Source organism: Geodermatophilus amargosae, assembly GCF_900116515.1.
GTDB classification, from domain to species: domain Bacteria; phylum Actinomycetota; class Actinomycetes; order Mycobacteriales; family Geodermatophilaceae; genus Geodermatophilus; species Geodermatophilus amargosae.
Map to the genome: position 1 here is coordinate 1 of NZ_FPBA01000031.1, position 54,823 is coordinate 54,823.

General features: G+C 71.7%; 53 protein-coding genes. 41 read left to right on the forward strand and 12 right to left on the reverse strand.

Annotated elements, in window-relative coordinates:
* From BM414_RS25345 to BM414_RS25355, 3 genes are all read right to left on the reverse strand, one after another.
* The coding region (locus tag BM414_RS25345; RefSeq protein ID WP_245784990.1) for a 3-hydroxyacyl-CoA dehydrogenase NAD-binding domain-containing protein at window positions 1–122 on the reverse strand (122 nt) is incomplete at its 3' end.
* 183 nt (window positions 123–305) lie between these two features.
* On the reverse strand, window positions 306–764 hold the full coding sequence (locus BM414_RS25350; RefSeq protein ID WP_093584175.1) for a YbhB/YbcL family Raf kinase inhibitor-like protein: 459 nt from the start codon (window positions 762–764) through the stop codon (window positions 306–308).
* Between the two features lie 55 nt (window positions 765–819).
* Window positions 820–2,952 carry an acetate--CoA ligase family protein gene (locus BM414_RS25355; protein ID WP_093584177.1) on the reverse strand — a complete coding sequence of 711 codons (2,133 nt, stop codon included), beginning with the start codon at window positions 2,950–2,952 and terminating at the stop codon, window positions 820–822.
* A gap of 202 nt (window positions 2,953–3,154) precedes the next feature.
* Here BM414_RS25355 and BM414_RS25360 point away from each other — a divergent pair, with 202 nt between their 5' ends.
* The 19 genes from BM414_RS25360 (at window position 3,155) to BM414_RS25455 (ending at window position 23,162) form a co-directional block, all read left to right on the forward strand.
* A complete protein-coding gene (locus tag BM414_RS25360; RefSeq protein WP_093584179.1) occupies window positions 3,155–4,684 on the forward strand; it encodes an acyl-CoA synthetase in 1,530 nt (509 codons plus the stop codon).
* 2 nt (window positions 4,685–4,686) lie between these two features.
* Entirely contained in the window at window positions 4,687–5,451 is a 765-nt protein-coding gene (locus BM414_RS25365) for an SDR family NAD(P)-dependent oxidoreductase (protein ID WP_217644929.1), read from the forward strand.
* Window positions 5,445–7,448, forward strand: a complete 2,004-nt coding sequence (locus BM414_RS25370) for an alpha-ketoacid dehydrogenase subunit alpha/beta (RefSeq protein ID WP_093584262.1) — start codon at window positions 5,445–5,447, stop codon at window positions 7,446–7,448. Before BM414_RS25365 ends, BM414_RS25370 begins: the two co-directional genes overlap by 7 nt.
* Complete coding sequence (locus tag BM414_RS25375; protein ID WP_093584181.1) at window positions 7,448–8,215, forward strand: enoyl-CoA hydratase/isomerase family protein; 768 nt, start codon at window positions 7,448–7,450, stop codon at window positions 8,213–8,215. Before BM414_RS25370 ends, BM414_RS25375 begins: the two co-directional genes overlap by 1 nt.
* 50 nt (window positions 8,216–8,265) lie before the next feature.
* Window positions 8,266–8,940 carry a TetR/AcrR family transcriptional regulator gene (locus tag BM414_RS25380; protein WP_093584183.1) on the forward strand — a complete coding sequence of 225 codons (675 nt, stop codon included), beginning with the start codon at window positions 8,266–8,268 and terminating at the stop codon, window positions 8,938–8,940.
* A gap of 314 nt (window positions 8,941–9,254) precedes the next feature.
* A complete protein-coding gene (locus BM414_RS25385; RefSeq protein ID WP_217644930.1) occupies window positions 9,255–10,313 on the forward strand; it encodes an alcohol dehydrogenase catalytic domain-containing protein in 1,059 nt (352 codons plus the stop codon).
* Window position 10,314: 1 nt separating this feature from the next.
* A complete protein-coding gene (locus tag BM414_RS25390) occupies window positions 10,315–11,475 on the forward strand; it encodes an acyl-CoA dehydrogenase family protein (RefSeq protein WP_093584187.1) in 1,161 nt (386 codons plus the stop codon).
* Window positions 11,476–11,497: 22 nt separating this feature from the next.
* Window positions 11,498–12,655 (forward strand): thiolase C-terminal domain-containing protein, encoded by a 1,158-nt coding sequence (locus BM414_RS25395; RefSeq protein WP_093584189.1) that lies wholly within the window; start codon window positions 11,498–11,500, stop codon window positions 12,653–12,655.
* A 12-nt stretch (window positions 12,656–12,667) separates the two neighbouring features.
* A complete protein-coding gene (locus BM414_RS25400; protein WP_093584191.1) occupies window positions 12,668–13,069 on the forward strand; it encodes a Zn-ribbon domain-containing OB-fold protein in 402 nt (133 codons plus the stop codon).
* Window positions 13,066–13,560, forward strand: coding sequence for an FAS1-like dehydratase domain-containing protein (locus BM414_RS25405; protein WP_093584192.1), 495 nt, complete (start codon window positions 13,066–13,068; stop codon window positions 13,558–13,560). The genes BM414_RS25400 and BM414_RS25405 overlap by 4 nt, the downstream gene beginning before the upstream one ends.
* Entirely contained in the window at window positions 13,557–14,036 is a 480-nt protein-coding gene (locus BM414_RS30415; protein WP_217644931.1) for an HTD2 family dehydratase, read from the forward strand. The genes BM414_RS25405 and BM414_RS30415 overlap by 4 nt, the downstream gene beginning before the upstream one ends.
* Window positions 14,033–15,154, forward strand: a complete 1,122-nt coding sequence (locus BM414_RS25415; protein ID WP_093584193.1) for a nitronate monooxygenase — start codon at window positions 14,033–14,035, stop codon at window positions 15,152–15,154. The genes BM414_RS30415 and BM414_RS25415 overlap by 4 nt, the downstream gene beginning before the upstream one ends.
* A gap of 299 nt (window positions 15,155–15,453) precedes the next feature.
* Window positions 15,454–15,855 carry a hypothetical protein gene (locus tag BM414_RS25420; protein ID WP_245784987.1) on the forward strand — a complete coding sequence of 134 codons (402 nt, stop codon included), beginning with the start codon at window positions 15,454–15,456 and terminating at the stop codon, window positions 15,853–15,855.
* A complete protein-coding gene (locus tag BM414_RS25425; RefSeq protein WP_245784988.1) occupies window positions 15,776–16,897 on the forward strand; it encodes an alpha/beta fold hydrolase in 1,122 nt (373 codons plus the stop codon). Before BM414_RS25420 ends, BM414_RS25425 begins: the two co-directional genes overlap by 80 nt.
* Window positions 16,894–17,439 carry a GNAT family N-acetyltransferase gene (locus BM414_RS25430; RefSeq protein ID WP_093584195.1) on the forward strand — a complete coding sequence of 182 codons (546 nt, stop codon included), beginning with the start codon at window positions 16,894–16,896 and terminating at the stop codon, window positions 17,437–17,439. Before BM414_RS25425 ends, BM414_RS25430 begins: the two co-directional genes overlap by 4 nt.
* Window positions 17,440–17,687: 248 nt before the next feature.
* Window positions 17,688–19,244, forward strand: coding sequence for an AMP-binding protein (locus BM414_RS25435; RefSeq protein WP_217644932.1), 1,557 nt, complete (start codon window positions 17,688–17,690; stop codon window positions 19,242–19,244).
* On the forward strand, window positions 19,241–20,314 hold the full coding sequence (locus BM414_RS25440) for an alpha/beta fold hydrolase (RefSeq protein WP_217644933.1): 1,074 nt from the start codon (window positions 19,241–19,243) through the stop codon (window positions 20,312–20,314). The genes BM414_RS25435 and BM414_RS25440 overlap by 4 nt, the downstream gene beginning before the upstream one ends.
* A gap of 327 nt (window positions 20,315–20,641) precedes the next feature.
* The gene (locus BM414_RS25445) at window positions 20,642–20,887 is read left to right on the forward strand and encodes a hypothetical protein (RefSeq protein ID WP_093584197.1); all 246 of its coding nucleotides are present in this window, start codon (window positions 20,642–20,644) and stop codon (window positions 20,885–20,887) included.
* A gap of 655 nt (window positions 20,888–21,542) precedes the next feature.
* Window positions 21,543–23,162, forward strand: coding sequence for a thiamine pyrophosphate-binding protein (locus BM414_RS25455; protein WP_175551802.1), 1,620 nt, complete (start codon window positions 21,543–21,545; stop codon window positions 23,160–23,162).
* A gap of 294 nt (window positions 23,163–23,456) precedes the next feature.
* On the opposite strand, the gene BM414_RS25460 is transcribed toward BM414_RS25455, so the two are convergent.
* On the reverse strand, window positions 23,457–24,116 hold the full coding sequence (locus BM414_RS25460; RefSeq protein ID WP_093584203.1) for a TetR/AcrR family transcriptional regulator: 660 nt from the start codon (window positions 24,114–24,116) through the stop codon (window positions 23,457–23,459).
* A 694-nt stretch (window positions 24,117–24,810) separates the two neighbouring features.
* Here BM414_RS25460 and BM414_RS25465 point away from each other — a divergent pair.
* The 14 genes from BM414_RS25465 to BM414_RS25530 all read left to right on the forward strand — a co-directional run bounded on the left by BM414_RS25465 (window position 24,811) and on the right by BM414_RS25530 (window position 37,626).
* Entirely contained in the window at window positions 24,811–25,593 is a 783-nt protein-coding gene (locus BM414_RS25465) for a hypothetical protein (protein ID WP_139246048.1), read from the forward strand.
* Window positions 25,586–26,395, forward strand: a complete 810-nt coding sequence (locus tag BM414_RS25470; protein ID WP_093584207.1) for an alpha/beta fold hydrolase — start codon at window positions 25,586–25,588, stop codon at window positions 26,393–26,395. The genes BM414_RS25465 and BM414_RS25470 overlap by 8 nt, the downstream gene beginning before the upstream one ends.
* Window positions 26,395–27,549, forward strand: a complete 1,155-nt coding sequence (locus BM414_RS25475) for a CaiB/BaiF CoA transferase family protein (protein ID WP_093584209.1) — start codon at window positions 26,395–26,397, stop codon at window positions 27,547–27,549. Before BM414_RS25470 ends, BM414_RS25475 begins: the two co-directional genes overlap by 1 nt.
* Window positions 27,542–28,306 (forward strand): enoyl-CoA hydratase/isomerase family protein, encoded by a 765-nt coding sequence (locus tag BM414_RS25480; protein WP_139246049.1) that lies wholly within the window; start codon window positions 27,542–27,544, stop codon window positions 28,304–28,306. The genes BM414_RS25475 and BM414_RS25480 overlap by 8 nt, the downstream gene beginning before the upstream one ends.
* The gene (locus tag BM414_RS25485) at window positions 28,303–29,463 is read left to right on the forward strand and encodes a thiolase domain-containing protein (RefSeq protein WP_093584213.1); all 1,161 of its coding nucleotides are present in this window, start codon (window positions 28,303–28,305) and stop codon (window positions 29,461–29,463) included. Before BM414_RS25480 ends, BM414_RS25485 begins: the two co-directional genes overlap by 4 nt.
* On the forward strand, window positions 29,460–29,885 hold the full coding sequence (locus tag BM414_RS25490; protein ID WP_175551803.1) for a Zn-ribbon domain-containing OB-fold protein: 426 nt from the start codon (window positions 29,460–29,462) through the stop codon (window positions 29,883–29,885). Before BM414_RS25485 ends, BM414_RS25490 begins: the two co-directional genes overlap by 4 nt.
* Window positions 29,886–30,261: 376 nt before the next feature.
* Entirely contained in the window at window positions 30,262–31,500 is a 1,239-nt protein-coding gene (locus BM414_RS25495; RefSeq protein ID WP_093584215.1) for an acyl-CoA dehydrogenase family protein, read from the forward strand.
* Between the two features lie 4 nt (window positions 31,501–31,504).
* Window positions 31,505–32,032 carry an FAS1-like dehydratase domain-containing protein gene (locus tag BM414_RS25500; RefSeq protein WP_093584217.1) on the forward strand — a complete coding sequence of 176 codons (528 nt, stop codon included), beginning with the start codon at window positions 31,505–31,507 and terminating at the stop codon, window positions 32,030–32,032.
* A gap of 11 nt (window positions 32,033–32,043) precedes the next feature.
* Window positions 32,044–32,520, forward strand: coding sequence for a hotdog family protein (locus BM414_RS25505; protein ID WP_093584219.1), 477 nt, complete (start codon window positions 32,044–32,046; stop codon window positions 32,518–32,520).
* Window positions 32,517–33,689, forward strand: a complete 1,173-nt coding sequence (locus tag BM414_RS25510) for a CoA transferase (RefSeq protein WP_093584276.1) — start codon at window positions 32,517–32,519, stop codon at window positions 33,687–33,689. The genes BM414_RS25505 and BM414_RS25510 overlap by 4 nt, the downstream gene beginning before the upstream one ends.
* Window positions 33,686–35,038 carry a CaiB/BaiF CoA transferase family protein gene (locus tag BM414_RS25515; RefSeq protein ID WP_175551804.1) on the forward strand — a complete coding sequence of 451 codons (1,353 nt, stop codon included), beginning with the start codon at window positions 33,686–33,688 and terminating at the stop codon, window positions 35,036–35,038. Before BM414_RS25510 ends, BM414_RS25515 begins: the two co-directional genes overlap by 4 nt.
* 32 nt (window positions 35,039–35,070) lie before the next feature.
* Entirely contained in the window at window positions 35,071–36,174 is a 1,104-nt protein-coding gene (locus tag BM414_RS25520; protein ID WP_175551805.1) for a beta/alpha barrel domain-containing protein, read from the forward strand.
* A complete protein-coding gene (locus BM414_RS29740) occupies window positions 36,171–36,719 on the forward strand; it encodes a nuclear transport factor 2 family protein (RefSeq protein ID WP_175551806.1) in 549 nt (182 codons plus the stop codon). Before BM414_RS25520 ends, BM414_RS29740 begins: the two co-directional genes overlap by 4 nt.
* 109 nt (window positions 36,720–36,828) lie before the next feature.
* On the forward strand, window positions 36,829–37,626 hold the full coding sequence (locus tag BM414_RS25530; protein WP_175551807.1) for an alpha/beta fold hydrolase: 798 nt from the start codon (window positions 36,829–36,831) through the stop codon (window positions 37,624–37,626).
* Between the two features lie 17 nt (window positions 37,627–37,643).
* Here the strand turns inward: BM414_RS25530 and BM414_RS25535 are convergent, their stop codons facing one another.
* From BM414_RS25535 to BM414_RS25545, 3 genes are read right to left on the reverse strand one after another with little or no spacing between them, the layout of a single operon-like run.
* Window positions 37,644–38,855 (reverse strand): cytochrome P450, encoded by a 1,212-nt coding sequence (locus BM414_RS25535; protein WP_093584227.1) that lies wholly within the window; start codon window positions 38,853–38,855, stop codon window positions 37,644–37,646.
* A gap of 29 nt (window positions 38,856–38,884) precedes the next feature.
* Window positions 38,885–40,114 (reverse strand): NAD(P)/FAD-dependent oxidoreductase, encoded by a 1,230-nt coding sequence (locus tag BM414_RS25540; RefSeq protein WP_093584229.1) that lies wholly within the window; start codon window positions 40,112–40,114, stop codon window positions 38,885–38,887.
* On the reverse strand, window positions 40,111–40,434 hold the full coding sequence (locus BM414_RS25545; protein ID WP_093584231.1) for a 2Fe-2S iron-sulfur cluster-binding protein: 324 nt from the start codon (window positions 40,432–40,434) through the stop codon (window positions 40,111–40,113). The genes BM414_RS25540 and BM414_RS25545 overlap by 4 nt, the downstream gene beginning before the upstream one ends.
* Before the next feature lie 116 nt (window positions 40,435–40,550).
* On the opposite strand from BM414_RS25545, the gene BM414_RS25550 reads away from it, so the two are divergent.
* Window positions 40,551–41,468: a LysR family transcriptional regulator gene (locus BM414_RS25550; protein ID WP_093584233.1), complete on the forward strand. Its 918-nt coding sequence runs from the start codon at window positions 40,551–40,553 to the stop codon at window positions 41,466–41,468.
* Between the two features lie 72 nt (window positions 41,469–41,540).
* On the opposite strand, the gene BM414_RS25555 is transcribed toward BM414_RS25550, so the two are convergent.
* Complete coding sequence (locus tag BM414_RS25555; RefSeq protein ID WP_093584235.1) at window positions 41,541–43,184, reverse strand: class I adenylate-forming enzyme family protein; 1,644 nt, start codon at window positions 43,182–43,184, stop codon at window positions 41,541–41,543.
* On the reverse strand, window positions 43,184–43,981 hold the full coding sequence (locus tag BM414_RS25560; protein ID WP_093584237.1) for a citryl-CoA lyase: 798 nt from the start codon (window positions 43,979–43,981) through the stop codon (window positions 43,184–43,186). The genes BM414_RS25555 and BM414_RS25560 overlap by 1 nt, the downstream gene beginning before the upstream one ends.
* A 257-nt stretch (window positions 43,982–44,238) precedes the next feature.
* On the opposite strand from BM414_RS25560, the gene BM414_RS25565 reads away from it, so the two are divergent.
* From BM414_RS25565 to BM414_RS25595, 6 genes are all read left to right on the forward strand, one after another.
* Window positions 44,239–45,180, forward strand: coding sequence for a dioxygenase family protein (locus BM414_RS25565; protein ID WP_093584239.1), 942 nt, complete (start codon window positions 44,239–44,241; stop codon window positions 45,178–45,180).
* A gap of 137 nt (window positions 45,181–45,317) precedes the next feature.
* Window positions 45,318–45,710, forward strand: a complete 393-nt coding sequence (locus BM414_RS25570; protein ID WP_093584241.1) for a DoxX family protein — start codon at window positions 45,318–45,320, stop codon at window positions 45,708–45,710.
* 506 nt (window positions 45,711–46,216) lie between these two features.
* Window positions 46,217–47,788, forward strand: a complete 1,572-nt coding sequence (locus tag BM414_RS25580; RefSeq protein WP_093584245.1) for an ABC transporter substrate-binding protein — start codon at window positions 46,217–46,219, stop codon at window positions 47,786–47,788.
* A gap of 114 nt (window positions 47,789–47,902) precedes the next feature.
* A complete protein-coding gene (locus BM414_RS25585; RefSeq protein WP_217644934.1) occupies window positions 47,903–48,844 on the forward strand; it encodes an ABC transporter permease in 942 nt (313 codons plus the stop codon).
* Window positions 48,841–50,637: a dipeptide/oligopeptide/nickel ABC transporter permease/ATP-binding protein gene (locus tag BM414_RS25590; RefSeq protein WP_093584247.1), complete on the forward strand. Its 1,797-nt coding sequence runs from the start codon at window positions 48,841–48,843 to the stop codon at window positions 50,635–50,637. Before BM414_RS25585 ends, BM414_RS25590 begins: the two co-directional genes overlap by 4 nt.
* On the forward strand, window positions 50,634–51,521 hold the full coding sequence (locus tag BM414_RS25595) for an ATP-binding cassette domain-containing protein (RefSeq protein ID WP_093584249.1): 888 nt from the start codon (window positions 50,634–50,636) through the stop codon (window positions 51,519–51,521). The genes BM414_RS25590 and BM414_RS25595 overlap by 4 nt, the downstream gene beginning before the upstream one ends.
* Window positions 51,522–51,586: 65 nt before the next feature.
* Here the strand turns inward: BM414_RS25595 and BM414_RS25600 are convergent, their stop codons facing one another.
* The 3 genes from BM414_RS25600 to BM414_RS25610 are packed head-to-tail and all read right to left on the reverse strand — an operon-like array spanning window position 51,587 to window position 53,625.
* Window positions 51,587–52,369, reverse strand: coding sequence for an alpha/beta fold hydrolase (locus BM414_RS25600; RefSeq protein ID WP_175551808.1), 783 nt, complete (start codon window positions 52,367–52,369; stop codon window positions 51,587–51,589).
* Between the two features lie 13 nt (window positions 52,370–52,382).
* Window positions 52,383–52,928, reverse strand: a complete 546-nt coding sequence (locus BM414_RS25605) for a peptidase associated/transthyretin-like domain-containing protein (RefSeq protein WP_093584253.1) — start codon at window positions 52,926–52,928, stop codon at window positions 52,383–52,385.
* 1 nt (window position 52,929) lies between these two features.
* Window positions 52,930–53,625, reverse strand: a complete 696-nt coding sequence (locus BM414_RS25610; protein WP_093584255.1) for a dioxygenase family protein — start codon at window positions 53,623–53,625, stop codon at window positions 52,930–52,932.
* 569 nt (window positions 53,626–54,194) lie between these two features.
* On the opposite strand from BM414_RS25610, the gene BM414_RS25615 reads away from it, so the two are divergent.
* Window positions 54,195–54,823: alcohol dehydrogenase catalytic domain-containing protein (locus tag BM414_RS25615; protein ID WP_175551809.1), on the forward strand; the 629-nt coding region annotated here is incomplete at its 3' end.

Below are 54,823 nucleotides of genomic sequence, written 5' to 3' on the forward strand. Positions count from 1 at the left end.
AGGGCGTCCTCGCTGATCTCCACGGCGGTCACCGACAGGCCCGCGCGGGCCAGCACCTCGGCGATGCCCGCACCCATGGTGCCCAGCCCCACCACACCGACCTCGGTCAGTTCTCTGGACATGTCCACTCTCCTGTCCGCCGTGTGCCGCCACGGCTGGTCACGCACTGGATGGCGGTGCCGAGCCACGGTCCGACCGCCCACTGGTCGGCCGGACCCCTGTTCGGGGAGCACTCCCGGACAGGGGTCCGGCCGACCGTTCCCGCGTCCGTGCCGGACCTCGACCGCACGGCGAGGAGGACGCTGCTACCGGGAGTAGAGCCCCACCGTGCGTGCCTGCTCGATGACGTCCTTCCCGTACCGGTCGATGAACTCCCGACGGGTCAGCGCCTCGTCGACCGGGACGGACAGGGCGTAGACCCAGAAGTAGTAGCGGTGGTCACCGTGCCCGGGCGGAGGCATGGGACCGCGGTAGCCGGTGCCGCCCCACCCGTTGCTGCCCTGGTGGTACTCATTACCGCCGCCCTCGGCGATCCCCGTGACGTCGGCGGGTATGCCGGTGAGGACCCAGTGCACGAAGCCGTCCGGGAGCGGGGCGTCCGGATCGTGGCAGATGACCGCGATCGACCTCGTGCCCTCGGGAACGCCCGACCACCTCAGCTCGGGCGACGTGTCCTCACCCTCCCCGGTGTGGCGCTCCGGGATGCGGCCCCCGTCGGGGAAGGCCGAGCTCTCGATCTTCAGGTCCTTGAGGCTGAGTGCCATGGATACCGTTCCTGTCGGTCAGTGTTTGGACGGGGGGATAGTCTGGTCGGCCAGGTCACCGCAGGACGACGAGTGCGTCGACCGCGGTCACGCCGGATTCCCGGGCGAGCAGCGGGTTGATGTCGATCTCGGCGATCTCGTCGGCCAGGTCCGCGATCAGCCAGGACAGACGCTCCGCAGCCTGCGCGGCGGCGGCCACGTCGAGCGGTGGGCGCCCGCGCACACCGTGGAGCAGCGCGGCTCCCTGGAGCGAGTCGAAGAGGTGCCGTGCGTGTTCGACGTCGGTGGGGGCCGAGGCGATGCGGGTGTCGGCGAGCACCTCCACGAAGATCCCGCCGAGGCCGACCACGACCACCGGCCCGAAGGAGGGATCCACGCGGGCGCCGAGCATGAGCTCGGCGTCTCCGGAGACCATCTGCTGGACGAGCACCCGGGGGGACTCCTCGCCGTGCCGGCGGCCGATGTCGAGGATCTCCGCGGCCGCCTCGGCCACCTGTTCCGGGGACGTCAGGCCGAGCCGGACACCCCCCACGTCGCTCTTGTGCGTGATGGTGCTGCTCAGCAGCTTCACCACGACACGGTCGCCGGGAGCGACGCCGGCCGATGCCTCCTCCGGGCTGGTGGCGACGACCGCGCGCGCCGTGGGGATCCCGTAGGCGCTGACCAGCGCGGTCGCCTCAGCCTCGTCGAGCGTGGTGCGACCCGCCGCGCGGGTGGCGGCGATCACCGCGCGCGCACCGTCGACGTCCACGTCGGCCGGCCGCTCGGGCCGGGGCAGCGGGCGGCGCAGGGCGAAATCCGCGAGCGCCCCCAGGGCGGCCACCGCCCGGGTGGGGTCGGTGTAGCAGGGGACGCCCAGCTCGCGTAGCCGCCGGCGCGGCTGCCCGGTGCCACCGGTCCAGGAGACGGCGATCGGCCGGTCGGTCGTGGCGTACAGCTCGGAGACCGCCTGGATCAGCGGGTCGGCGAAGCTGTCGGCGTTGCCGACGACAATGACCACCATGTCGGTGTCGGGGTTCTCGAGCGCCGTCGCCAGTGCACTGCGCATGAGGGAGGGGTCGGTGATCATCGACCCGGTGAGGTCGACCGGGTTGCGCGGCGAGGCGAACGCGGGGATCACCGCGGCCAGTCGCTCCTGCCACTCGGGCTGCCACGGTGCCACCTCGAGTCCGGAGTCGCTGGCGGTGTCGGCGGCCATGACCGCACCGCCGCCGGACATGGAGAGCACCGTCAGCCGGCGGCCGCGGGGCCGTCGTCGCGCATCGAAGACCTGCGCCGCGTCCACCAGCGCCTCCTGGCTGAAGACCCGGGTGACACCCACCTCGCGCATGAGCTGATCGAAGACCGTGTCGTCGCCCGTGAGGGACGCGGTGTGCGAGGCGGCCGCCCGGGCGCCGGCCTCGGAGCGTCCGCTCTTGACCGCCACGATCGGCTTGTCCTCCCGGTGCGCCTCACGCGCGGCCTGGAGCAGACGCCGGCCGCCGGAGACGCCCTCGAAGTAGGCCAGCAGCACGTGGATGTCGTCCTCGCGGACCAGACCCTCGAGCACCTCGGCCACGGTGACGTCGAGCTCGTTCCCGGTGTTGACGTAGTGCGACATCCCCACGGCCAGGGCATCGAGGTCGCCCAGCAGGAAGGTCCCGAAGGCCCCGCTCTGGCTGACGAAGGCGACGTTGCCGGTCCGCAGGGGCTCGCCGCTCTCGAACACCCCGGCGAAGGTCGCGACCGCGGCGTCGCGCAGGCCGACCAGGCCCAGGCAGTTGGGACCGATCACCCGCAGCGGACTCCCGGCGACGATCTCCCGGAGCTCCTGCTCGAGTGCGGCTCCGTCAGCACCCGCCTCCGCGAAGCCGGACGCGGTGATCAGGGCGAACCTCACGCCCTTCTCCGCGCAGCCACGGACCGCCCCCGGCACGACGGCGGCCGGGGCGACGACGACTGCCACGTCCACGTCGCCCTCGATGTCCCGGACGTCCCGGTAGGCCGGGAGGCCCTGCACCGTGCTCCGGGTCGGGTTCACCGGGTAGATCCGGCCGGCGTAGCCGTACTTCTTCATGTTGCCGATCGGCCGGCCCGACAGCTTGGCCGGGTCGTCGGAGGCCCCGATCACCGCGATGGAGCGCGGGGAGATCAGGGGTCTGAAGTCCGTGTCCACGTCGTGGACCGACATCGGGGCCTCCGCGGTCATGTGGCTCCTCAAGGACGCGCCCGCCACGCCGCCGGGCGGGCGTCTTTCATGGACTGACCGTTACACCGGATACCCGGGGGAGTGTCGTTGTCAAGCGCGGGTTCCAAACACGTGGTTGGCACGGGGTCACCACTGTCGTAGGGTTTCCATGACCGGTCGGTCCACGGAACCCGGCGTCGACCAGAGGTGGCGGCAACCGCAGATGGAAAACTTCGCGAGCACGCTCGACCACCAGGCGGAGCGGCGGCCCGACAAGGTCGTCCTCACCTGCGGCGACCGGACCCTGACCAACGCCCAGCTCCACGAGCGGGTCAACGCGCTGGCGCAGTCGCTCCGCGACCTCGGCGTGGGGCGCGGCGACATCGTGGCGATCCTGCTCTACAACTGCACGGAGTTCCTCGAGCTCGTGTACGCCGTGAACCGGCTGGGCGCGGCGTTCCTGCCGCTCAACTACCGCCTCGCGCCGGCCGAGTGGCAGTACATCCTCGGACACGCCGAGGCGAAGGTGGTCGTCGCGGACCCCGAGTTCACCCCGGCCGTCACCGGGATCGCCGCGGAGCTGCCGGCCCTCGAGCACACGGTGGTGGTCGGCGAGGCGGAGGGCTGGACCTCCTACGAGGAGCTCGTCGGCCGCAACACGGGCGCGCGGGTCCCGGTCGTCGACGTCGACGGCGGAGAGCTGTCGCGCCTGATGTACACGTCGGGCACCACCGCGCGGCCGAAGGGTGTCTGCATCAGCCACCGCAACGTCGTGTGGAAGAACCTCGGCTACCTGATCCAGTTCGGGTTCACCGACACCGAGGTCACGGCGGTCACGGGCCCGCTCTACCACGTGGGTGCGATGGACATGGGCGGAGTCGCCACCCTGCACGCGGGTGGCAGCCTCGTGATCCAGCGCAAGTTCGAGCCGCTCGGTCTCATCGACCTCATCGCCCGGCACCGCGCGACCAGCGTCTGGATGGCGCCGGCCATGGTGAACGGCGTGCTCCAGCAGCAGGACGCCCTGGCCGCGGCCGACCTGAGCTCGCTGCGGCTGATCATGTCCGGCGGCGAGAAGATGCCGGAGTCCCGGCTCGCCACCGTGCTGGACCTCTTCCCGGGCCTGTGGTTCGCCGACGCCTACGGGCTGACCGAGACCACCTCGAGCGACACGTTCATGCCCCACGACCGGATGCGCGAGAAGCTGGGCTCGGTCGGTCGGCCCCTGCCGCACAACCAGGTGCGGGTCGCCGACGACGACGGGCACTCGGTGCCGGCGGGGCAGGTGGGCGAGGTGCTCGTCCGGGGCCCGAAGGTCTTCTCCGCCTACTGGCGGGACCAGGGCGCGACCGAGCGGTCCTTCGTCGACGGGTGGTTCCGCACCGGCGACGTGGGCCGCATGGACGAGGACGGCTTCCTCTACATCGAGGACCGGAAGAAGGACATGATCGTGTCCGGCGGCGAGAACATCGCCACCCCGGAGGTGGAGCGCGTCCTCTGGGAGCACCCCGACGTCGTCGAGGCCGCGGTCATCGGCCACCCCGACGAGCGGTGGGGCGAGGTGCCGCACGCCTGCGTGGTACTGCGGGACGGCGCCACGGTGACCGACGAGGAGCTGCGCGCGTTCTGCCAGGAGCGGCTCGCGAAGTTCAAGGTGCCGCGGTACTACACCAGGGTGCCGACGCTGCCCCGCAACCCCTCCGGCAAGGTCCTCAAGAAGGACCTGCGCACGAGCGTCACGGCCGGGGGCTGACCGTGGGGCAGGGACTCCTCGACCTGGCCGGCAAGGTGGTCTGGGTCACCGGTGCGGGCAAGGGACTGGGCCGGGCGATGGCGCAGGCGCTGAGCGGTGCCGGCGCCACCGTCGTGCTGTCCGCGCGCAGCGGCAGCGACCTCGACGACCTCGCCGGCACGCTGCGCGCGGAGGGCAGGGAGGCCCACGTGCAGCCGCTGGACGTCGCCGACGCCGCGGCGGTGCGCGCCGCGACGGAGCGCGTGGCCGAGGCGGCCGGACGCATCGACGGGCTGGTCAACTGCGCCGGGATCAGCCCGTCGTTCGCCCGGAGCGAGGACCTCGACGACGCCTCGTGGACGCAGGTGATCGGTGTGAACCTCACCGGCACCTTCCACTGCTGCCGGGAGGTGGGCCGGCTGATGCTGCAGGCGGGCGGGGGCAGCATCGCCAACGTCAGCTCCGTGCACGCGCGGTCCGGTGCCGCCCGGATCGCGGCGTACACCGCCAGCAAGGGCGGCGTCGAGGCCCTGACGCGGACGCTGGCCGTCGAGTGGGCCGACCGCGGCGTGCGGGTGAACACCCTCGCCCCCGGCTACTTCGAGACCGACCTGAGCAGGCCCCTGCTCGGCAGCCGGCACGCGGAGGGGATCCTCGCCAGGATCCCGCTCGGCCGGGTGGGCGATGCCGGGGAGCTGGGCGGCGCCGCGGTGTTCCTGATGAGTGACGCGTCCCGGTACACGACCGGTTCCACGCTGACGGTCGACGGAGGGTGGACGGCATGGTGAGCCCGACGACGGAGCTGGACGGTCCCGCCGCCCTGTTCCCGGTGGAGGACCTGCGCGAGATGTACCGCCGCATGGCGCGCATCCGCCAGTTCGAGCAGGCGGCCTCGACGCTCTACAAGGCCACCGAGATACCCGGCTTCCTGCACCTCTCGATCGGCCAGGAGGCCTCCGCCGTGGGGGCGTGCTGGCCGCTGCGCCCGGACGACGTCATCACCTCGACCCACCGCGGCCACGGACACTGCCTGGCCAAGGGGCTCGAGCTCGCGCCGATGTTCGCCGAGCTCATGGGACGCGATGCGGGCGCCTGCCGGGGCCGGGGCGGGTCGATGCACATCGCGGACCCCCGCCTGGGCATCTTCGGCGCCAACGGCATCGTGGGCGCCGGTCTGCCGATCGCCGCCGGTGCGGCCACCGCGGCCAAGCTCCGCGGGAACGGCTCCGTCGTCGTCGCCTTCTTCGGTGACGGCGCGGTCGCGACGGGCGCGTTCCACGAGGCGGTGAACCTCGCCGCGGTCTGGGACCTGCCGGTGGTCTTCCTGTGCGAGAACAACCACTACTCGGAGTTCTCCCCGGAGGCCGAGCAGCACCGCGCCAAGCTCGACGCCCGGGCCGCCGGGTACGGGATCGCCTACGAGTGGGTCGACGGCAACGACGTCGTGGCGGTCGCCGGCACGGTCTCGCGCATCACGGCGGACCTGCGGGCCGGTGCGGGCCCCGTCCTGCTGGAGGCGGAGACCTACCGGTGGCACGGGCACTACGAGGGGGACCCGGAGCGCTACCGCCTCGTCGAGGAGGTGGAGTCGTGGAAGCAGCGCGACCCGCTGCTCGCCCTCCGGGAGCGGTTGCGGGCGGCCGGCCTGGACGACGACGTCGCGGACGGGATCGACCGCGAGGTCGCGGCCGACGTCGAGGCCGCCGTCGACAGCGCCCGCTCGGCCCCCTTCCCGGCCGAGGAGAGCCTGGCCGACTTCGTCGGGAGCCCCCGCGCCGACCGGCCGGAACCGCCCGCAGCGCAGGGCGAGGTGTTCCGGATGATGGACGCCGTCAGCGAGGCCGTCGAGCACGAGATGACCGAGGACCCCTCGGTCTTCCTCGCCGGTATCGACGTGGCGGCGGGCGGCAACGTCTACGGCCTCTTCCGGGGGCTCGCCGACCGGTTCCCGGGGCGCGTGCGCAACACACCGATCTCGGAGTCGGCCATCGTCGGGTGCGGGGTGGGTGCGGCGATGGCGGGCATGCGCCCGATCGTCGAGATCATGTACATGGACTTCATCGGCACCTGTCTCGACCAGCTGATGAACCAGGCCGCGAAGCTGCGGTTCATGACGGGCGGCGCGGTCGCGATGCCGCTGGTCGTCCGCACCCAGTTCGGAGCGGGGCGCTCGTCCGGCAGCCAGCACTCGCAGAGCCTGGAGGCGCTGCTGGCGCACATCCCCGGCCTGACCGTGGTGATGCCGTCCTCCCCGGCCGAGGCCTACGGGCTCCTGCGGGCCGCGATCCGCGACGACAATCCGGTGGTGTTCGTCGAGCACCGGCTCCAGTACGGGCTCAAGGGCCCGCGGCCCGAGCGCGGGCACGTCATCCCGCTCGGGAAGGCGCGGATCGTCCGACCGGGCAGCGACCTGACCATCGTGACCTACTCCCGGATGGTGCAGGAGGCGGCGGCTGCCGCCGAGGTGCTCGCTGCCGAGGGCGTCGACGCCGAGGTGATCGACCTGCGCACCATCTCGCCGCTCGACCGGGCCACCGTGCTGGACTCGCTCCGGCGCACCAACCGGCTGCTCATCGCCCACGAGGCGGTCCAGGACTTCGGGGTCGGCGCCGAGCTCGCCGCTCTGGCCGTGGACGAGGGTTTCTGGCACCTGGACGCTCCCGTGGTGCGGGTCGCCCCGCCGGCCATGCCGGTTCCCTACAGCCCCGGCCTCGAACAGGCCTGGCTGCCCGGACGGGACGAGATCGCCGCCGCGGCCCGGCGCCTGGTCTCCGAGCAGCCCTGATGGGACAGCTCGTCTCGGTCGACCGCCAGGGAGCGGTCGCCACGCTGCTGCTGGACGCCCCGCCGTTCAACGCGTTCGACACCGCGATGCGGGACGCGCTCGCGGCGGCGGTCCGGGACATCGACGCGGACCCGGAGGTCCGCGCGGTCGTGCTCACCGGCGGGGAGGAGGTCTTCGCCGCCGGTGCCGACATCGGAGCGCTGCTGGCGATGGACTTCGTCGACATCGTGGACTGGAACGCCCGTCTGCAGCGGACCTTCACCGCGGTGGCCGAGTTGCCGGTGCCCGTCGTCGCCGCGGTCAACGGCTACGCGCTGGGCGGCGGACTGGAACTGGCGCTGTGCGCGGACTACCGCGTCGCAGGGGAGCGGGCCGCCGTGGGACTGCCCGAGGTGACGCTCGGCATCATGCCGGGGTCGGGAGGCACCCAGCGGCTGACCGAGATCGTCGGGCGCAGCCGGGCGAAGGAGCTGATCATGACCGGTCGCCGGGTGAGGGCCGCGGAGGCCCTTGGGCTCGGCATCGTCGACGAGGTCGTGCCCGGCAGCTCCACCGAACGGGCCCACGAGCTCGCGGCGCAGCTCGCGGCCGGCCCCCGGCTCGCGATCCGCGCGATCAAGCAGGCGGTCGACCAGGCGGCAGGTGCGCGTGACGCCGGGCTCGCACTGGAGAGGTCGCTCATCGCCGGCCTCTTCGCCACGCCCGACCGCACGACCGGTATGCGGTCGTTCCTGGCGGACGGTCCGGGGCGCGCGCGCTTCGAGTGACGGTCACTAGGCTGGATGCGTCCCGGCGCACGTACCCCTGAGGAGAACCCGTGGCACGACCTCCGGGCCACGGCCCCGGCTACGAGACCCGGCGTCAGGAAATCATCGACGCAGCGGCGACCCTGTTCGCGGAGAAGGGATACGCCGCGACGGGCATCACCGAGCTCTGCGAGGCGGTGGGTCTGGGCAAGGGAGCCCTGTACCACTACATCGGTTCCAAGGAGAACCTCCTCGTCGAGATCCAGGACCGGGTCCTGGTCCCGCTGCTCGCCAGGGCCCGCTGCATCACGGCCCTGTCGGACGAGGAGCCACTGGTCCGGCTGCGCCTGCTCTCCCAGGCGCTGCTCGAGATCATCTTCGCCCGCCTCGACCACATCTGGGTCTACGAGCACGACTACCGCCACGTCACCGGCCCCCACCGCAAACGGTTGGTCGGACAGCGGCGCGAGTTCGAGGACCTCGTGCGTGACCTCGTCAGCGAGGCGATGGACGACGGCGTCCTCCGGACCGTGGACCTGAGGCTCGCCGTGCTGCAGTTCCTCAACCTGCACAACCACACCTACCAGTGGGCGCACACCGCCGCGGCCGGATGGACACCCGCGAGGCTCGCCGCCGAGTACTGCGCCACGATGTTCCGGGGCCTCGCGTCGCAACCGTTCTCGACGGCCGACCTGGAGGAGAAGGTCCGGCGTGCCCACGAGCGGGTGGACGCGCTCGCGAGCTGAGTACGCCGCGTGTCCGGCCCCGTGCCGGTGCAGTTGCCCGGTACCGCGCCGGCCCGGTCTCGGCACGGGCGACGGAGCGGCGTCACGGTCGACGAGTGGCGGCCCGGCCGGTCCACGCGAGGCCCGCGGCGTCCGACACGGCACCACCGGGCCGAGGCCGGCGCTCGTCCCGGCCGCGGGTGAGCCGGGGCGGGAGGACGCCTGCTGCCGGTTCCCCCGCGTCGTTGCGCACCTCGGCACGCCGCGCTTGACAGCGCGCTGGATGTACGATTTCTTTGGACCGACCGGTTCACCAAACCTCGGAGGTGGGTGTCTTGCTCGCCTTGCGCTGGCACGGCCGGGAGGACGTCCGGCTCGACGACGTGGACGCACCGGGGACGCCCCCGGACGGCTCAGCCGTCGTCGAGGTCGCCTTCAACGGACTGTGCGGAACCGACCTGCACGAGTACGGCCACGGGCCGAACATGATCCGGCTCGACCCGCACCCGCTCACCGGAGCACGCCCGCCGATCACCATGGGGCACGAGTTCTCCGGCAGGGTGGTGGCGATGTCCCGGCCGTGGCCGGGCGTGTCCGAGGGGTCGCGGGTCGCCGTCGACCCGTGCCTGACCTGTGGCGAGTGCGCCTGGTGCCTGCGCGGCGACTACCACATCTGCGCCCGCGGCGGATCGCTCGGGCTGGCGGCCGACGGTGCACTGGCCCGGTTCGTCACCGTTCCGCTCCGCTCGCTGTGTCCGGTCCCGGACGCGGTCTCCGACGAGATGGCGGCGCTGGCCGAGCCGCTCGCGGTGGGGCTGCACGCGGCCACCCGGGCCGGGGTGCGTCCGGGTGACAGCGTCCTGGTGCTGGGTGCCGGTCCCATCGGCCTGGCCGCCGTCCTGGGCGCACGGGCAGCGGGTGCTGCCGCGGTGTACGTGAGCGAGCCGGTCCGCGCTCGGCATGCCGCCGCGTCCGTGGCCGGTGCCACCGAGGTGTTCGACCCGACGAGCGTCGACGTGCGCCGCGAGGTGTTCCTCCGCACGGACCGACTCGGCCCGCGGGTGGCGATCGACGCGACGGGCCGCCCCGAGGTCGTCGACCTCGGCATCCGGAGCCTGCAGCGGGGCGGGACGATCGCGGTCGCCGGCATCACCGACAGCGTCCTGAACACCGATCTGCGCCAGGTCGTGCTGTACGAGCGCACGATCTGCGGGTCGCTCGGCTACAACTTCGACATCCCCCGCGTGCTCGGGCTGATCGCCGCGGGGCAACTCGACCCCTCGTGCCTGCTCACCGACGTCCGACCCCTCACCGACGCGGTCGACACCTTCGCCGAGCTCGCTGCCGGCGGACACCACCATCTCAAGATCCTGCTCCGACCTGAGGAGAACTGACATGGACTTCGGCCTCGGTGAGGACGTCCTGTCCCTGAAGAAGCTGGCCAGGGAGTTCGCGTCGCGGGAGATCGAGCCCCACGCCGCGGAGTGGTCGGAGCGGGAGGAGTTCCCGGCCCACGTGTTCCGCAAGCTCGGCGACCTGGGGCTGATGGGCATGCTGGTCGCGGAGCAGTACGGCGGCATCGACGTCGGGATGGTCGCCTACGTCGCGGTCATGGAGGAGCTCGGGCGGGCCGACCAGTCCGTGGCCGCCGCGTGGAACGCCCACAGCACCATCGCGAGCCTGCCCCTGGCCCGGTTCGGCACCGCCGAGCAGAAGGAGCGCTGGCTGCGGCCGCTGGCCGAGGGCACCCACATCGGCGCCTTCGCGCTCACCGAGCCCGGGGCCGGCTCGGACGCCGCCTCCATCCGGACCCGGGCCGAGCGACGCGACGGCGGCTGGTCGATCACCGGCAACAAGATCTTCATCAGCAACCCCGGCACGGAGATGAGCCTCGGCGTCACCCTCCTGGCCGCGACGGGCCAGAACGACGACGGCTCCAAGCGGTTCGGCGTCTTCTTCGTGCCCAAGGACACCGACGGTTTCACCCAGGGCCGGCCCATGCGCAAGCTGGGGTGGCACGCGATGGACACCCGCGAGCTGTCCTTCGACGACTGTTGGGTGCCCGAGGGGAACCTCATCGGCGAGGAGGGCGCCGGCCTGCACCAGTTCCTCTCCGTCCTGGACCCGGGGCGGATCAGCGTCGCAGCCCTCGCCCTCTCCCTCGCCGACGCCGCGCTCGGCCTCGCCCTCGACTACGTCGTCGAGCGCCGCCAGTTCGGCCGCAGGATCAGTGAGTTCCAGGCCACCCAGCACCGCCTCGCCGAGATGGCCACCGAGGTCGAGACAGCCCGGTGGCTGGTCTACCGCGCAGCCTGGCTCGCCGACAGCGGCCAGGACTTCTCGCAGGCCGCAGCGATGGCGAAGCTGCACGCCTCGGAGGTCGCCAACCGGGTGGCCAGCGCCAGCCTCCAGCTGCACGGCGGATACGGCTACGTCCGGGAGACGCCGATCTCGCGGTTCTACGCCGACGCCAAGATCCTGGAGATCGGTGAGGGTACGAGCGAGATCCAGAAGAACGTGATCGCGCGGCGGCTGCTGCGCGACGCGGGTCGCTGAACCGGATCCGAGGACGGACGCCATGGACGCCGACGGAGGCAGGGCCTGCATCGTCGGGATCGGGCAGACCGAGCTGTCCCGCAACAGCGGCCGGAGCATCACGCGGCTGGCGCTGGAGGCACTGCTGGCCGCCGCTGACGACGCCGGCATCGATCCCGTGGCGATCGACGGCGTCGTCCCCTATCCCGACTCCGTGTCCGCCGAGGACGTCATCCCGGTCCTCGGCAGCCCCGACGTCCGGTTCACCGCCGTCGCGCACATGGGCGGCGCCAGCAGTCTGGCCGGTCTGCGGCTGGCCGCGCTCGCCGTCCAGAGCGGACAGGCCGACTACGTCGCGGTCTTCCTCGCCCGCAACGCCAGCTCGGTCTCCCGCGTGGACACGCGCGTCCGGCAGCTCGCCGGCCAGGCCTACCGGCGTGAACTCGAGTACCCGCACGGGATGAACACGCCGGCCCAGTGGTACGCCCTGGCGTGCCGTCGGCACATGCACGAGTTCGGCACCACGCGTGAGGCGCTCGGCACCGTCGCCCTGACGATGCGGGCCAACGCCCAGCGCAACCCGGGCGCTCAGATGTACGGGCGCGAGCTCACCATGGAGCAGTACCTGAGCGCGCCGGTGATCGCCGACCCGTACCTCAAGTTCGACTGCTGCCTGGAGACCGACGGCGCGGCGGCGGTCATCGTCGCCCGCGAGGACCGGGCGCGCGACGCGTCCGGTCCCGTCGTGCGGATCGAGGGGATCGCCGAGGGACATCCCGACTCCGCCGACGACATGGCCAGCCGGTGGGACGTCTTCAACACCGGGCTCACCAAGGCGGCGCCACGGGCCTTCGGCCTGGCCGGCATGGCGCCGTCCGACGTCGACATCGCCTTCATCTACGACTGCTTCACCTTCGAGGTGATCCAGCAGCTGGAGGAGGCGGGCTTCTGCGGTCGCGGCGAGGGCGGCCCGTTCGTGCTCGACGGCAGCATCGCCCCGGACGGCAGCCTGCCGGTGAACCCGCACGGCGGTCTCCTGTCGGAGGGCCACCTGACCGGGATGAACCACGTCGTGGAGGCCGTCCGGCAGCTGCGACGGCAGGTCCCCGACGACCGGCAGGTGCCCGGGGTCGAGACCGCGGCGATCACCGGCTGGGGCGACATGGGCGACGGCGCGCTCGCACTGCTGGCCAGGGCCTGAGGAGGGCGTGGGGTGACACAGATCGAGGACCTGCAGGGCTACCGCGACGGGCTCGCGCGTGGCGAGCTGTGCTGCCAACTGTGCGAGGCGTGCGGGGAGCGCCAGTGGCCGCCGCGGCCGGCCTGCGTGCACTGCCGCTCGTTCGACCTGCGGTGGGTCGTGCTGCCGGACTCGGCCGCCCTCTTCACCTGGACCGTCGTGGCACGCACGCGACTGGCCGGGTTCGAGGAGAAGGTCCCCTACGCGGTCGGCGTGCTCGAGTACCCGGAGCACGAGCTGCGCCTGGTCGGGCGGCTCGACACCGATCCCGACCGGCTCGAGGTCGGCGAGCGCTTCAGCTGGACGGTGGAGCCCTCCGTCGACGGCAGCCCCCAGCCGGTCTGGCGCCCGGTAGCGGCAGGAGGAGCGGCATGACGAGCCTGTTGACCGACGAGGCGCGCGGCTGGCTCGGGGCCGAGCAGACGTTCGAACCCTGGCTCGTCACGCGCATGCAGATCGCGCAGTACGCCCACACCCTGGGGATCACCGACCGGGTCCACCTGGACGTCGAGGAAGCGCGCCGGGCGGGACACCGAGACGTCGTCGCGCCGCTCGGTTTCCATCTCGTCATCCGGCACGCAGCCCCCAACCTGATCCCGATCACGGAGCTGGCCGAGGACGGTGGCAGCGACGACATGACGCCGCCGTCCACGGCCCAGCGCCGGATGGCGGGGGAGACGACCACGACGTTCCACGAGCCGATCGTCGCCGGCGACGAGATCCGCCTGTCGAAGCGGATCGGCTCCCTCGAGGAGAAGCAGGGACGCTCCGGTCCGCTGGTGTTCGTCGGGTACGACCTGGAGTACCGGCGTGAGGGGTCCGGAGACCTGGTGATCGCCGAGCGCTACGTCAGGATCCTGCGATGAGTGCGTCGACCGGGGAGACGACGGCGATCAGCGCCGGGGACGAGCTCCCGGCCTTCGACGTCCGCCCCGATCCCGTCCAGCTCTTCTGCTACTCCGCGATCACCTGGAACCCGCACCGCATCCACTACGACGCCCCCTACGCCCGCGACGTCGAGGGCTACGACGACGTCCTCGTCCACGGCCCCCTCATGGGCAGCTGGCTGATGCGGCTGTGCGAGGCATGGGCCAGGCCCTGGGGTCGCGTGACCTCCATGACCTACCGCACGACCACGTCCGTCCACCCCGGGACCCCGCTCACCGTCGGTGGAGTGGTCACCCGCGGCGGGGACGCGCCCGAGGCGGAGATCTGGGTGGCGCTGCCCGACGGCACACGGGCCACCCAGGGCAGCGTCAGCGCCGTCCGCACGGGTGGTGCGGACGCAGCAGGACACACCGATGTGACCGACGACCGACCGGATGGTGGACAGCAGAGATGAAGACAGCGATCACCGACCTCGTGGGGGCCGAGCTCCCGATCTTCGCGTTCAGTCACACCCGCGACGTCGTCGCCGCGGTGACCAACGCCGGTGGCGTCGGCGTCTTCGGTGGGACCCGCTTCTCCCCGGAGGAGCTCGAGAAGGAACTCGCCTGGATCGACCAGCAGGTCGGGGGCAAGCCCTACGGCGTCGACCTGCTCATGCCATACAAGCAGTCCGGCCTGGAGCACTCGCCGGAGGAGCTCCGGGCCCAGATCCCGGACACCCACGTCGGGTTCGTCGACGACATGCTGCACCGCTACGAGGTGATCGGCGAGGGCTCCTCCGGCTACGACCTCACCGACTGGCGTGGTACCGCCACCCGTCCGGAGAAGGTGGCCGCCCTCATCGACGTGGCGCTCCAGCACCCGATCCGGCTGCTCGTCAGCGCGCTGGGACCGCCGGCCCCCGACGTGGTCGAGCGCTGTCGCGCCCAGGACATCGTCATCGGTGCGCTCGCCGGGACCGTCCGGCACGCCCAGCGGAACATCGCGGGCGGCGCGGACTTCGTCGTGGCCACGGGGTACGAGGCCGGCGGCCACACCGGCGAGGTCGGCACCATGGTGCTCACCGCGGAGGTGGCCAAGGCCGTGGCGCCGGTCCCGGTGCTCGCGGCAGGTGGCATCGCGACAGGACGGCAGATCGTGGCGGCACTCGCACTGGGTGCCGCCGGTGTGTGGATGGGATCGGTCTGGCTCAGCACCGTGGAGAGCGAGGTCGACGAGACCGTCAAGGCGAAGATGGCCCAGGCCAGCTCGTCCGACACCGTCCGCTCGAAGACCCGCACCGGCAAGCCCGCGCGCCAGCTGCGGAGCGCGTGGCACGACGAGTGGGATGCCCACCCCGAGGTCGCCCCGCTGCCGATGCCCTTCCAGGGGATGCTCAGCGAGAACGCCTTCGAGCAGATCTCCCGTGCCGCCGACGCCGGCAACCCCCGGGCCAAGGAGCTCGACTCCTACTACGTGGGACAGGCCGTCGGTCTGATGCCCGGAGTGCACCGGGTCTCGGACGTCATGAACGAGCTGCTGTCCGACATGGTCGACGCGTTCGAGACCGTCAACGAGGTCATCGGCGACTGAGGCACCCGGCGGGGTCGCCACCACCGACCCCGCCGAGCCGGGGGCGGGCCCGACGTCGACGATCGGCCCTCCCGTGAGGGTGGCGGTGCGGACGGGCAGCCCCCGACGGGTGGCCACCGAGCAGGCGGGGGTTGTCTGTAGCGACTGGTCGGTCTAACGTTCGCCGCGTCGTGAGCCGGCCACCGTCCTCGGCCCCCGGTGAGGATCGGCAGGCGTCACGGGGCAGGTGTCCCGGGAAGGGGCGAGATGTCCTCCGGAGAACTGCTCAGGTCGACGGCTCGGTACTGGAGGGGGACGCCGTGAGCGGCAGCCCCCGGTGGCGGCAGGCGTACGACGCCGTCGAGGCGGCCGTGAGCCCGCGGGCGGAGTCCGTCGTGCGCAGCGAGGGCTTCGCGACCGGTGTCGTCGTGGTGCAGCGGGTCCAGGGGCTGGCACGGTCGGGCGCACGCGGGTTCAGCGCACGCGCCTGGCACCTGCTCAACCTCCCCGCCGGCAGCGACGTCGAGCGACTGCGCGCGCAGGTCGGTGCGCTGGACCGGGAGGTCCGCCGGCTGACGCTGCAGCTCGACGGAGAACGGCGCCGGACCACCGACGCCGCCCCGAGGACCGAGGAGGAGACCCGTGCCGACGGTGCCGACACCGCAGACCATCCTCGAGCGCGTCCGGCGGGACGTCGAGCGCAACGCGCTACGGGCTCGTAACGGGATCAAGATGGCGGCCGGGGTGGACCGGCCGCGCGTGGGGTGCACCGCCAAGGACGTCGTCTGGCAGCGCGGCCGCTGCCAGGTGTGGCGGTACCGCAACGACCCCGAGGTCCACGGCGGCGTCCGGTACGGGCCGCCGCTGCTCCTCGTCTTCAGCCTGGTCAGCCGCAGCTACATCCTCGACCTGACCCCCGGCAACAGCTTCGTCGAGCAGCTGCTCGAGGCCGGCTTCGACGTGTACCTGGTCGACTGGGGCGAGCCCGACCAGAGCGATGCGTACAACCAGATCGAGGACTACGTCGACGACTACATCCCCGCCGCCGTCGACCGGGTGCTCGAGCTCTCCGGCAGCACCGAGGTCAACCTGCTGGGCTACTGCTTCGGGGGGGACCTGACGCTCCTCTACGCGGCGCACCATCCCGACGCGCCGCTGCGCAGCCTCACCGTGCTGGCCACGCCGGTCGACTTCCGGCACATGGGGCCGCTGGCCGACCTCTTCGGGCGGGACAAGATGGAGGTCGACGAGGTGCTCGGCGACGACGGCAACGTGCCGCCGTCGGTGCTCGCCCAGGCCTTCCGCGCGCTCACCCCGACCTACGAGGTCACGCGCTACGTCACCCTCTGGGAACGCCTGTGGAGCGACGAGTACGTCGCCTCCTACCAGGCGATGACCGGCTGGTCCGACGACCACGTGCCCTTCCCCGGGACCACGGCACGGCAGCTGGTGCAGATGCTGATCCGGGACAACGGCCTGGCCACGGACCGCCTGACCCTCGACGGCGACCGGGTGCACCTGCGCGACATCACCGTGCCGTTCCTGACCGTCCGCGCCAACCGCGACCACATCGTCCCGGCCGAGGCGACCGCCGCGCTGATCGACCTGGTCGGCTCGGAGGACAAGCACGAGTTGCGCCTCGATGCCGGCCACATGGGCCTGGTCGTCGGCCGGACGGCCGCGAGGACGACGGTGCCGGCCATCATCGACTTCATCCGGAAGCGCAGTGAGCCGTTGAACGCAGCGATCGGAGCGTCCCAGTGACCACCGTCGTCCCTCTGCAGTCCGAACACACCGACGCCGTTCTGCAGTTCTTCCGCGAGCTGCCCCAGGGTGACCTGACCTTCATCAAGGAGGACGTCACCGAAGCGGACGTCGTCCGTGCGTGGACCTCCGGGAGCGACCGCGGCGACCGCTGGATCGCCCTGGACGGCGAGCAGGTCCTCGCGTACGCGGCGGTGCTCCGGCTGCCCGGCTGGTCGGACCACGTGGGTGAGGTGCGCCTGGTCGTCGCGCCGGCCGCGCGCGGCAGCGGCCTCGGGCGCGACCTCGCCCGTCACGCCCTCGTGCGCGCCGTCGAGGCCGGCGTGACCAAGCTGGTGGTCGAGGTCGTCGCCGAGCAGGGCTCTGCCCTGGCGCTGTTCACCGCGCTGGGCTTCAGCGGCGAGGCGCTGCTGCGCGATCAGATCCGCGACCGCGACGGCCGGCTCCGTGACCTCATGGTGCTCGCCCACCACGTGGGGGACGTCGCGACGGCCATGGACACCGTCGGTCTCCCGGAGGCGCTCAGCCCACCCCTCGGCTGAGCGCTCGCCGCCCCAGCCGAGCGCCGCGGCAGAGGGCCCGGCCGGCTCGGTGGTGTGTTGGACCGACCAGTCGGTATATTGGCGGGGTGACAGCGACGACGCTGAACCCGGGCAGGGGCGGTTGGGGCTGTGCGGCCCCGTCTGAGGGGTGGCCCGTCGCCGTCCGTGAGCAGTGCGCCCTCCCCGGCGCCCACTCCACCCACCGTTCCGCACCCGGGAGCGGCGACGACCCCCCAAGGGAGCGATAGGTGTCCATCCCCTCGCGGCTGCGAGCCAGCGCGATTCTGACGCGGGCGAACATCGGTCTCCACCATCCCGAGCAGGTGCCGCTGGCGCTGACCGCGGTGGCGGTGTGGGGCCCGGGGATCGCCGGCGCGGTCGCGTCCTCGGCGGCGCGCCATCCCCGGGCTCCCGCCGTCGTCGACCCCCACGGTCTTCTGACCTACGGCGACCTGTGGCGCCGCGCCGGTCACCTGGCGCGGGGACTCGCGGCCGAGGGGGTCGGCCACGGGACGCGGATCGGGATCCTCGCGCGCAACTCCCGGGCCTTCGTGCAGGTCCTGGTGGGTGCTGCGCGGACCGGCGCGGACCTGGTCTTCCTCAACACCGAGTTCGCCGCTCCCCAGCTCGCCGACGTCGTCGCCGCGGAGGGGATCGACGTCCTGCTGCACGACGACGAGTTCGCCGGCATCGTGGCCGGCTGCGGCGTCCGCCGCGCGTTCGGTGAGGCCGCTCAGTCGGCGATGGCGCAGGGCCGGGGGATGCTGCTCCCGCGTCGGCAGGGCCGGCTCGTCGTGCTCACCTCGGGAACGACCGGACGGCCGAAGGGGGCGGCGCGGGAGTCGGATGCCGACTCCTCCGAGGGTCTGGCGGGGATCCTGAGCCGGATCCCGTACCGGCCGCGGGACACCCAGGTCGTCGCCGCTCCGCTGTTCCACGGCTGGGGCCTGACGAACCTCCTGATGGGTCTGGCCCGTGCCTCCACGACGGTGCTCAGCCGCCACTTCGACCCGGGTGACACGCTCCGGTCGCTCTCGGGCCACCGCGCGCACGTCCTGGTGGTCGTGCCGGTCATGCTCCAGCGGATCCTGGCACTGGGGCCGTCCGCCCTGCTGGCCGCCGACACGACGCGCCTCCGGGCGATCGCGGCGAGCGGATCCGCCCTCGGACCCGCCCTGGCGACGGAGACCCTGGACCGCTTCGGTCCCGTCCTCTACAACGTGTACGGCTCCACGGAGGTCGCCCTCGCGACGATCGCCACGCCCACCGAGCTCCGCCGGCACCCCGGCGCGGCCGGCCGGTGCGTGCTCGGCGCGCGTGTCGAGATCCTCGACGACCGAGGGCAGCCGGTTCCAGACGGTTCCTCGGGCCGCGTCTTCGTCGGCAACTCGATGCGGTTCCAGGGGTACACGACCGGCGGCGGAAAGGAGCAGCAGCGGGGGCTGCTCTCCACGGGGGACGTCGGCCACTTCACCGGAGACCTGCTGTTCGTCGAGGGCCGGGAGGACGACATGATCGTCTCGGGCGGTGAGAACGTCTACCCGCAGGAGGTGGAGGAACTGCTCGCCGAGCACCCGGAGATCGCAGAGGTCGCCGTGGTGGGCAGGCCCGACCCGCAGTTCGGTCAGGCCCTGTGCGCGTTCGTGGTGACGACACCGGGGTCGACCCTCGACGAGGACGCCGTGCGGCGGCACGTGCGCGAGCGGCTCGCCCGCTTCAAGGTGCCACGGAGCGTCCGGTTCCTCGACCAGCTACCCCGCAACGCCACGGGCAAGGTCCTCCGACGGGAGCTGATGTCGGCATGAGCAACCCCATCACGCGTCTGGTCCCGGCCGAGGCCATGGAGGTGGTCGCGCGGCGGTCGCGCCGGTACATGGAGCCGCTGGCCCGCAACGAGGCCTTCGCCGCGTGGGTGGAGATGGCGACGCGCACCCAGGCGGTGCTCGGAGCCACCACCGACGGGCCGCAGCGGCTGGCGGCACGGCTGGTGGGCCGCCGCACCGCCGCGCAGCGCCGCGAGTGGCGCGAGCAGCAGGAGAGGGAGCGCCGGTCCGCCGGCACGCCGGGACGTCTGAGCGCCGGGGGCCCGTCGCACGCCGATCGACGGGACCCCGTCTACTGGGAGCAGCGCGGTGAGGGCAGCCCGCTCCTCCTGCTCAACGGGTGGACCGCCGGCGGGAGCGTGTGGCCCTCCGCCTGGCTCCGGGAGCTCGAACGCAGCTTCCGCGTGATCCGCATGGACACCCGGGGCAGCGGCTTGTCCCGGACGGCGCCTGCTCCGTTCACGATCGCCGACCTCGCCGACGATGCCGCCCGTGTGCTGCGCGCCGCCGGCGCGGAGCGGGCCCGGGTGCTCGGGCTCTCGATGGGCGGGATGATCGCGCAGGAGCTGGGGCTGCGGCATCCCGAGCTCGTCGAGGAGCTGTTCCTCGTCGCGACCCGGCCCCCGACGCCGGCCCAGGTCGCCGGCGCCCCGGAGATCGCCGAACGGGCCTTCGACCGGCCGCGACTGGGGGAGTCCCCCGAGGACTTCCTCAGGTCGCTGTGGGCCGGCTACGCCGCTCCCGGCTTCGCCCGACGTGAGCCGGCGCTGCTCGACGAGCTCGTCGAGCAGCTGCGCGAGCGACGTACGCCGCGTGTCGGGGTGACGAACCAGGCGCTGGCGGTCCTCGGGTGGCACGGTCCCCGGAGGCTGGCGGCCCTGGCCGTTCCCACGACCGTGGTGCACGGTGCCGTCGACCGGCTCACCCCGGTGGGCAACGGCATGCGTCTGGCGCGACTCATCCCGGGGGCCCGGTACGTCGAGCTCCCCGACGTGGGGCACCTGGTGCCCCTCGAGGCCGGTGACGTCCTCGCCGACCTGGTCCGCGGCTGACCCGGGTACCGACGGGGGGATCCCCGGCCGTCCCGTCCACCGGCCCGGCGCGGAGGTGCCGCAGGGAGGGCGCCGACCGCGGAGGCCCGGCGCGGCACAGAGGGCCCGGCGGAGGCGGCCTGCGCGCCGGGGCCCGCGGCGTGGCGCTAGCGCTGCCGGGCATCGGTCCGAGCAGTTGTCTGTACCGACCAGTCGAACTATCGTCCGGGGGAGCGCCGGTGGCGGGATCGGGCGGAGCCCGGGCCGGGATCCGTGGTCCCCGGGCCGGTCTCGCCGGAGGAGATCCGCCGGAGCAGGCGTCCGCGAGGAGCGACCGCAGGAGGGGCGATGGGTGCCGACATCTTCGACGCGGTCTGTCAGGCCCTCGGCCACGACCCCGGCAGGGTCCTGAGCGTCCGGATGAACCCCCGTCTCGTGGTGGTCACGACCATCGACCCGGCGGGGCACCTGTGCACCGTCACCTGCGCACCGTCCGACGCGGACTCGTGCGTGCCGCCCGCCGGAGACGGCGCACCCTCCGCGGACGCCAACAGCGGGTCCTCCGGCGCCGGGGTGCGTCCGGGGCCGACGTGACCGGCCGGGCCGCCGGTGTCATCGAGAGGAGGCACGACAGATGTCGACCGCCAGCGCGAGTGCGAGGACCCGCAGGACGTACGCGGCGCGGCTGTGTTGCGGCACAGTCCTGACCTACGAGGCGGCGAACTTCGTCCCGGACGTCGGGGAGACGGTCCCGTGCCGTCGTCACGGCTTCTGCGCCGTCAACTCCCGGGACGCGAGCGACGGCCGGGGGGTCGGCAGCGCCCACCGGGCCGTGCACCGACGGTCCCCGGGGGAACTCGTGGCCTTCCTCAGGACACGGCCGGTCACCTCGATCCACACACTGCGGCAACACCGGTTCACGTTGCGGGTCGTCGCTGCGGCCCACGAAGAGGGACTCGTCCACCTCGACCTCGTCGCCGGCCGGGTCGTCCTCGGTGGACAGGATCCGGGAGATGTACCCGTCGTCGACCGGGAGCGGTGAGGACCACGCCCCCGTCAGGCCCCCGCCGCGGCACGCGCGGCGCGGTGGGCCATCGGAGCCCGGCGGGAGCCCCCGGGCCGCGGTCTGCGACTGGCTGCCGGCCGTCCAGGGCAGTCGCCGACGGCTCCTTGCCAGGGATCAACCATCCGGTTACCGTCGGGTGCCGGCGGAGTAGCGGCGATCACATCCATGCAGAGGAGCTGTCGGGTGAAGACCTATCAGGCACTGGCTCGGCGGTTGTCCCAGCGCGGCGCGGAGCCTCTCTTCGGGCTCATGGGCGACGCCAACATGCAGTACATCGCCAGCTTCATCGACGAGCACGGTGGGCGGTACATCGGGAGCACCCACGAGGCCGGCGCGGTGGGCATGGCCGACGGGTTCGCCCGCGCCAGTGGGTCCGTCGGCGTCGCCACGGTGACGCACGGGCCGGGGACCACGAACACCATCACAGCGCTCATCGAGGCGGTTCGTTCCGGCACGGCTCTCGTGCTCCTCACGTCGAGCACACCGAGTTCGAGTCCGCACCACCTGCAGAAGATCGACCTGCAGCGCCTGATCGAACCTACCGGGGCCGCCTTCCGCCGGGCGGCACGAGCGCAGGACGTCCCCGACGAGCTGGAGCGCGCTCTGGGCCAGGCCCGCGCCGAGTCGCGCCCCGTGGCGCTCGACGTCCCCGTGGAGTTCCTCGACGAGGAGATCGAGGACACCGGCGCGGCTCCGCAGCAGGCGCCCCCGGCAGCTCCGGCGGACCTCGATCCGGACCTGCTGGACTCCGCCCTCGGCATGATCGCGTCAGCGCGCCGCCCCCTCGTCCTCGCCGGGCGTGGCGCCGTGGAGTCGGACGCGCACGAGGCCATCACGGCCTTCGCGGACCTGATCGGGGCGGCGGTGGCGACGACGGTGCCGGCCCGCGGCTTCTTCGCCGGCCACGACCTCGACCTGGGTGTCTGCGGGACGCTGGCCCATCCCGTCGGGCTCACCGCGATCCTCGACTCCGACTGTGTCGTCGTCTTCGGCGCCAGCCTCAACGACTACACCACGGACTCCGGAGCGCTCCTCAAGGGCAAGCCGGTCGTGCACGTCGACCGGTTCGACCACCACCTCAACAGGTACTACGAGCCGAACGTCGCGTTGTGCGGGGACGCGGCCACCGTCGCGACGAGGATGACCGAGCTCCTCCGCGCGGAGGACGTCACGTTCGCCTCGAGCCGCGCCGGGCTGGCCGAGGAGCTGCGGAAGCGGGTGCCCTCGGATGAGTTCGTCGAGGCACGGGGGAGCGACGCCGTCGACATGCGGGCGGCGATGCTCCGGCTCAGTCCCCGACTCCCCGCGAACCGGGCGGTCGTGACGGACGCCGGTCGCTTCCTGCGCTCGGTGTGGCGCTACATCGACGTGTCCCACCCCCGGTACACCGCCGGCACGGTCAGCTTCGGGTCCATCGGCCTCGGGATCGGGTGTGCGACAGGGGTCTCCGTGGCGGTACCCGACCTGGTGACCGTCGTCTTCGTGGGGGACGGCGGAGGGATGATGAGCCTGACGGAGTTCAACACCGCTGTGCGGTACCGCTTGCCGCTCGTCGCCGTGGTGATCAACGACGGCTCCTACGGTGCCGAGTACTCGAAGCTCCAGGGCTTCAACGCCGACCCTCGGCACTCCCTGATGGAGTGGCCAGAGTTCGCGGACCTGGGGGTCGCCCTGGGCGGGAACGCCGTGACGGTCCGGTCCCTGCAGGCGATCGACGAGCTGGACGAGTCCCTCTGGGCCCCGGAGAACCTCCCGCTGCTCATCGACGTCAAGGTGGATCCTGCTGTCGACTACTACGCGTGAGGCGAGCCGGCCGGGACGCCACCCGGGCGTCCGTCCCCTGTCAGGACAGGTCTCCCGCGGCGTGCCGGCGACGATCCTGACAGCGTCCCCGCGAGGCTGACCGGATCCGTCCACGCTCCCCAGGGCGGTGCGTGAGCGCCCGGGCGTCGCGCCCCATCGGCGATGCGTCCGCGATGCGTCGGCGGTGGCGGCGACTGGCCGCCGGCGACGAGGGGCGGCGGCGCGGACGGTCGCCGTTGGAGGCGAGCGACGTGCTCCCGGCCGGGCTCGAGCAGAGCAGGTCCTCGGGGTTCGTCAGGGACTCGGGGGTGCCAGGGCCCGGACGAGGTGTTCGACGAACGCCTGCTGACCCTCCCTGAACTCCGGGTCGTCGGGCTCCAGGCCGGTGATGAGGGACGCGATCTGGGGCGCCATGTGCGGGAAGCTCGCGAGCGCCACCACTGCCAGGTGGAGGAACCGCGCATCGAGGCTGGGATTGATCTCCCCGCTGCGTTGAGCCCTGTGGATCTGGGCCACCCGCTGCGCGTAGTGGGCGCGCCGCTCGTCATGGCGTGCGACGTCCGTCAGATCGGAGCCCTCCACGGCCTCCCACAGCCAGTACCGGTACAGACGATTCCTGATCCGCGAGAAACTAGCAGCGGTCACATTCAGGACGTACTTCAGATATGGCTGATCGACATCGTCCCTGGCGACCTCGAGCGCGCGTGCTGTGACGTGTTCCATGACTGCGGAGTGCAGGACGCGCTTGCTACCGAAGTAATGGTAGATGAGCTGCTTGTTGACGCCGGAGCGGCGCGCGATCTCATCGATCCGGGCTCCGGCGAACCCCTTTGCCTCGAATTCCTCCGCAGCGACGGCGAGAATCTTGTCGCGATTGTTCTCGATCAGACCGGTCAGGCTGACGTCGTCGTCCTCCGTCCAGCCCTGCTTGCGGTCCGCCTCGGGGAGCGTCATGGATGTCCCTTCCTCCGCATCGGTCATCCTGCAGGGGGCCGCAATGCCCGTTCTGTGGTGACTGATGGTAACAGTCGCCCGACTCGGAACATGTTCAGCACAAATCATCGCCAATCCGACACGACCCGTTCGGGTGGTGGTGATCCCTTTCCTACGGGCTCGCAGCCACCTCGCGCTTCCCGGAACTCGTACGTGAAGTCCTGCGGTAGGCCGCTCGAGTGACGGGGGTCACAAGAGGCTGACCGCAGCGCGCCCCGGCGCTGGGACCGGCAGCAGTCTGCCGTCCCCCGGACGGCTCGTCGTCCTCGCTCGACGGGTCCGGCCACCGCGACCGCAGCGCCGGCCAGGTGGTCCACCCCGGGCGGCCTCCGAGGGGCGCTCCATCGGGGCGCAACCGGAGCGGCCCTGCGGCCGACCCATTGACGAGCGGCCAACTAGATGGTTGGTTGGAGATAGTGGTCCTCGCCACACCGCGCGGAAGCCGCCCAGCGGCCTCGGGGAGCGCATGCCGAACGAAGAGAGGACGCAGCGTGGACGAGTTGCAGAGAAGGTCGTCGGCACCGACACGGATGACCAGCGGTGGCCGCGGGCCCCGGCCGGCGTCGCGCGCGAGGCGCGTGACGAGCCACAGGTCGGCACTCCTGTGGTTCGCGACCCATGCAGTGCCGAACCAGTGCGGGCGGGGGTGGCGTCGGTGAGCGCGCTCGACGAGAGGGCCGCCACCCCGGCGGTGCCGGAGGTCGCCGACTTCGACGGGCTCCGGGTGGGCATGGTGTCCGACACAGGCGTCGCACCGGCGCCCGCCGCGGGCGCGCCCCAACTGCCGGCGGCCGTCATCCAGGCGCCTCCCGTCCGCGACGCGCAGGTGACCGGCATCGACTGGAAGGTGGGAGTCCGGTCGGGATCGGTCGGCGTCCGCCTCGAGGGGATTGTCACGCGCTGGAAGCCGGCCCGACGGCGTGGGCGCGGCAGGGTGCACCAGGACGTGCGTCTGGTCGACGCCGACGGTCAGGTGGTCGAGCGTGCCCACGTCACCTGGGACGTCCCGGCCGCGAGCGACGTCCAGGACGACGAGTCGGCTCCGCGCGTCGCCTGGGACGTCGGCACGGTGGCCTGGGGCAAGCACCTCGCCGCGGGCCTGGCGGCCGACGAGGACTTCGCCTCGGCGGTGGAGACCTTCGACGGGTCCGTGGGGATCCGGTCCGGCGACGAGCAGGTGGAGTTCCGCATCTACCGCGGCTCGGTCATCGAGGTCGCCAGGAAGACGCCGGAGGGCCCGACCTTCACGGTCACCGGCAGCGAGCGCGCGTGGCTGGACCTGCTCGCCGCCGGCAAGAACGACCTGGTCGCCCGGCTGGGCCGCAACGAGTTCCGGTCCACCGGGAACAACTACCAGTACCTGCGGATCTTCCGCGCGATCATGCTGATGGTCGACGCGGCCCGGCTGGCTGTCGTCGAGGAGAAGCCCAGTGCATAACGCGGACTACCTGGAGATCGACGGGCGACTGGGGTACGTGGAGGTCGTCGGCGACGGCGACGACACGCTCCTCTGCATCCACACGGCGGGACAGAGCGGTGTCCAGTACCGGAACAACGCCAAGGGCCTGGCGGCGCTGGGGTTCCGGGTCGTCGTCGTGGACCTGCCGGGGCACGGCCGGTCCGAGCCCGCGGTCGACGGCCCCATCACGTCGATCCCGTACTACGCGGACTGGTGCATGAAGGTCCTGGACCAGGTGGCGACCGGGCGGCGGTACCTCCTGGGGTGCTCCATCGGCGGCCGCATCGTCCTCGAGATGGCGTCGAGGTTCTCGGACTCCCTGGAGGCCGTGGTGGCGATGGAGTGCCCCGTGGCCCCCACCGCCGCCCGCACGTGGCGCAAGCCGGAGGACTCCAGCACGCCGAGCGTCCGTGACCAGACCTACTACTCCAACCTCTCCCTCATCGGCAGCGACGTGCCGGCCGAGACGGCCGAGATGATCGCCACGATGCACTGCCGCGAGGACTGGCACGTCACGCGCTCCGATCTCGTCGCCTGGGGCCGGCACGACCTGTGGTCCCGGTTGCCGGACATCAGCTGCCCGACGTACGTGATCTCCGGCGGCGACTCCTTCGGGGAGAACCTCCGGCCGACCGCGGAGCGGATCCCGGGCGCCCTGTTCCAGAGCGTCAAGGGGATCGCGCACTACCCGAACCAGGAGATGCCGGACTTCGCCGACGCCTTCAAGGGCTGGCTCGAAGAGCTGCGTCAGGCTCCCGTCCCGGCGCGAGGTGGCAACTGATGTCCCAGCACAACGCCAGCATGTCGGGCCTGCGCGTGGTCGCCGTCGAGCACTTCATCGCGGGGCCGTTCTGCACGCAGCTCATGGCCGACCAGGGCGCCGACGTCATCAAGGTGGAGAGCCCGGGCGCGTCGCACAGCGGCTACTTCCCGACGCTGAACCGGAACAAGCGCAGCATCGTCCTCGACCTCAAGTCCGAGCCGGGGATCGAGGCGCTCCTCGCGCTGGTCGAGACCGCCGACGTCTTCGTCACCAACATGGCGGCCGGCGTGCCGGCGCGCCTGAGGTTCGACCACGAGCGCCTGTCGCAGGTCAACCCGCGTCTCGTCTACGTCCACATCACCGGCTTCGGTCAGAACAGTCCCTACCGGTCGCTGCCCGCCTTCGACGGCGTCATCCAGGCCATGTCCGGCGTCATGGACCTGACGGGCGAGCCCGACGGGGCGCCCATGCTCTCCGGCGTCTTCATCCCCGACCACCTCACCGGCCTCTGGGCTGCCCTCGCCGTCAACAACGGGCTGCTGCGACGTCAGGTCACCGGTCAGGGCACGTACGTCGACCTGAGCATGCTCGACTGCATGATGTCCTTCCACGGGTCGGGCTTCATGGAGGTCCTGCAGCTCGGCAGCAAGCTGTCCCGGATCGGCAGCCGCGTCCGCGGGTCGTACGCCAGCACGTACAGGGCCAGCGACGGGTACGTCTACCTGGCACCGCTCACCGGCCGCATGTGGCAGGGCGTGTCCCGCGTCATCGGGAAGCCGGAGCTGCTGCTCTACATGGGCGAGGGGGCCGAGAGCGACACCCGGCTAGAGCACCGGGACACGCTGGACGCCCTCATCGAGGGGTGGACCTCCGAGCACACGGTCGACGAGGTCGTCGAGCAGATGCGGGCCGCCGGTGTCGCCGGCAGTGCGGTCCACACGATGGACGAGGTGGTGGCCGATCCGCACCTCGAGGCGCGGAACATGCTCCGCACCGTCCCTGACGAGTCCGGGGACGGCATCTTCTACGTCCCGGGCTCACCGGTCCCGGCCGTGGACGACAGCTTCTCGGTGGCGCCTCCCCGCGTGGGACAGCACACCGACGAGATCCTCGCGGAGCTCGGCCTGACCCCTGCCGGCGCGGCGGGTGCCTCCGCGCGACGCGATGGCTGAGGACCGGGTCTCGATCACCCGGCTCGGCGCCGTCGGGGTGATCAGGATCGAGCGCCCGGCCCAGCGCAACGCCATCGACGCGAGCATGGCCGCCGCGATCACCGCGGCGGTCCGCGACCTCGATGCCGATCCCGCCTGCACGGGCATCGTGCTGTCGGGCTCGGGCGGCAACTTCTGCGCCGGTGCGGACACCAGCAGGTCAGGGCCCACTCCGGGTCCGGGGTGGACCTACGCCGAGAACGCGTCCGAGGTCATGGTCCGGACGGTCAAGACGTGCGGCACGCTGGTCGCGGCGGCGGTCGAGGGGTGGGCCGTGGGGCTGGGCCTCGGCCTAGTCGGTGCGGCGACGTACGCCGTCGGTGCGGCCGGCTCGCGGTACCGCCTGCCCGAAGCCGGCCTCGGCTTCTTCCCGTTCGGTGTCGCGCCTTTCCTGGTGGACCGGATGTCACCGGCGGCCGTCGTCGACCTGGCACTGTCCGGGCGGCGGGCGTCCCTGGACGACGCGCTCGCCGCGGGACTGCTGACGCACACGGCCGCCGAGGGCGCCGCCGAGGACACGGCCGTGGCGCTCCTGCAGGAACTCGCCGAGGTCCCCGCGCAGGTGCTCGCGGACGCGCGCGCCTTCCTGCGGACGTGCTCGTCGGCGCGGGGGAGCGAGGCCGTCGTCGACTGGTGTGAGCAGCAGATGACACGGGTGGTCCTGTCCATGGACTCTGCGCCCGCGGGGGCGCCGCAGGAAGGGACCGCCCGTCGATGAGCATCCGAGGGCAGGCGTTCATCGCGGGCGCCTACGAGCACCCCAGGCGCAAGATCCCTGACCGGTCCGTGGCGCAGATCCACGCCGAGGTCGCCGTCGGGGCGCTCGCGGACGCCGGGCTGTCGTTCAGCGACGTCGATGCGTACTTCACCGTCGACCAGACCGGGCTCGGCGCCATCACGCTCGCCGAGTACCTGGGCCTGAAGGTCTCCTACATCGACTCCACGCTCACGGGCGGGTCCTCCTACCTCGTCCACGTGGGGCACGCCGCCGCGGCGATCGCCGCCGGCAAGTGCAACGTCGCGCTCATCACGCTCGGGGGCCACGTCCGGCCGGCCCCGGGCGTCGGTCGCGCGCCGGGAGTGGGGACGCCGCACGGCCCCTTCGAGGAGGTGTACGGCGTCACGACGGTCAACAACTACGCGCTGGCCGCCCGTCGTCACATGTACGAGTTCGGGACCACGAGCGAGCAGTTGGCCGAGGTCAAGGTGGCGGCGTCCCACCACGCCCAGTACAACCCCGACGCGCTCCTGCCGAACGTGGTCACCGTCGAGGAGGTCCTCGCCTCCCCCCTGGTGGCCGATCCGCTGCACCGTCTGGACTCCTGCGTCATGACCGACGGCGGGGGAGCGCTCGTGGTCGTGAGCCCCGCGGTCGCGAAGACCCTGGACCGGACCTGCGTCAAGGTCCTCGGCCAGGGCGAGGCGCCCAAGCACACGATGAACGGGCGCGTGGACGTCACCTACACCGGAGCGGTGTGGTCCGGCCCGATGGCGTTCGCGGAGGCCGGGGTCACGGTCGCGGACGTCGACTACGCGTCGATCTACGACTCCTTCACGATCACGGTGATCGAGACCATCGAGGACCTCGGCTTCTGCGAGAAGGGCAGGGGCGGGGACTTCGTCCTGGACGGCGGGCTGATCTCGCCCACCGGCCGACTGCCGTTCAACACCGACGGCGGCGGGCTGTGCAACAACCACCCGGTGAACCAGGGCGGGATGACGAAGGTCATCGAGGCCGTGCGACAACTGCGTGGCGAGGCCAGGCCGGAGGTCCAGGTCCCGGACTGCGAGATCGCCCTGGCGCACGGCTCGGGCGGGCGCATCTCCTCGCGCATGGGCAGCTCCACGCTGGTCCTCGGGCGGGAGGACGCGTGACCGAGGGCATCGACCGTCAGCTCCCCAGCCCGGCGCCGGCGGTGGTCCCCGAGACCGAGCCGTTCTGGGCGGCGACCGCCGAGGGCCGGCTCCTGCTCCCGAGGTGCGCCGCCTGCGCGACGGTCATCTGGTACCCGAAGGGCATCTGCCCGGAGTGCGGATCGCTCGACATCGGCTGGGTCGAGGCATCCGGGGAGGGTGAGGTCTACACCTTCACCGTCAGCAGGCGCGGTGAGGGCGCCTACCTCGACGCGGGCCCGTTCGTCCTCGCCTACGTGGAACTCGACGAGGGGCCGCGCGTCATGACGAACATCGTCGGCTGCAGCCCCGAGTCGGTGCGGATCGGCCTGCGGGTACGCGCCGTCTTCGACGACACCGGCCAGGGGAGCGCGCTGGTCCGCTTCGCTCCCGTGGAGCGCTGAGCGGTGACCGCGATCCCTGCCCGGTGCACGACGTCACCGACCCCGCGCTCCGCCGCGCCTCGCAGGCCGGCCCGGGCCGGCGCATTTGACGCGGTTGACCGATCGGTCCACGATTGGGGGACGCCCCAGGAGGACGTGGGACCAGGCACCTCCCCGGTGTCCTCGCGCAGCCTCGTGACGCGGACCCCGACTGCCGGCCGGGGGCCGACCGGTGTGCGGCGTCGCGTCGTCGCCCGGCTCATCCGAGTCGGGGCTCGACCGAGGGCACGGGCGTCGTCGTCCGCGGTGCGCACACAGTCCCAGGCCCTCGCGTCGACCCGGTGACGCCGCCACGCAGTGACCACTCCATCGCCCATCCGCCCCTCCTGGAGGAACCATGGCAGTCAAGTACTCCGCTCCGACGACGGCCTTCGCCCTACCGCCCGAGCTGATCGAGCTCAAGGAGCACGCCAAGAACATCGTCGAGCGCGAGTGTTTCCCGCTCGAGGCGAAGTTCCTGTCCAACCAGTGGCTGGACGAGGGACCCAAGCCAGGGGCCACCGAGGGCCAGGTCGACGGCTCCCTGCCCGCTGAGGACTGGGCCCGTCTCAAGCAGATCTCGCAGGACGCGGGTCTCTACGCGGTCGGACTCCCCGAGGAGTACGGCGGCGAGGGATACGGCGCCTTGGGCGAGGTCGTGGTGGCCGAGCAGCTCAACCGCAGCGTGGTCAAGCTCCCCCGGTCGGGCGCGATGATGCCGCTGCTGCACGGCACGGACGCGCAGAAGGAGGAGTTCCTCATGCCGTCCATCCGCGGTGAGAAGCGCTTCGTCTTCGCGCAGTCGGAGCCGGGCGCCGGCTCCGACCCGGGCAACTCCATGCGCACCACCGCCAAGCCGGATGGCGACGGGTGGCGCATCAACGGCCAGAAGATGTGGATCAGCGGGGTCGAGGACGCCGACTACATGCTGGTGCTGACCGTGACCGACCCGGAGAAGCGCCAGCGTGGCGGCATGACGATGTTCATCGTGGACAGGGACTCGCCGGGCATCTCGTGGAGCCCCATCGAGACCTGGCTGGTCCGCAAGGCCCACCAGTACCTCGTCACCTTCGACGACGTGTTCGTGCCGGGCGACCGCATCCTCGGCAGCGAGGGGTACGGGTTCGGGCTCGGCCAGGAGTGGCTCGCCATCCAGGACCGTCTCACCCGCGGCACCCTGGCCTGCGGCCGGCTCGCGCGCGGGCTCGAGATCGCCACCGAGTGGGCCAAGTCGCGCGAGACCTTCGGTGCACCGCTGGCCGAGCGGCAGGCGATCCAGTGGATGCTGGTCGACGTCTTCATGGACCTCAAGACCATCCGGGCGATCGCCTACGAGACCGCCGCCCGCTACGACGCCGGCGAAGAGGTCCGGCATCTCGCCGCCATGGCCAAGTACATGGGTGGCAACTACGGCCACCGGTCCATGGACAAGATCATGCAGATCCTGGGCGGGATGGGCGAGACCCTCGAGATGCCGATCTCGACGTTCTACCGCGAGCTCCGCCACGGCCGCATCGGCGGTGGCACCGACGAGATCCAGCGGATCCTCATGGCGCGCGCGATCCTCAAGCAGGGCAAGAAGGTCTGGGAGGCCTGAGCAGATGACAGTCCTCACTGACCAGCACCGCGCGCTCATCGGCGTCGAGTCCGAGCCGCGCACGTCAGCGCTGCCGGTGTCGGAGGAGCTGCTCCGGCGCTTCGTGCACGGGGTGATGGAGCCCGACCCCGTGCACTGGGACCACGAGGTGGCAGCCGCGTCGAAGTACGGCGAGGTGGTGGCGCCTCCGCTGTTCCCCATGAACAGCGTGCGACGTGCCCCTGGGGGACCCGACCCCATGGACCGCCTCAAGGACGACCCGGAGGACGACGGCCGACTGGGCGGCAGCCAGAACGGCCTCCCGCCGCTGGACCTCCCGTTCAAGCGACTGCTCAACGGAGGAACGGAGGCCCAGTTCTTCCAGCTCGCGAAGATCGGCGACGTCATCACCGTGCGCTCTAAGTACCTCGACATCTCCGAGCGCCAGTCGCGGGACGGCAACCCCATGGTGATCGTCCGTGTCCAGACCACGTACACGAACCAGGACGACGACGTCCTCGCCGTGACGACGAGCTCGCTGATCCACCGATGACCGGAGGAACGATGACGAAGCCGGCACCTCTGGTGTTCGAGGACCTCAGCGTGGGCGACGAGATCCCGGAGCTGGTGCGGGGGCCGCTGCTCGAGCCGCACCTGATGCGCTGGTCCGCCTCGATCGAGAACTGGCACCGGATCCACTACGACCAGCGGTTCACCGTCGAGCACGACAAGCTCCCGGCCCTGCTGGTCAACGGCAGCTGGAAGCAGCACTTCATGGTGCAGGTCGTGCGGCAGTGGGCCGAGCCGGAGGGGTGGCTGCGGAGCATCGGCTTCCAGTTCCGCGCCATGGACCAGGTCGGGTCGACCCTGACCGCCTGGGGCCGGATCACCGAGCTCACCGAGGAGGGTGGCTACGGCATCGTGGAGCTGGAGATCGGCATCCGGAACCAGGAGGGCCAGCAGAGCACCCCCGGCACGGCCACGGTGGTCGTGCCCCTGCGCGGTGGACCGGCCGTCCCGTACCCGTACCCCGCGTCATGACCGGCGGCGAGGCCCCGCTGGACGGTGTGCGGGTCGTCGAGCTGGGTGTCGGACTCGCCACCCCGTTGGCGGCGAGGATGCTGGGTGACCTCGGCGCGGACGTGGTCAAGGTGGAGACCCCGGACGGCGACCGGACCCGCTCGGTCGCCCCGTTCTACCGCGCCGGCGAGGACGACGAGCGCAGCGCCCTGTTTGAGTACCTGAACTACAACAAGCGAGGGGTCTCGCTGGATCCGGGTGCGGATGGTGACACCCTCGACGAGCTCGTGTCGACGGCCGACGTGCTCCTGGTCGGCGACGACTTCGCGCAGCTGGCCACGTGGGGGATCGACGTGGCGGAGCTGCACGCCGCCCACCCGGGGCTGGTGATCGAGACGCTGACCCCCTACGGGATCACGGGGCCGAAGGCCGCCTGGAGGGCGACCGACCTGACCATGCAGGCCGCGAGCGGCCTGTTGTCCTTCGGTGGCAACGCGGAGCGCTACCCGCTCAAGCGCGGGCTCCGGCAGAGCACCTACGAGGCGGGGCTCACGGCCGCGTACGCCGCCGAGGCCGCGCTGCTGGGTGCACGCGAGCACGGCGGGACCGTCATCGACGTCTCCATCGTCGAGTGCATCGCCTCGGAGCTGGTGCTGACCATCCCGGAGTACGCCTTCACCGGTGCGGTCTCCACCCGGCGCCCCACCGTCATCGACCCGCTCTCGGGCGATCCCCTGCCCGCGGGACCGGGCTACGTCAGCGCCCAGATCACCATCCTCACCCCGATCAGCGACCTCGCGGACTTCATCGCCGACCAGCGCCTGGCCGAGCCGCAGTACGCGACGCCCGAGGCACGCGCGACCCACGCCGGGGAGATCGCGGAGATCTTCCGGACCGCACTGGCCGACGTGCAGCCCCGGGACTTCTTCGAAGGGGCCTCGGCCCGGGGTCTGCTCGCCGGCTTCGTCCAGACGGCCGAGCAGCTCCTCGAGTGCCCGCACCTCGACGCCCGGGAGGTGTTCCGCACGATGCCGGGGACGCTCGACGGCCGACCGTGGCGGATGCCTGCGGTCACCGCTTCGCTCTCCCGTACAGGCGTGACGGTCAGGCGTGCGGCTCCCCTGTTGGGGGAGCACGACTCCGACGTCCTCTCCCGCGCAGTCGCCGGCACCCAGGCGGGTGCCCGTTGAGCCGCGCGGCAGCAGGGGCAGACGTCCCCGGACCACTCGCGGGCCTCAAGGTCGTCGACCTGTCGACGGTCTTCGCCGCGCCCTACATGTGCTCGCTGCTCAGCGACCTGGGTGCCGAGGTCGTCAAGGTGGAGCCGCCGTCGAAGCTGGACCAGACCCGCGGAGGGGCCCTCGCCCCGGCCCTGGGCAACGAGGGCGGCGGCGACGGCTGGAACTGGTCCGGCTCGTTCCACAGCCTCAACCGGGGCAAGCGCTCCCTCGTCCTGGACCTCAAGCAGGAGGCCGGCCGGTCGGTGCTGCGCCGCCTGGTCGACGCCGCCGACCTCGTCGTCGAGAACTTCACCCCCCGGGTGCTGCGCGGCTGGGGAATGACCCACGCCGACCTCGTGACGACCAACCCGGGCCTGATCATGCTGTCCAACACCGGCTACGGGGCCACCGGCCCCTGGTCCGGCTTCAAGGCGCAGGGCACCTCGCTGGAGTCCACCATGGGCCTCGTCGAGTACTCGGGGTACCCCGGGGACAAGCCGCGGAAGGTCGGGCAGTCCTACCCCGACTTCCTCGCCGCGTGGACCGGCCTCTACGCGATCCTGGCGGCCCTGCAGGAGCGGCACCGCTCCGGCCGGGGGCAGTGGATCGACCTGGGCATGTACCAGCTCGGACCCGTCGTCATCCCCGAGGCGCTCATCGCGGCGCAGGCCGGCGTACGGCAGCCGTCGCGCCGGGGCAACGCCGAGGACGACACGCTCCTGTCCGACGTGTTCGCCTGCCGGGGCGTCGAGGCGTGGGTGGCCGTCGCGATCGAGGACGACGCGGCACGGGAGCGGGTGGTCGGGCTCGTCCGGGAGCACCTGTCCGGCGATGCCCCCGACCTCGACGAGCTGGCCCGGGGCCTGGGGGAGTGGACGGCGTCGCGGACACCGGAGGAGGCCGCGGAGACACTGCAGGGCCACGGCGTCGCGGCAGCGGCGGTGGCCGAGGTCCGCGACCTGCTGCTGGACCCGCAGATGCAGCACCGGCAGTTCTTCGACTGGGTCGACATCAAGGGTGTGACCCGTCCCATCCCGGGGACGCCGTTCGTGTGGACCGGTTCCACGGCCGTCACCAGCCGCGCCCGGGGCCCGCTGTTCGGCGAGGACAACGACGTGGTCCTCGGCTCGGTGGGCCTGGCGCCGGAGGAGATCGAGACGCTGCGGCGCGACGCCGTCGTGACCGACGCGCCCCTGAACATCCCGCCGCCGCGGGCCAAGGACCTCGACGCGCTCGTGAAGGCGGGCGTGTACCGGGAGATCGCGACGGACGTGGACGACGTCCTCGCCCGGGTGCGACCGGGTGCCGACGAAGGATGACGCAGGTCGATCAGTCCGAGGAGGACGGGAACATGGGATATCCACGCGTGCTGCTCCGCGAGGAGGTCATGCGCGAAGGCATGCAGATCGAGTCGGTCGACATCCCGGTGGAGGTCAAGGCCGACCTGCTGCAGGAGCTCGCCGAGTGCGGTCTGCCGGAGATCAACGTGGGCTCGTTCGTGAGTCCCCGCTACACGCCGCAGATGGCGAGGATCGGCGAGGTCCTCGAGCGGTTCAAGCCGGTGGAGGGCCCCCGGTACTACTGCCTCGCGATGAACCAGAAGGGGATCGAGCGCGCGTCGGAGTTCCCCTGGCTGCAGGTCCCCGGCAGGGACGGCTTCTCCACCGGCGCCCACCTGTGCGACACGTTCATCCGCCGCAACGCCAACCGGAGCCAGGCCGACGAGATCGCGAACTGGAGCCGGACGATCCAGCGTGCCGTCGACGCGGGCGCCACGGAGGCCCGGATCATGGTCGGGGCCGCGTGGGGCTCCAACTTCGAGGGCCCGTTCAGCACCGAGCAGCGGATGGACATGCTGCGGCGGCAGCACGACGCCTGGGCGGACGCCGGCATCACGGTGACGACGGTGTCCTTCGCCGACCCGATGGGCTGGTGCATGCCGCACTGGGTCGAGGAGACGATCGCCGCGGTCCGCCAGGAGTGGCCCGAGGTGCGGCGCATCGCGCAGCACCTCCACGACTCCCGCGGCATGGCGCTGGCGAGCACCTACGCGACGATCAAGGCCCTGGACGAGAGCTTCGACGTCAGCTTCGACGTGACGGCCGGCGGCATCGGCGGCTGCCCCTACTGCGGCAACGGCCGGGCGACCGGCATGGCCGCGACCGAGGACGTCGTCAACATGTGCAACGCCATGGGCATCCCCACCGGGGTGGACCTCGACCGGCTCATCACCTTCGTCGCCAAGCTCGACGGCGTGCTGGGCCGCGCGACGCCCGGGCGCACGTCGAAGACCGGCCCGCTGCCGCTGTCCCCGGACCAGTACTACGACCCCAACCTGCCGCTGGTCGAGACGTACGAGGAGGCCCAGCACTTCCGCCTCGGGTCCGCCGTCGTCGAGCACCAGATCCGGCCGTGGAAGGAGCCGATCCCCTCCCCGCAGGACCGCTCGGCGTGAGGTCGGCGCCCGACGGCGCGGGTCGCCCGGGGCAGGCGTGGTCGCACCGGAGCGGGAAGGTCGACCTGCGTCCGCTCGCTCCGGGCGACTGGAGCCCCGAGGCGCTGACCGCACGGGCGCAGATCGCCGAGGCGTTCTCCCGTTTCGGTACGGCGTTCGACGAGGCGCGGGTCGACGTCCTCTGCTCCTGCTTCACCGACGACGCGCTGTTCGAGGTGGGCCTGGGCAGCGCCGAACCGCGGACCCGGTTCGGGTCCCGGCAGGAGATCGCCGAGCAGCTGCCCGGGCGGATCGCAGCCCAGGCGGACCAGCGGCGTCACCTCATGGGCAACGTCCTGGTCGAGCAGCTCGATCTCGAAGCCGGAACCGCGAAGGCCCTGGCGTACAGCGTCGTGACCGTCGCCAGCGACGGGCTGTCGCTCGGTGCCAGCGTGATCTACACGAGTGAGCTGCGCCGCGAGGACGACGGGTGCTGGCGGTTCAGCTCGTTCTTCATCGGGATGGACGAGTACCTGCCGACCAGCCGTCAGGACGGGAGCGCGTGACGACGGGCGCCACCGGTCCCGGCGGCCCTCGGGTCCATCCCCGGGTGATCCGCTGACCAGCACTGGCGGCCCGACCGCCGCCCTCCCGTCGGCACCGTCGTTCGTCGAGGTGGACGGGGCGCGGATCGCGGTGTGGTCGGCGGGCGACCCGGCCAAGGACACCCTCATCCTCGTCCACGGGTTCGGGGCGAACCACGCGTGGTGGGCGGGCATGGTGCCGCTGCTCGCGACGGAGCACCACGTGGCCATGATCGAGCTCTCGGGGAACGGTCGCAGCGACCACCGGAGCTCCTACGACTGGCAGATCTGGGCGGCCGAGGTGGCGGCGGTGATCGACCGGCTCGGCGCCCCTGCCACCGTCGTGGGGCACAGCATGGGGGGAGTGGTGGCAGTTGTGGCGGCCGCCTCCCACCCGGCGCTCGTGGAGCGCCTCGTGGTGTTCGACGCCTACCCGCGGCCGCGGCCGGGGCTGCGCCGGCACCCACGACCGCAGCCGCGCCGGTACTACCGGAGCCGCGAGGAGCTGGCCGAGCGGTTCCGGCTGCTCCCGGCCCAGGAGCTGCCCGCGCCGGAGCTCACCCGGCTCCTGATCGACGCCAACGTGGAGGAGACCCCGAGAGGCTGGACCTGGCGCCGCGACGAGGCCGCGCGGGGCGAGTACGCCGATCCGGCGCTCGACCGTCTGGTGTCGCAGATCGACTGCCCCACCACGTGGATCTTCAGCCAGCACAGCGAGCACCTGCACGAGCTGGCCGCCCCGCGGATCACCGAACACTCGGGGGGGCCCTACGTGATGGTGTCGGTCCCCGGGACGCACCACCACCTCATCCTGGAGGAGCCCGCGGTGTGCTCAGCGCTCCTGGCCATCAGCCCCGGCCCTGGCACGACGTCGGGAGGGGACCCGTGACGCGGGCGTCCGCCTGATCAAGCGGCGTCCCAGGTCACCGGTGCCGTTTCCACGCCGCGGAACACCCACCCGGACCAGCTCGCGGGACGGCGGCGGTCGATCCGCAGGCCGGGGAGCTCGCGGTACAGCATCGGTACCGCGATCTCGCCGATCCCGATGCGGGCCGCCCAGTGGCCGGCGCACTGGTGGACGCCGCTGCCAAAGCCGAGGTGGGACACGCGGGGCCGGGTGAGGTCGAACTCCTCCGGCCGCTCGAAGACGTCAGGGTCGTGGTTGGCCGCGCCGATGACCGGGCAGACGACCGCTCCCACCGGCAGGTCCACGCCCTCGAACGTGGTCGGCCGCGTGACGATGCGCGGCAGGATGGCGATCGGTGACACCCAGCGAATCGCCTCGTCGAAGGCCTCGGCCCACCGTCCGGGCTCGGCGGACAGCAGGTCGCGCTGGTGCGGGTGGTCGGTCAGCGCCCACACCATCGTCGACACCATGTGCTTGGGCTCGTTGAGGCCGCCCGCGATGGTGAGCTTGACGTTGGCGTAGACGTCGTCGCGGGGAAGGCCGGAGTTCGCCCACGCCGAGGCCAGCGACGAGTCGGGGTGCTGGCGGTAATACGGGATGAGCTCGTCCAGGAGCTCGTCCACCTCGCGCCGCGCCGTCTCGGCGTCCGCCCGGATCGCGGGGATCTCCTGCATGTTGGCCTGCTCGGAGGTGAAGGCGTGCGACCACCGGACCATGTCCGCCGGCCGGGCGCCCTTGAGGCCCACCATGTCGGTGAGGTTGCGGGCCGACAGCGGCCCGGCGAAGTCCCGGTTGAGGTCGGCCGCCTCCGGGCCCACGGCACTGAGCTCGTCGAGGCCCATCCGGGCGTTGCGTTCGAACAGCGGCGCCCAGAACTCCCGGACGTTCTTCGGACGCATCGACCGGTTGATGGGTGCCCGCTCCGCCGCGTGTTCGGGATCGTCCTTGCCCAGCATGGCCGGCCCGCCCAGGGCGCGCGTCGATGCGAGGGCCGAGGCGGTGGCCGTGAAGGTCTCCTGGTCGGCCTCGAGGGCGCGGCACCCGCTGTAGGAGAGGCACAGGTAGCGGTTGAGGACCGGGACCCAGACGACCGGGCCCATCTCCCGCAGGCGCCGGTACGTGTCGTACGGATCCCGGGCCAACTCGCCCAGGTCCACCCAGTCGGCGGTCGGGGCGCCGCCCGCGCTCAGCGGCTGATCGGTGGTCGTCATCGGACTCCTCGGTCACTCGGATACGGGGCTCAGGGGGCTGCGAACTTCTTCAACTGGAAGTCGGGTGCCGTGACATCGCCGGGTCCGGGCCGACGGTCGCCGGCGAGGAGGCGTCGAGCGGCGAGGTGGTCGGCGGGCCGGTTCAGCGACTCGACACAGGTCAACCGGTCGTCCCGGAAGGAGAGCACCGAGAACCTGCCGGCCTCGACGTCGCCGATCGTCACCGTGGGGTCATCCGGCCCCCGGACACCGGCGATCTGCAGCCGCAGCGCGCCCTGGTGGCTCCAGAACCACGGCACGGCCGCGAAGGGGCCTGCGCTGCCGAGGATCACCTCTGCCGCATGCCGGGCCTGATCGGTGGCGTTCTGCACCGACTCGAGCCGTCCCGGTGAGCCCAGCGCGGGATTCGACAGCCGGGCGCAGTCCCCGATCGCCAGGATGGCGGGATCCGAGGTACGCAGGTCGGCGTCCACCAGGATCCCGTCCGCGACCTCCAGACCGGCCTCGCGCGCGAGGTCGTCGCGCGGATTCGCCCCGACGGCGAGGAGCACCAGGTCGGCCGGATAGACCTTTCCACTCGCGCCCACGACCGCCTCGGCTGCGTGCTCGCCCACCTGGACGGAGGACAGTCCCTCGTGGAGCACGAGCCGGATGCCGCTCGCCTCGTGCGCCTCCGCGATGTGCGCCGACATGTCGGGGGACACCGACCTGCCCAGCACCCGGGTGCCGCCTTCCAGCACCGTGACGTCGAGGCCCTTCTTGCCGGCGACGGCCGCGAACTCCAGGCCCAGGAAGCCCGCGCCGACGACGACCGCCCGACGAGCCTTCTCCAGCGCGGCCCGGAGCTTGTCCGCATCGCCCAGCGTGCGGATCTGGTGGACGCCGAGATGCGCCTCGTCGACGCCCGGCAGTCGGCGGGCCCGGGCACCGGTCGCGAGCACCAGGGTGCTGTACGTCAGTGCCCGCCCGTCGCTCAGCGTGACCTGGCGGCGCTCCCGGTCGATGCCCGTCGCGGTGACCCCGGTGAGCAGTTCCACGGCACTGTCGCCGTAGAACGTCGCCCCGCGGAGGGGCAGGGGCGTGGGCTCCTCGCCGAGGTGGTCCTTCGACAGCGGTGGTCGCTGGTAGGGGAGGTGCTCCTCCTCGGCCACCATGGTGATCGCGCCCGCGAACCCGCCGTCGCGCAGGGACGCCGCGCACTGGACTCCCGCGTGCCCGGCGCCGACGACGACGACGTGCTCCACCGGACGCTCGCTCACACCTGGGTCGGGGGGACGTCGACGTGGATCTCCGGCAGCGCGTCGTCGAGCGCTACCTGGCAGCCGAGGCGGCTGCGGTCGAGGCGGGGTGCAGCGGTGTCCTCGAGCATCTCGTCCTCGTCCTCGCCGATGGGCTCGAGCTCGTCGAGGTACTCGGGGTGCACGTAGACGTGGCAGGTCGCGCACATGGCCTGGCCACCGCACTCCCCGACGATCCCGCGGACGTTGTTCTCGACCGCGGCGCGCATCAGGCTCGTCCCGGCCTTGCCCTCGACGACGTCAGGCGGGCTGTCGGGCTGATGGAAGACAACGGTCGGCATGCTGGCCCTCTCGTACGCGTTCGGGTCCTCAGCGTGCCGGGGGTCATAGGATCTGCAAAGCGGGTCTTACTGGCCGACAAGATGAGGTGCACTCATCCCGGCGGTACGGTCGATCCATGAGCACGCCGTCCCCGCGGGCCACCCTGCGTCAGCTGGAGTACGCGCTGGCGGTCGCCGACGACGGGACGATGGCCGGCGCGGCCGGGCGCCTCAACGTGTCGCAGTCGGCGGTGTCGCTGGCAGTCGCCGACCTGGAGCGGGCCCTGGGGGTGCAGCTGTTCACGCGGCGCAAGGCGAGGGGGGTGGCGCCGACCGCTGCGGGACTGGCGATGCTGCCGGAGATCCGCAGCCTGCTCGCCCAGGCGGGTGATCTGCACTCCATGGCGCGGAACCTGGGCCAGGGTGTCGGCGGCACCCTGGTGCTCGGCTGCTACACGACGCTCACTCCGTACCTCGTCCCGCGGGTCCTGAGCGGCTTCCCCCGCCGCCACTCCTCCGTCGTCATCGACCTGTTCGAGGGTTCGGTGGAGCAGGTGCACGAGCGGCTGCTCGACGGGCGCTGCGAGGTCGCCCTCATGTACGAGACCGGCATTCTGCCCGAGGTCGCGACGACACCCCTCCACACCCTCCGGCCGTGCGTGATCGTGCCGGCGGACCACCGGCTCGCGCGTAGCGACGACCCCATCCGGCTCGTCGAGCTGCGGGACGAGCCGATGGTCATGCCCGACATGCCGCCGAGCGAGGACCTCTTCCGCGAGATCCTCGGCAGCGCCGGCGTCCAGCCCCGGGTGGCGATGACGACGACCACCGCGGAATCGGTGCGCTCGCTCGTCGCGTGCGGGGTCGGCTATTCCATGGTGCTGCACCGGCCCGGGCCCACGACGTACGCCGGACTGCCCTTGGCCTACCTGGAGATCGCGGACGACGTCCGCGGGGTCGACATCGTGCTGGCCCACGCCCGGTCGGCCCGTCTGACCCGCCGGGCCCATGCCTTCGCCGACTTCTGCCGCGAGGGGCTCACCCCGTCCGCCTGAGGTGCTGCTCCGCCCGCGGCGGGGGGACCTCCTGCCGCACTGCCGTCGCCGTCCCGAGCGGGCGCCGGGTCCTCAGAGCCGGCGCGAAGCGCTCGTTCGACCGAGGTCGGTGGCGGTCTCAAGCACCCGCGGGTCCGCCCGGAGCACGTGCTTGGCGACCTTGTCCGGACCCGTACGCGGCAGGTCGTCCATGAACGCGACGAACCGTGGCACCTTGACCGGGGCGAGGTGCTCCGCGCAGAAGCCCGCGATCTCGCTCGCGGTGGCCTCGTGCCCGGGGACCAGCACGGTCACCGCGCAGAGCTCCTCGTCGCCGAGCTCGCCGGGAACGGGGATCACCGCCACGTCCAGCACCGCGGGATGCCTCAGGATGACCTTCTCCACCTCGACCGGGGAGATGTTCTCGCCGCGCCGTTTGACGATGTCCCGGTTGCGCGCGACGAAGGTGAAGACGCCGTCGGCGTCGCGCCGGACGAGGTCCTCCGTGCAGAACCACCCGCCCTCGCGGAAGGCCGCACGTGTGCGCTCCTCGTCGCGGAAGTACTCCTTCATGACGTTCGGCGTCCGCACCCACAGTTCACCGACCTCGCCGACCGGCACGTCCTCGCCCTGCCCGTCGACGACGCGGCACTCGGCCCAGGGCCGGGAGCGGTCCGGGTGGCTGCCCACCACGCCCATGCTGCCGGGAGCGCGCGGGCCGTCGAAGGGGGTGGAGAGCACTCCGGGGATCTCCGTCATCCCGTAGCCGGCGATGATCGTGGGGATGCCGCACTCCTCGCGCAGGAACTGCTCGGTGTGCGGCGGTCCGCCGCCGGAGACGACCCGGAGCGGGTGGTCCTCGCGGTACTCGGCGCGGGGGCGCGACACGAGGATGTTGAGCACCGTGTTGGTCGCGTTGACGACCGTCGCCCCGAGGTCCGCCGCGGTGTGCCAGAACCGCCCGGCCGAGAACCGGGGGACCACGATGCACGACGCACCCGCCGCCAGGGTCCCGCAGAGCGAGTAGAACATCGCGTTGATGTGGAACAGCGGCAGGATGACCAGCACCCTGTCCCGGGGCTGCAGGTGGACGCGCTCGACGTAGGCCTCGCCGGACAGGATCAGGCTGCGCTGGGTGTGCACCACGCCCTTGGGCCGGCCGGAACTTCCCGACGTGAAGATGATGATCGCGGCGTCATCCGCGGACACGCCGTCGGTGGCGGCCGGGTCGAGCGACCCGGCTGTCCGGGGATCCGACAGGTCCTCGAAGCACGGCTTGCCCTCGACCCGGCCGGTGGTGCACAGCCAGGGCTGCTCGGCCAGGCGGCCGCGCGCCTCCCGGACGGTGTCCAGGAGCTCGGGCGAGACGACGATGCCGGTGGCGCCGGCGTGCTCGAACAGGCCGGCGACCTCCTCCACCCCCAGCTCGGAGTTCACCGGGACCGTGATCGCGCCGAGGCGGGCGGCCGCCAGCAGGAGGAGGACGTGCGCGACGTCGTTGCGCGACACGATCGCCACTCGGTCGCCGCGACGTACGCCCCGGCCGTGCAAGGACACCGCCAGCGCCTCGGCACGGGCGACGACCTCACGCCAGGAGAGCGTGTTCCCCACCTCGTCGAGCACCAGTGCCCGGTCCGGGTCCGGAGCCGAGCGGCTGGCCACCAGGCCGGCCAGCGTGTAGTCGTGCTCGGGGTAGGAGCCCAGCACCTCGATCGGCGACAGCGGGGGCGCGTCCATCAGCGCTGCTCGCTCGCGCGGATGGCGGCTTCGCTCGTCTCGCGGCCGACGCGGGCGGTGATCTCGCGGGCGATCGGGTTGGTGAGCTCCTCGCGGACGTGTCCCACGAGGCCGATGCACCGTGAGATCACGCCGATGCCCCGGATCACCGTCCAGGAGATCCCCATCTCCGACGCGATGGAGGCGATCGCCCCGGTGGCGTTGACCGGCAGCTCCCTGCCCGCCCGCTCGCCGGCGACGGCGGCGATCCGCTGCATCAGGGCGACGTAGGGCCCGGAGAACCCGGTCTCCTCCGCCAGCTCGAACAGCCGGACGGCCCGCGGGTCGACCGGCTTGTGCACGGGATGACCGATGCCGGGGACCTGCGCCTTCCGGGAGCGCAGCTCCGTGACCACCTCGCTCGCGAGCCCGTCGACGTCGACGGGAGCGGTGGGGTCCGGGACGGCGTCCTGGAGGAGGTGGGCAGCGGTCTCCATGCTGCCCACGAAGACGCTGCCGAGTCCCGCCAGCCCCGCGGCGATGGCGGCCTGCATCGCTTCCGGGGCACCGGTCACCGTCATGCGCGTCGCGATGGCACTGGGCGTCATCCCGTGCTCGATCAACGTCACCGCCAGGGCGTTGAACATGACGGACTCGTTCTCGCTCGTCGGGAGCCGGTCGGTCATGATCAGAAAAGCGACGTCACCCAGGGACTGCTTGCCCAGCAGGTCCCCGCACAGGTCCTGTCCCTTCACCACGATCCGGTCGGGCGTGCTCCAGGCGATGTCCGAGGTGAGCTTCTCGACTCGTGCTGCCATCGGTGGGTGCTCCAAGGGTGGAGGGAGGCCGGCCCCGGTCCCCGAGGCGGATCGGCAGAGGGGGATCCTGAGGGCCGCGGTTCGCCCCGGTCAAGAGACACCCGGGCGACCCGGTCGACGCTTGACGGAACCGGTAACCAGACGGTTGCCGCGGAGGGTACCCGTCGCATACGGTGCCTTCGATCTCCCCGGCGGGACCGGCCGGTGCGGTGCGCCGGTGGCACTCCGGCTACCGAGGCTCTGGATTGAGGGTTCCGATGACTGACTCCCAGGCTCACGAACAGGCCGACGGCCACTCCGACTTCGTCGAGGACCTGGCGTCGCTCACGCCCACGGTGCTGGCCTCGTACTCCCGCATCGAGGACGAACGCCTCCGCGAGCTGGTCACGTCCGCGATCTCGCACCTGCACGCGTTCGTGCGGGAGGTCGGCCTGACCAACCAGGAGTGGCGGCAGGCGCTCGATTTCGTCAACGCGCTCGGCCGGGGGGCCGGGCCCGGGTCCAACCGCGCGATGGCGCTGTCGGACCTGCTCGGTGTGTCGACGCTGGTCTGCCTGCTCGAGGACACCGCCGTCACCGGCGGCGCGCACCACACGGCGAGCTCGGTCCTCGGGCCGGTGTGGCGGCAGGGTGCCCCCTTCGTCGAGAGCGGCGGCTCGTTGCTCCGTTCCGAGACTCCGGGGGAGCCGCTGTTGTTCACCGGGCGCGTCCTCGACCCGTCGGGCAACCCGCTGCCCGACGTCACCGTCCACGTGTGGCAGGCGACGCCCGACGGGCTCTACGAGAACCAGGACGAAGAGCAGGAGGAGATGAACCTCCGCGCTCGCTTCACGACGGGTGCCGACGGGACGTTCCAGTTCCGGTCCGTGCTCCCCGGCGGGTACCCGATCCCGACCGTGGAGCCCCTCGGGACCATGCTGCGGCTCGCGAAGCGCCCGGCGTGGAGGCCGGCGCACATCCACTTCATGCTGCACCGCGAGGGGCTCCGGACCCTCGTGACGCAGATCTTCCACCCGCTCGACCCGCACCTCCACCAGGACGCGGCGTTCGGCGCCACGAAGGACCTCATGATGGGCGGCTTCGAGGAGCACACCGGGCCCGCACCCGAGCCGGGTATCGAGGGCACCTGGTACACCGCCGAGGAGACGTTCGTGATGGTGCCCGGCGAGTCGGTGGTGCCGGCGGCTCCGATCGAGTAGTCGCCCGGCGGGATCCGCGTCTCGCGGCTCCCTCCCCATCCGAGCCCGCACGGAGCTGTTGCCGGGGCCGTCGCAGAGCACGCGGCCGGAGCCGCCGCACGTCCGTTCGACCCTCGCTGATCCCAGGAGCTGACCCGATGGCATCCCCGATCCGCCCACTCGCCCGCGTCCTGACCGCCTCGACCTACGTCCTGCTCGGCGTCGATGCCCTGCTCACCCCGGGTTTCCGCGTCGCCCAGGCCGGACCCACACTCGCGGCGATCCGGCGCGCCGTGCCGCTGCCGGAGGACGAGGTGGTGGTCCGGGGCAACGCCGCCGTCCAGGTCGTGGGTGGCGCGATGCTGGCCCTCGGCGTGCTGCCCCGGCTCTCGGCGCTGGCGTTGGTCGGCTCCATGGTGCCCACCACGTTGGCCGGCCACGCCTACTGGGCGGCGGAGGACCCGGTGGTCCGCAAGCAGCAGCGGATCCAGTTCCACAAGAACCTCGCGATGATCGGCGGGCTGCTCTTCGCCGTCCTCGACCGGCCCTGAGGGCGGAGGTCCGGGACACCGGTCGGGCGATCGGCCGGGCCGTTCGGCAGCGACCGCGGCAGGGGTCGAGGTGCGCCTCTCGACGGTGCGGTGTTCCCCGACGCGGTGGAGGCGCTCCCCCTGCATGCCGGTCGCGGATCGCAACGGACTGACCGGTCGCGGCCGCTGACGAGCCGACGCCGGAGGTGCGAGGCCGGTCGAGTCGCTGAGCCCGCGACCGTGGTCGTCGACGGCCTCGCCGCTGGGTTCCGCACGACTGTCGCCGCCCGCCCCGCCCGGGGTGCTCGGGCCGGGGGGCAGGTCATCGCCCTGGCGCCGGCGCGGCTGCCGCTGGATCCCCGGATCCGGACCTCCGGGAACGGCGACGAGGTATCTGATGCGGTCGACGGAACGGCTGTAGCAGACCCGCTGGGTCTCCATTGACGGTGTGACCAACCGTATGGTTGGCTCCGCCTCGATAGTGAGCAGCACCACACGCTGCCACTGCGACTCATGGAGGTGGGCACGTGCTCCGAAACCGGCGGGCTACAGCACGCGGTAGGCGTGGGGCGGTCGGGCTGATCGTCACCGGGACGCTCGTGCTCACCGCATGTGGCGGCACCAGCGGCGGTGGATCCGGCTCCGGATCAGGGTCTGGATCCGGCGAAACGGGCGACGGCGTCCTGACGCTGGGCCTCGAGAACACGCTCCCCGGCTGGGACTGGCGGAAGCAGATCACCGCCGGGCACGTCGGCCTCGAGTGGCGCCCGGTCTACGACACCCTGCTGCGGACGAACCCCGACGGCACTGTCGAGCCCAACGCCGCGGAGGAGTTCTCGTACAACGAGGACAAGACGGTGCTCACGCTGAAGCTGCGTGACGGCATGACGTTCACCGACGGGAAGCCGGTCAACGCGGAAGCCGCCAAGTTCAGCCTGGAGGGGTTCCGCGACGGGGGCGGGGTCGACTCGGGCCGCCTGCGGGGCATCACCGTGGACGTGGTGGACGACATGACCATCACCCTCACGTTGCCGGCTCCCAACCCGGGCCTGGTCTCCCAGCTCGGGGCCTCGGCGGGCCAGCTGGTGAGCCCCGCGACGCTCGACAACCCGGCAACCCTGGACACGCAGCCGATCGGCAGCGGCCCGTACATCTACAACACCGCGGAGTCGGTCGTCGGGAGCAAGTTCGTCTTCGACCGGAACCCCGACTACTGGAACCCGGACGATTTCGCCTACGACAAGATCGAGTTCATGGTCATGCCCGACGAGACCGCCCAGCTCAACGCTCTGGCGTCCGGGCAGATCGACGGCGCCGAGCTCTCGCTCGCCAGCGTCCAGCAGGCGGAGTCATCGGGTAGCCACGTCGAGACCTTCCCCAACGTGTGGAGCGGGATCTACTTCACGGACCGGGCGGGGACGCAGATCCCGGCGCTCGCGGACGTGCGGGTGCGGCAGGCGATCAACATGGTGTTCGACAGGGACGCCATCGTCCAGGCCATCTGGAACGGCCACGGCACCGCGAACGCCTCCATCTTCGGCCCGGGGACCAGTGGGTACGACGAGGACCTCACGGACCACTACGAGTACGACGTCGAGGCCGCGAAGCAGCTGATGGAGGACGCCGGCTACGCCGACGGGTTCGACGTGACGCTCCCGGAGGTGGAGAACTACAACCAGGAGTACACCGCCATCACGGTGCAGCAGCTGGCCGAGCTGAACATCCGGGCCACCCCGGTCTCCATCCCGCGCCAGGAGTCGATCCCGCGCATCGTCGGCGGCGAGTTCCCGATGTTCGTCTACAAGCTGCCGGTGAACCCCGAGGTCGAGCAGGTGACGAACTACGTCCGGCCGCAGGGGAGCTTCAACCCCCTGCACAACGAGGACCCCGCGCTGAACGACCTGCTGGCGCAGTGGGCGGTCGCCGACCCGGACGAGGCGGGGGACATCTACCAGCAGATCAACGAGTTCCTCGTCGAGAACGCCTGGTTCGCCCCCTTCGGCAACCCGGACGTGACCTGGGCCTTCAACGACACCGTCACCGTCTCCGGGACGATCGGCACCACGCCTCCGCTCTACGCCTTCGGGCCCATGGAGTAAGAGGGCCTGCCGGCCGGCCGGCGGGACTGCAGGTCCTGCCGGCCGGCCACCACGCTCCACCTCACCGGGTGACCCCATCCGTACCGCTCGTCCGAAGACTGCCGTGAGGTCGCAATGCTGATGTTCATCGGGCGCAAACTCGCCGCTGGCCTGGTCCTGTTCATCGCGGTCACCTTCGTGACCTTCCTCCTCGTCTTCTCCAATGGTGAGGAGTCCGTGCGCAACAACCTCGGTGAGCTGGCCACCGAGGACCAGATCGCGCAGCGGGTGAACGAGCTGAACCTCGATCAGCCGGTCCTCGTCCAGTACGTCAAGTGGCTCGGCAGTCTCCTGACCGGGAGCCTCGGCCGCAGCTTCAACTCCGGCGAGACCGTCACGAGCATCCTCGCGACGCGCATCCCCGTCACGCTCTCGATCATCTTCCTCGCCCTGCTGGTCACGTCCGTGCTCAGCATCGCCGTGGGGGTCGTCTCGGCCGTCAAGGGAGGCTGGGTCGACCGCTCGCTGCAGTTCCTGGCCGGCGGCGCGGCGGCGCTGCCGAGCTTCCTCGTGGCGATCGCGCTGACGTTCCTGTTCGCCATCGCACTCCCGATCTTCCCGGCGACGGGCTACGTGCCCTTCGGCGAGGACCCCGGACGCTGGGCGACGTCGCTGGTGCTGCCGATCGCCGCCCTGGTGATCCACATGGTGGCCAACTCGGCCCAGCAGTTCCGTGGCGCGATGGTGGACGCCCTGAAGCAGGACTACATCCGGACCCTGCGCTCGCGCGGTGTACCCGAGCGCGCGGTCGTGCTCCGCCACGCGCTGCGCAACGCCGCGGCACCCGGCCTGACGATCCTGTCCGTGCAGACCATCGGCCTCGTCGGAGGGGCGGTGCTCATCGAGCAGATCTTCGCCCTCCCGGGCGTCGGCCAGTTCACCATCAGGGCGGCGATCGCCGGCGACCTGCCGTCCGTGATGGGCGTCGTCGTTTTCGGGACCCTGCTGGTCCTCGTCGTGAACATCCTGGCCGACGTCGTGAACGCGTGGATCAACCCGAGGGTGAGGCTGTCATGAGCGAGGTCACGTCCAACCTGGTCAGCCCTCAACTCGACGCCCCTGTGGTGGGGCGCCGGCTGTGGCGCCGAGTGCTGGGCAACCCCGTGGGGTTCGTGACGGTCCTGCTCCTGGTCCTGATCGTGGCGTTCGGGGTCCTCGCGCCCTGGCTGGCGCCCAACGACCCGAACCTCGCGCGGCTGGAACTGACGAACGCCGGGCCCTTCAGCACCGACTTCTGGCTCGGCGGCGACAACACCGGGCGAGACATCCTGAGCCGCCTCATGTTCGCCACCCGCGGCACCCTCGTGGCGATCCTCGTGGTGCTCGTCGTCAGCTCACTCCTGGGCGGGACCGCCGGCCTGATCGCCGGCTACTTCGGCGGCCGCCTCGACGACGCCGCCGACTGGATCTCGAACGTGCTCCTGGCGCTGCCCGGCATCGTCCTGCTGATCGTGCTCTACACCGTCATCGGACCGAACATCCTGCTCGCCATGGCGGTCTACGGGGTCCTGATCTCGCCGTCGTACTTCCGGCTGGTGCGGTCGTTGGTCCAGTCCATCCGCCACGAGCTCTACATCGACGCGGCCAAGGTCGCCGGCCTGTCCGACCGGCGCATCGTCGCCCGACACGTCCTCCGGGCGGTCCGCGGGCCGATCATCGTGCACAGCGCGTTCGTGCTGGCCTCGGCCATCGCCGTCCAGGCGGCACTGGAGTTCCTCGGCCTGGGTGATCCCACCGATCCCTCCTGGGGGCGGATGCTCCAGGACGCGTTCAACAACATCTTCGTCAACCGGGTCGCGGTGGTCTGGCCGGTGCTGCTGATCGGCGCGACCACGCTGTCCCTCGTCATGCTGGGGAACGTCATCCGTGACGCCCTGCAGGCGTCCGCGAGCAGGCCCACGGCCCTGTCCCCGGCGGTGGTCCGACGGCTGCGGGCCGAGCAGGTCAGCGAGGCGGAGCCGCGCAGTGAGGCGGGGCAGTCCGACCGGCTCCCCCTCCTGCGGGTGTGCGACCTGGCCATCGGCTACCCCGACTCGACGACCACGGTGAAGCCCGTCGTCCACGGCGTCGACCTGGTGGTCGAGCGCGGTGAGATCCACGGGCTGGTGGGGGAGTCCGGCTCCGGGAAGTCGCAGGTCGCCCTCTCGATCCTCGGCATCCTCCCGCCGGAGGCGGTCATCCTCCGCGGCGCGATCGAGTTCCACGGCGAGGACCTCCTGGCCGACCCCAGGCGCATGCGCGAGGTCCGCGGGCGCCGCATCGCCTATGTGCCCCAGGAGCCGCTGAGCAACCTCGATCCCACCTTCACGGTCGGGCAGCAGCTCACCTACGGCCTCCGGGCGGTCAAGGACGTGTCCCGGCGCGAGGCCAGGCAGCAACTGCTCGAGCTCCTGGACCGCGTGGGGATCAGGAACCCCGCCCGTGTCTTCGACCTCTATCCCCACCAGGTGTCGGGCGGGATGGCGCAGCGGGTGTTGATCGCCGGCGCACTGGCCGGCGACCCCGAGCTCATCATCGCGGACGAGCCGACGACAGCGCTCGACGTGACGGTGCAGGCCGACGTCCTCGAGCTGCTGCGGAACCTCCAGCAGGAACGAGAACTCGGCATGGTGATCGTGACGCACAACTTCGGCGTAGTGGCGGACCTCTGCGACAGGGTCAGCGTGATGCAGTCGGGACGGATCGTGGAGAGCCGCAGTGCCCGCGACCTGTTCGCCTCCCCGGAGCACGAGTACACGCGCATGCTGTTGAACTCCTCGCTCGACGGCGCCGAGCTGCGGACGCCGCTCGCCGTCGGGAGCGGCGCGTGAACGCCTCCGCCGGGGGTTCCGCCTCCGGTACACCGCTCCTGTCCTTGCAGGACGTCCAGGTCAGCTATCCCACCCGAGGGTTCCGGTCACCCCCGTTGACGGTCCTCGACGGCATCTCCCTCGACATCTGCGAGCACGAGACGGTGGGGCTGGTCGGGGAGTCCGGGTCCGGCAAGACCACCCTGGGGCGGGCCCTGCTCGGCCTCGCACCCGTGACCGGTGGTCGGGTGGTCTTCGGAGGACGGGACATCTCGACGCTCTCCCGCGCCGAGCGACGCCGCACCGCGAAGGACCTCCAGGTGGTGTTCCAGGATCCCTACTCGTCGCTGAACCCGGCCATGACCATCGAGGACATCCTGACGGAGCCGCTGCTGGCCAGGGGGGAGAAGGGCGGGCGCGACATCGTCCGGCGTCTGCTCGACCAGGTCCACCTGCCGCAGGACGCGGGCCGGCGCCTCGCCCGCGAGTTCTCCGGCGGCCAACGCCAGCGGATCGCGATCGCCCGGGCCCTGGTACTGGATCCCAAGCTGGTCGTCTGTGACGAGCCGACGAGCGCGCTCGACATGTCCACCCAGGCGAGGATCCTGACGCTGTTCAAGGAGATCCAGGAGACGACCGGGGTCGCCTACCTGTTCATCACCCACGATCTCGCCGTGGTGCGCGCCATCAGTCACCGGATCGCGGTTCTGCTGCAGGGGAAGATCGTCGAACTGGGCTCCGCGGCCCAGGTCACCGGAGATCCGCAGCACCCCTACACGCAGCGGCTCCTGATGGCCGCGCCCGTCGCCGATCCGGTTGCCCAGCGGGAGCGACGTGTCGAGCGTCAGCGCCTGCTCGAGCGCCAGGCCGAACGGCCCAGCGAGGTCGTCGACACCCCGCGGTGATCGGCCCGACGGGGGTCCGCGCCGCCTGCGACCCACATCGCTGAGCGGGCTGGGCTGGATGACGTCTACGCGGCGCGGAGGAACTCGAGGAGGGCGGCGTTGAACGGGCCCGGCCGTTCCCAGGCGATGGCGTGGCCGGCGTCCGGCACGCTCACGTACCGGGCGCGCGGCAACCGGGATGCTGCGAACTCCATGAACGGGGCCGGCACCAGGAGGTCGGCCCCGCCGCCCACGACCAGCGCCGGGACGCGCAGGCCCGCCAGGGTCGCCCAGGTGATCCGGCTGACGAACGGCTGCAGGCGGAGGCCCGCCGGGCGCGCCGAGTCCGCGATCCGTCGCCAGGTCTCGACGCCGTCGGGGTCCTCGGCGCGGTAGCTCGGCCCCAACTCGAGGAACTCCGGCGGGAGCTCCGCCGAGTGGGGCAGCTTCACGCGGTCCAGCGCCGCACGCCACGACTCGTCGGAGATGCCGAGCATGCTGCCGGCCACGCTCAGCGAGCGGAGCAGGTCGGGGAACGCCAGCGCGAAGTCGACGGCGTAGAAGCCGCCCAGGGCGGCGCCGACGAGGTGGATGGGGCCGAGCCCCAGGGCGCCGATCAGCGCCCTCAGGTCCTCGGCCGCCGGCACAGGGTGGTCGGGGTCCACGGCGGTCGACCCGAGATGGCCGCGCCGGGTGTAGGCGATGACGCGGAACCCGGCGGCGGCCAGGGGCTCCCGCTGGGGTGACCAGGTCGCCGCCGTTCCGGTCGCGGGATGGAGCAGGACGACGGCCGGTCCCGGCCCGCCGGTGTCCCAGTAGGCGAGCTCGCCGTTCGGGACCGCGACGACGTCGTCCGTGCCGGTCACCACGGATACCAGCGCCTCACTCCTCGTCGTCGAGGAGACCGGGCCAGCCGAGGAAAGTGGTCTCGGAGTCGCCGGCGAGGTGGATGTCGAACTCGTAGCCGATGTCGGTGCGGCGGGCGAGCATCGTGGCCCGCTGCTCCGGCGACAGCTGCTGGAGCAGCTCGTCGGTGTCGTTGTCCTCGTCCGGGAAGTAGAGGCAGGTCACGGCCGGACGGATCATGAAGTTGCCGCTCATGACCAGCAGCAGCAGGTGCGGTGCCCGACCGGGCGTCGCCTGCGGCTTCACGGTGGTGATCACGTACGCGCCGTCCAGGCCGGTGAAGTACCGCGTCCAACCCTCCGGCTGGCTGGTCTCGACCATCGTCATCATGACCGGCTCGCCCAGCGCGTTGAGCACGCGTCCGCTGACGGTGATGGGGACCTGGTGACCTGCGGGCTGCAGGGTCGGGCGCACGTGCATGCCGAGTGTGAAGTACGGGCCGAGGATGGTGCGCGGAGTGGGGACCAGCCGGTCGGACGAGGCGGTCGCGGCGCCGTCGCGGTCGCCTGCCGTCGTGGTCACGTCAGTGCTCCGCGGGGGTGGCGTGCACGCCGCCGAGGACGATGTCGAACCGGTAGCCGACCGTGATCCCCGGGATGGCGGCCTCCCAGTCGAGCTCGGCGACGAGCCGTTCGCGCGCCTTGGCGTCGGGGATGGTGCTGACGACCGGGTCGCGGGAGAGGAGGGGGTCACCGGGGAACTGCATCTGCGTGACGTAGCGCTCGGTCAGGCCGCGGCCGGTGAGGCCGAAGTGGATGTGCTGCGCGCGCCACGCCTCCGGGTCCCGCCACCAGGGGTAGGCGCCCGGCTTGATGGTCTTGAAGGTGTACTCGCCGTGGGCGTTGGTGAGCGTGCGGCCGGCCCCCGTGAAGTGGGGGTCGTGCGGCTTGGGAGTGGGGTCGTGGTCGTGCACGTACTTGCCTGCGGCGTTGGCCTGCCAGATCTCGACCAGCATGTCGCGCACTGGGCGTCCCCAGCTGTCGGTGACCCGGCCGTGCACGGTGATGTGCTCGCCCATCGGCACGCCGTCGTGCTGGGACAGCAGGTCGTTGTCGGTCGGGCCGGGCGTCCCGTATCCGTAGACGGGCGCCGAGGAGTCGATGAGCCGGGACGGGACGATGACCAGCGGCTTCCTGGGCGTCCAGATCTCCGTGTCGAACTCCGGCGTCGAGAACCCCTCCGGAAGTTGGACCCACCAGGGCTCGGTGTATGCGCGCATTCGGGTTCCTCCCTGCTCCGCCACGCTGCTGACGGAAGGTCGCCCACGATGAAGACCGGCGACCGAGTATGGGGATCGACGCTCTCCTGTGTCAAAAAGTTGGTTGGCAGGACGGGTGCGGGGACGGGGACCCGGATGCCCCCGCCGGCGAACGGCCGTCGACCCGGCTCATCGGTGGCTAGGTGGCAGCAGGTCGTCCCATGCATCTGGCGATCGGCACTCGTGCTGTTGACAGCGGCCAACCGTTTGGTTATGCATGTGCCCGGGGAATCCTTCCCACGAACGGAGATCGTCGCGTCTGGCCGGACACGATCTGTCCGCCCCGCACCATCTCGGGACCGCGCCGCAGGGAACTCGGCCGCCGGGCCACGACCGAGCTCCCGAGCGGAGGTCGTCGGGGTGACCCCACCCGTCCTGATGCGCCGCCGGGCCACCTGGCCACCCCGGGTGTGCGGGTCGCAGGACCGGCCGTCACGTCGGTGCTCGCCCGCGCGCTGGGCCCGTGCCCCCGGCCATCGCTCGCGTACCAGGCCCACGCCAGAGACGTCATCGCCGACGGGAGATCAACCGTGAACGAGATCAGGGACGCCATCCTCGCCGACCAGCTGAGCGACATCGGCGGACTGCCGGTGCCGGAGTCCTACCGGGCGGTCCTCGTCCGCAAGGACGAGCAGGACATGTTCGCCGGGATGCCCACCCGGGAGAAGGACCCGCGCAAGTCCCTGCACGTGGAGGAGGTGGCGACGCCGGAGCTGGGCCCGGGTGAGGCGATCGTGGCGGTGATGGCCTCCTCGGTGAACTACAACACCGTCTGGACGTCGATCTTCGAGCCGGTGTCCACCTTCGGGTTCCTGGAGCGCTACGGCCGGCAGAACGACCTGACCCGCCGGCACGACCTGCCCTACCACGTGGTGGGCTCCGACCTGGCCGGCGTCGTGCTGCGGGTGGGCCCCGGCGTGAACCGGTGGAAGCCCGGTGACGAGGTGGTCGCGCACTGCCTGTCGGTGGAGCTGGAGGACCCGGCCGGTCACGACGACACGATGATGGACCCGCAGCAGCGGATCTGGGGCTTCGAGACCAACTTCGGCGGCCTGGCCGAGCTGGCGCTGGTCAAGAGCAACCAGCTCATGCCCAAGCCCGCGCACCTGTCGTGGGAGGAGGCGGCGGCCCCCGGGCTGGTCAACTCCACCGCCTACCG

Excerpts from the sequence above, each read along its gene's own strand:
- BM414_RS30415 (WP_217644931.1), top strand. The coding sequence starts at position 13,557 with ATGAGTGCGTCGACCGGGGAGACGACGGCGATCAGCGCCGGGGACGAG.
- BM414_RS25485 (WP_093584213.1), top strand. The coding sequence starts at position 28,303 with ATGAGCATCCGAGGGCAGGCGTTCATCGCGGGCGCCTACGAGCACCCC.
- BM414_RS25355 (WP_093584177.1), bottom strand. The coding sequence starts at position 2,952 with ATGACCGCGGAGGCCCCGATGTCGGTCCACGACGTGGACACGGACTTC.
- BM414_RS25555 (WP_093584235.1), bottom strand. The coding sequence starts at position 43,184 with ATGGACGCGCCCCCGCTGTCGCCGATCGAGGTGCTGGGCTCCTACCCC.
- BM414_RS25360 (WP_093584179.1), top strand. The coding sequence starts at position 3,155 with ATGGAAAACTTCGCGAGCACGCTCGACCACCAGGCGGAGCGGCGGCCC.
- BM414_RS25350 (WP_093584175.1), bottom strand. The coding sequence starts at position 764 with ATGGCACTCAGCCTCAAGGACCTGAAGATCGAGAGCTCGGCCTTCCCC.
- BM414_RS25390 (WP_093584187.1), top strand. The coding sequence starts at position 10,315 with ATGGACTTCGGCCTCGGTGAGGACGTCCTGTCCCTGAAGAAGCTGGCC.
- BM414_RS25535 (WP_093584227.1), bottom strand. The coding sequence starts at position 38,855 with ATGACGACCACCGATCAGCCGCTGAGCGCGGGCGGCGCCCCGACCGCC.
- BM414_RS25395 (WP_093584189.1), top strand. The coding sequence starts at position 11,498 with ATGGACGCCGACGGAGGCAGGGCCTGCATCGTCGGGATCGGGCAGACC.
- BM414_RS25560 (WP_093584237.1), bottom strand. The coding sequence starts at position 43,981 with ATGGCAGCACGAGTCGAGAAGCTCACCTCGGACATCGCCTGGAGCACG.
- BM414_RS25445 (WP_093584197.1), top strand. The coding sequence starts at position 20,642 with ATGGGTGCCGACATCTTCGACGCGGTCTGTCAGGCCCTCGGCCACGAC.
- BM414_RS25480 (WP_139246049.1), top strand. The coding sequence starts at position 27,542 with ATGGCTGAGGACCGGGTCTCGATCACCCGGCTCGGCGCCGTCGGGGTG.
- BM414_RS25375 (WP_093584181.1), top strand. The coding sequence starts at position 7,448 with ATGGGACAGCTCGTCTCGGTCGACCGCCAGGGAGCGGTCGCCACGCTG.
- BM414_RS25460 (WP_093584203.1), bottom strand. The coding sequence starts at position 24,116 with ATGACGCTCCCCGAGGCGGACCGCAAGCAGGGCTGGACGGAGGACGAC.
- BM414_RS25505 (WP_093584219.1), top strand. The coding sequence starts at position 32,044 with ATGACGAAGCCGGCACCTCTGGTGTTCGAGGACCTCAGCGTGGGCGAC.
- BM414_RS25590 (WP_093584247.1), top strand. The coding sequence starts at position 48,841 with ATGAGCGAGGTCACGTCCAACCTGGTCAGCCCTCAACTCGACGCCCCT.
- BM414_RS25565 (WP_093584239.1), top strand. The coding sequence starts at position 44,239 with ATGACTGACTCCCAGGCTCACGAACAGGCCGACGGCCACTCCGACTTC.
- BM414_RS25440 (WP_217644933.1), top strand. The coding sequence starts at position 19,241 with ATGAGCAACCCCATCACGCGTCTGGTCCCGGCCGAGGCCATGGAGGTG.
- BM414_RS25510 (WP_093584276.1), top strand. The coding sequence starts at position 32,517 with ATGACCGGCGGCGAGGCCCCGCTGGACGGTGTGCGGGTCGTCGAGCTG.
- BM414_RS25520 (WP_175551805.1), top strand. The coding sequence starts at position 35,071 with ATGGGATATCCACGCGTGCTGCTCCGCGAGGAGGTCATGCGCGAAGGC.
- BM414_RS25415 (WP_093584193.1), top strand. The coding sequence starts at position 14,033 with ATGAAGACAGCGATCACCGACCTCGTGGGGGCCGAGCTCCCGATCTTC.
- BM414_RS25585 (WP_217644934.1), top strand. The coding sequence starts at position 47,903 with ATGCTGATGTTCATCGGGCGCAAACTCGCCGCTGGCCTGGTCCTGTTC.
- BM414_RS25550 (WP_093584233.1), top strand. The coding sequence starts at position 40,551 with ATGAGCACGCCGTCCCCGCGGGCCACCCTGCGTCAGCTGGAGTACGCG.
- BM414_RS25370 (WP_093584262.1), top strand. The coding sequence starts at position 5,445 with ATGGTGAGCCCGACGACGGAGCTGGACGGTCCCGCCGCCCTGTTCCCG.
- BM414_RS25500 (WP_093584217.1), top strand. The coding sequence starts at position 31,505 with ATGACAGTCCTCACTGACCAGCACCGCGCGCTCATCGGCGTCGAGTCC.
- BM414_RS25475 (WP_093584209.1), top strand. The coding sequence starts at position 26,395 with ATGTCCCAGCACAACGCCAGCATGTCGGGCCTGCGCGTGGTCGCCGTC.
- BM414_RS25545 (WP_093584231.1), bottom strand. The coding sequence starts at position 40,434 with ATGCCGACCGTTGTCTTCCATCAGCCCGACAGCCCGCCTGACGTCGTC.
- BM414_RS25405 (WP_093584192.1), top strand. The coding sequence starts at position 13,066 with ATGACGAGCCTGTTGACCGACGAGGCGCGCGGCTGGCTCGGGGCCGAG.
- BM414_RS25495 (WP_093584215.1), top strand. The coding sequence starts at position 30,262 with ATGGCAGTCAAGTACTCCGCTCCGACGACGGCCTTCGCCCTACCGCCC.
- BM414_RS25570 (WP_093584241.1), top strand. The coding sequence starts at position 45,318 with ATGGCATCCCCGATCCGCCCACTCGCCCGCGTCCTGACCGCCTCGACC.
- BM414_RS25610 (WP_093584255.1), bottom strand. The coding sequence starts at position 53,625 with ATGCGCGCATACACCGAGCCCTGGTGGGTCCAACTTCCGGAGGGGTTC.